The sequence below is a fragment of the Sphingomonas aestuarii genome (assembly GCF_054457155.1).
This window is the reverse complement of sequence record NZ_JBTKVV010000007.1, coordinates 1-55,710: the sequence shown is the minus strand read 5'-3', so window position 1 is coordinate 55,710 and position 55,710 is coordinate 1. Positions and strand designations below refer to the sequence as shown.

At 65.8% G+C, this 55,710-nt stretch carries 59 protein-coding genes and 1 pseudogene (1 of these 60 only partly in view); 7 read left to right on the top strand and 53 right to left on the bottom strand.

The window, feature by feature from the left end; genetic code table 11:
• The 21 genes from ACX0GZ_RS12825 to ACX0GZ_RS12725 form a co-directional block, all read right to left on the bottom strand.
• A protein-coding gene (locus ACX0GZ_RS12825; RefSeq protein WP_458817038.1) for a DUF1501 domain-containing protein crosses the window boundary here: on the bottom strand, positions 1-783 show its 5' portion. 372 nt of this gene lie to the left of the window's left edge; only the first 783 of its 1,155 coding nucleotides appear in the window; the start codon lies at positions 781-783; its stop codon lies beyond the left edge, outside the window.
• A 4-nt stretch (positions 784-787) separates the two neighbouring features.
• Positions 788-2,269 carry a DUF1800 domain-containing protein gene (locus ACX0GZ_RS12820; RefSeq protein WP_458817036.1) on the bottom strand — a complete coding sequence of 494 codons (1,482 nt, stop codon included), beginning with the start codon at positions 2,267-2,269 and terminating at the stop codon, positions 788-790.
• A gap of 157 nt (positions 2,270-2,426) precedes the next feature.
• A complete protein-coding gene (locus ACX0GZ_RS12815; protein WP_458817035.1) occupies positions 2,427-3,596 on the bottom strand; it encodes a deoxyguanosinetriphosphate triphosphohydrolase in 1,170 nt (389 codons plus the stop codon).
• Complete coding sequence (locus ACX0GZ_RS12810; RefSeq protein WP_458817033.1) at positions 3,596-5,536, bottom strand: SPOR domain-containing protein; 1,941 nt, start codon at positions 5,534-5,536, stop codon at positions 3,596-3,598. Before ACX0GZ_RS12810 ends, ACX0GZ_RS12815 begins: the two co-directional genes overlap by 1 nt.
• A 425-nt stretch (positions 5,537-5,961) precedes the next feature.
• Entirely contained in the window at positions 5,962-7,479 is a 1,518-nt protein-coding gene (ftsZ, locus tag ACX0GZ_RS12805; RefSeq protein WP_458817031.1) for a cell division protein FtsZ, read from the bottom strand.
• A 123-nt stretch (positions 7,480-7,602) separates the two neighbouring features.
• Positions 7,603-8,862, bottom strand: coding sequence for a cell division protein FtsA (gene ftsA / locus ACX0GZ_RS12800; RefSeq protein ID WP_458817029.1), 1,260 nt, complete (start codon positions 8,860-8,862; stop codon positions 7,603-7,605).
• A 32-nt stretch (positions 8,863-8,894) separates the two neighbouring features.
• Entirely contained in the window at positions 8,895-9,785 is an 891-nt protein-coding gene (locus ACX0GZ_RS12795) for a cell division protein FtsQ/DivIB (protein ID WP_458817027.1), read from the bottom strand.
• Positions 9,782-10,690 carry a D-alanine--D-alanine ligase gene (locus ACX0GZ_RS12790; RefSeq protein WP_458817135.1) on the bottom strand — a complete coding sequence of 303 codons (909 nt, stop codon included), beginning with the start codon at positions 10,688-10,690 and terminating at the stop codon, positions 9,782-9,784. Before ACX0GZ_RS12790 ends, ACX0GZ_RS12795 begins: the two co-directional genes overlap by 4 nt.
• A gap of 192 nt (positions 10,691-10,882) precedes the next feature.
• A complete protein-coding gene (gene murB, locus ACX0GZ_RS12785) occupies positions 10,883-11,755 on the bottom strand; it encodes a UDP-N-acetylmuramate dehydrogenase (RefSeq protein ID WP_458817025.1) in 873 nt (290 codons plus the stop codon).
• A 98-nt stretch (positions 11,756-11,853) separates the two neighbouring features.
• Complete coding sequence (locus ACX0GZ_RS12780; protein WP_458817023.1) at positions 11,854-12,051, bottom strand: hypothetical protein; 198 nt, start codon at positions 12,049-12,051, stop codon at positions 11,854-11,856.
• Complete coding sequence (gene murC, locus ACX0GZ_RS12775; RefSeq protein WP_458817021.1) at positions 12,048-13,478, bottom strand: UDP-N-acetylmuramate--L-alanine ligase; 1,431 nt, start codon at positions 13,476-13,478, stop codon at positions 12,048-12,050. The genes ACX0GZ_RS12780 and murC overlap by 4 nt, the downstream gene beginning before the upstream one ends.
• On the bottom strand, positions 13,475-14,611 hold the full coding sequence (gene murG / locus ACX0GZ_RS12770) for an undecaprenyldiphospho-muramoylpentapeptide beta-N-acetylglucosaminyltransferase (protein ID WP_458817019.1): 1,137 nt from the start codon (positions 14,609-14,611) through the stop codon (positions 13,475-13,477). The genes murC and murG overlap by 4 nt, the downstream gene beginning before the upstream one ends.
• Positions 14,608-15,837: an FtsW/RodA/SpoVE family cell cycle protein gene (locus ACX0GZ_RS12765; protein WP_458817017.1), complete on the bottom strand. Its 1,230-nt coding sequence runs from the start codon at positions 15,835-15,837 to the stop codon at positions 14,608-14,610. The genes murG and ACX0GZ_RS12765 overlap by 4 nt, the downstream gene beginning before the upstream one ends.
• Positions 15,834-16,343 carry a hypothetical protein gene (locus tag ACX0GZ_RS12760; protein WP_458817015.1) on the bottom strand — a complete coding sequence of 170 codons (510 nt, stop codon included), beginning with the start codon at positions 16,341-16,343 and terminating at the stop codon, positions 15,834-15,836. Before ACX0GZ_RS12760 ends, ACX0GZ_RS12765 begins: the two co-directional genes overlap by 4 nt.
• Positions 16,340-17,410, bottom strand: coding sequence for a phospho-N-acetylmuramoyl-pentapeptide-transferase (mraY, locus tag ACX0GZ_RS12755; RefSeq protein WP_458817013.1), 1,071 nt, complete (start codon positions 17,408-17,410; stop codon positions 16,340-16,342). Before mraY ends, ACX0GZ_RS12760 begins: the two co-directional genes overlap by 4 nt.
• A complete protein-coding gene (locus ACX0GZ_RS12750) occupies positions 17,410-18,780 on the bottom strand; it encodes a UDP-N-acetylmuramoyl-tripeptide--D-alanyl-D-alanine ligase (RefSeq protein ID WP_458817133.1) in 1,371 nt (456 codons plus the stop codon). The genes mraY and ACX0GZ_RS12750 overlap by 1 nt, the downstream gene beginning before the upstream one ends.
• Before the next feature lie 118 nt (positions 18,781-18,898).
• Positions 18,899-20,314 carry a UDP-N-acetylmuramoyl-L-alanyl-D-glutamate--2,6-diaminopimelate ligase gene (locus ACX0GZ_RS12745; RefSeq protein ID WP_458817011.1) on the bottom strand — a complete coding sequence of 472 codons (1,416 nt, stop codon included), beginning with the start codon at positions 20,312-20,314 and terminating at the stop codon, positions 18,899-18,901.
• Positions 20,311-22,032, bottom strand: coding sequence for a peptidoglycan D,D-transpeptidase FtsI family protein (locus ACX0GZ_RS12740; RefSeq protein WP_458817009.1), 1,722 nt, complete (start codon positions 22,030-22,032; stop codon positions 20,311-20,313). The genes ACX0GZ_RS12745 and ACX0GZ_RS12740 overlap by 4 nt, the downstream gene beginning before the upstream one ends.
• Positions 22,029-22,709 (bottom strand): hypothetical protein, encoded by a 681-nt coding sequence (locus tag ACX0GZ_RS12735; protein WP_458817007.1) that lies wholly within the window; start codon positions 22,707-22,709, stop codon positions 22,029-22,031. The genes ACX0GZ_RS12740 and ACX0GZ_RS12735 overlap by 4 nt, the downstream gene beginning before the upstream one ends.
• Before the next feature lie 3 nt (positions 22,710-22,712).
• Positions 22,713-23,675, bottom strand: coding sequence for a 16S rRNA (cytosine(1402)-N(4))-methyltransferase RsmH (gene rsmH, locus ACX0GZ_RS12730; protein ID WP_458817005.1), 963 nt, complete (start codon positions 23,673-23,675; stop codon positions 22,713-22,715).
• On the bottom strand, positions 23,672-24,160 hold the full coding sequence (locus ACX0GZ_RS12725) for a division/cell wall cluster transcriptional repressor MraZ (protein ID WP_458817003.1): 489 nt from the start codon (positions 24,158-24,160) through the stop codon (positions 23,672-23,674). The genes rsmH and ACX0GZ_RS12725 overlap by 4 nt, the downstream gene beginning before the upstream one ends.
• Before the next feature lie 345 nt (positions 24,161-24,505).
• Between ACX0GZ_RS12725 and aat the strand changes: the two genes are divergently transcribed.
• Positions 24,506-25,255 carry a leucyl/phenylalanyl-tRNA--protein transferase gene (aat, locus tag ACX0GZ_RS12720; protein WP_458817001.1) on the top strand — a complete coding sequence of 250 codons (750 nt, stop codon included), beginning with the start codon at positions 24,506-24,508 and terminating at the stop codon, positions 25,253-25,255.
• Between the two features lie 23 nt (positions 25,256-25,278).
• Here the strand turns inward: aat and ACX0GZ_RS12715 are convergent.
• The 7 genes and pseudogenes from ACX0GZ_RS12715 to ACX0GZ_RS12685 all read right to left on the bottom strand — a co-directional run.
• A pseudogene (locus tag ACX0GZ_RS12715) lies at positions 25,279-25,446 on the bottom strand (DUF2155 domain-containing protein); the annotation flags it as partial.
• Positions 25,447-25,730: 284 nt separating this feature from the next.
• Positions 25,731-26,123, bottom strand: a complete 393-nt coding sequence (locus ACX0GZ_RS12710; protein WP_458816999.1) for an NADH:ubiquinone oxidoreductase subunit NDUFA12 — start codon at positions 26,121-26,123, stop codon at positions 25,731-25,733.
• A gap of 263 nt (positions 26,124-26,386) precedes the next feature.
• Positions 26,387-26,545: a hypothetical protein gene (locus ACX0GZ_RS12705; RefSeq protein WP_458816997.1), complete on the bottom strand. Its 159-nt coding sequence runs from the start codon at positions 26,543-26,545 to the stop codon at positions 26,387-26,389.
• Between the two features lie 57 nt (positions 26,546-26,602).
• Entirely contained in the window at positions 26,603-27,091 is a 489-nt protein-coding gene (locus ACX0GZ_RS12700; protein ID WP_458816995.1) for a DUF192 domain-containing protein, read from the bottom strand.
• Positions 27,092-27,225: 134 nt separating this feature from the next.
• A complete protein-coding gene (locus tag ACX0GZ_RS12695) occupies positions 27,226-27,723 on the bottom strand; it encodes a DUF192 domain-containing protein (RefSeq protein WP_458817131.1) in 498 nt (165 codons plus the stop codon).
• A gap of 5 nt (positions 27,724-27,728) precedes the next feature.
• Positions 27,729-28,307, bottom strand: coding sequence for a cold-shock protein (locus ACX0GZ_RS12690; protein ID WP_458817129.1), 579 nt, complete (start codon positions 28,305-28,307; stop codon positions 27,729-27,731).
• A 61-nt stretch (positions 28,308-28,368) separates the two neighbouring features.
• Entirely contained in the window at positions 28,369-28,902 is a 534-nt protein-coding gene (locus ACX0GZ_RS12685; protein WP_458816993.1) for a regulatory protein RecX, read from the bottom strand.
• Between the two features lie 131 nt (positions 28,903-29,033).
• On the opposite strand from ACX0GZ_RS12685, the gene ACX0GZ_RS12680 reads away from it, so the two are divergent.
• The gene (locus ACX0GZ_RS12680) at positions 29,034-30,797 is read left to right on the top strand and encodes a fatty acyl-AMP ligase (protein ID WP_458816991.1); all 1,764 of its coding nucleotides are present in this window, start codon (positions 29,034-29,036) and stop codon (positions 30,795-30,797) included.
• A gap of 238 nt (positions 30,798-31,035) precedes the next feature.
• Here the strand turns inward: ACX0GZ_RS12680 and pal are convergent, their stop codons facing one another.
• The 14 genes from pal to ACX0GZ_RS12610 all read right to left on the bottom strand — a co-directional run bounded on the left by pal (position 31,036) and on the right by ACX0GZ_RS12610 (position 41,778).
• A complete protein-coding gene (pal, locus tag ACX0GZ_RS12675) occupies positions 31,036-31,548 on the bottom strand; it encodes a peptidoglycan-associated lipoprotein Pal (protein WP_458817127.1) in 513 nt (170 codons plus the stop codon).
• A gap of 71 nt (positions 31,549-31,619) precedes the next feature.
• A complete protein-coding gene (tolB, locus tag ACX0GZ_RS12670) occupies positions 31,620-32,957 on the bottom strand; it encodes a Tol-Pal system beta propeller repeat protein TolB (protein WP_458816989.1) in 1,338 nt (445 codons plus the stop codon).
• Positions 32,958-32,977: 20 nt separating this feature from the next.
• Positions 32,978-33,865, bottom strand: coding sequence for a cell envelope biogenesis protein TolA (locus tag ACX0GZ_RS12665; RefSeq protein WP_458816987.1), 888 nt, complete (start codon positions 33,863-33,865; stop codon positions 32,978-32,980).
• Positions 33,866-33,881: 16 nt separating this feature from the next.
• Positions 33,882-34,313, bottom strand: a complete 432-nt coding sequence (gene tolR / locus ACX0GZ_RS12660) for a protein TolR (RefSeq protein ID WP_458816985.1) — start codon at positions 34,311-34,313, stop codon at positions 33,882-33,884.
• A 5-nt stretch (positions 34,314-34,318) separates the two neighbouring features.
• Positions 34,319-35,014: a protein TolQ gene (gene tolQ, locus ACX0GZ_RS12655; protein WP_458816983.1), complete on the bottom strand. Its 696-nt coding sequence runs from the start codon at positions 35,012-35,014 to the stop codon at positions 34,319-34,321.
• Between the two features lie 6 nt (positions 35,015-35,020).
• Complete coding sequence (ybgC, locus tag ACX0GZ_RS12650; protein ID WP_458816981.1) at positions 35,021-35,482, bottom strand: tol-pal system-associated acyl-CoA thioesterase; 462 nt, start codon at positions 35,480-35,482, stop codon at positions 35,021-35,023.
• 66 nt (positions 35,483-35,548) lie between these two features.
• Entirely contained in the window at positions 35,549-36,571 is a 1,023-nt protein-coding gene (ruvB, locus tag ACX0GZ_RS12645; protein WP_458816979.1) for a Holliday junction branch migration DNA helicase RuvB, read from the bottom strand.
• A 107-nt stretch (positions 36,572-36,678) separates the two neighbouring features.
• Positions 36,679-37,155, bottom strand: a complete 477-nt coding sequence (locus tag ACX0GZ_RS12640; RefSeq protein WP_458816978.1) for a hypothetical protein — start codon at positions 37,153-37,155, stop codon at positions 36,679-36,681.
• On the bottom strand, positions 37,122-37,847 hold the full coding sequence (locus tag ACX0GZ_RS12635) for a ParA family protein (RefSeq protein WP_458816976.1): 726 nt from the start codon (positions 37,845-37,847) through the stop codon (positions 37,122-37,124). The genes ACX0GZ_RS12640 and ACX0GZ_RS12635 overlap by 34 nt, the downstream gene beginning before the upstream one ends.
• Positions 37,844-38,440: a Holliday junction branch migration protein RuvA gene (gene ruvA / locus ACX0GZ_RS12630; RefSeq protein WP_458816974.1), complete on the bottom strand. Its 597-nt coding sequence runs from the start codon at positions 38,438-38,440 to the stop codon at positions 37,844-37,846. Before ruvA ends, ACX0GZ_RS12635 begins: the two co-directional genes overlap by 4 nt.
• 424 nt (positions 38,441-38,864) lie before the next feature.
• Positions 38,865-39,353 carry a crossover junction endodeoxyribonuclease RuvC gene (gene ruvC / locus ACX0GZ_RS12625; protein WP_458816972.1) on the bottom strand — a complete coding sequence of 163 codons (489 nt, stop codon included), beginning with the start codon at positions 39,351-39,353 and terminating at the stop codon, positions 38,865-38,867.
• Between the two features lie 34 nt (positions 39,354-39,387).
• The gene (locus tag ACX0GZ_RS12620; protein WP_458816970.1) at positions 39,388-40,131 is read right to left on the bottom strand and encodes a YebC/PmpR family DNA-binding transcriptional regulator; all 744 of its coding nucleotides are present in this window, start codon (positions 40,129-40,131) and stop codon (positions 39,388-39,390) included.
• A gap of 26 nt (positions 40,132-40,157) precedes the next feature.
• On the bottom strand, positions 40,158-40,397 hold the full coding sequence (locus ACX0GZ_RS12615; protein WP_458816968.1) for a DUF2312 domain-containing protein: 240 nt from the start codon (positions 40,395-40,397) through the stop codon (positions 40,158-40,160).
• Between the two features lie 79 nt (positions 40,398-40,476).
• Positions 40,477-41,778 (bottom strand): metal-dependent hydrolase family protein, encoded by a 1,302-nt coding sequence (locus ACX0GZ_RS12610; protein WP_458816966.1) that lies wholly within the window; start codon positions 41,776-41,778, stop codon positions 40,477-40,479.
• A gap of 251 nt (positions 41,779-42,029) precedes the next feature.
• Between ACX0GZ_RS12610 and ACX0GZ_RS12605 the strand changes: the two genes are divergently transcribed.
• On the top strand, positions 42,030-42,410 hold the full coding sequence (locus tag ACX0GZ_RS12605; protein WP_458816964.1) for a hypothetical protein: 381 nt from the start codon (positions 42,030-42,032) through the stop codon (positions 42,408-42,410).
• A gap of 110 nt (positions 42,411-42,520) precedes the next feature.
• On the opposite strand, the gene ACX0GZ_RS12600 is transcribed toward ACX0GZ_RS12605, so the two are convergent.
• The 9 genes from ACX0GZ_RS12600 to ACX0GZ_RS12560 form a co-directional block, all read right to left on the bottom strand.
• Positions 42,521-42,799, bottom strand: coding sequence for a hypothetical protein (locus ACX0GZ_RS12600; RefSeq protein ID WP_458816962.1), 279 nt, complete (start codon positions 42,797-42,799; stop codon positions 42,521-42,523).
• Between the two features lie 94 nt (positions 42,800-42,893).
• On the bottom strand, positions 42,894-43,871 hold the full coding sequence (locus tag ACX0GZ_RS12595; RefSeq protein WP_458816960.1) for a cysteine synthase A: 978 nt from the start codon (positions 43,869-43,871) through the stop codon (positions 42,894-42,896).
• A gap of 183 nt (positions 43,872-44,054) precedes the next feature.
• Positions 44,055-44,384 (bottom strand): Mpo1-like protein, encoded by a 330-nt coding sequence (locus ACX0GZ_RS12590; RefSeq protein WP_458816958.1) that lies wholly within the window; start codon positions 44,382-44,384, stop codon positions 44,055-44,057.
• A 39-nt stretch (positions 44,385-44,423) separates the two neighbouring features.
• Positions 44,424-45,530, bottom strand: a complete 1,107-nt coding sequence (locus tag ACX0GZ_RS12585) for a hypothetical protein (protein ID WP_458816956.1) — start codon at positions 45,528-45,530, stop codon at positions 44,424-44,426.
• 72 nt (positions 45,531-45,602) lie between these two features.
• The gene (locus tag ACX0GZ_RS12580) at positions 45,603-46,007 is read right to left on the bottom strand and encodes a hypothetical protein (RefSeq protein WP_458816954.1); all 405 of its coding nucleotides are present in this window, start codon (positions 46,005-46,007) and stop codon (positions 45,603-45,605) included.
• An 806-nt stretch (positions 46,008-46,813) separates the two neighbouring features.
• Positions 46,814-47,836 (bottom strand): OmpA family protein, encoded by a 1,023-nt coding sequence (locus tag ACX0GZ_RS12575; protein WP_458816952.1) that lies wholly within the window; start codon positions 47,834-47,836, stop codon positions 46,814-46,816.
• Positions 47,833-48,387 carry a hypothetical protein gene (locus ACX0GZ_RS12570; protein ID WP_458816950.1) on the bottom strand — a complete coding sequence of 185 codons (555 nt, stop codon included), beginning with the start codon at positions 48,385-48,387 and terminating at the stop codon, positions 47,833-47,835. Before ACX0GZ_RS12570 ends, ACX0GZ_RS12575 begins: the two co-directional genes overlap by 4 nt.
• A gap of 148 nt (positions 48,388-48,535) precedes the next feature.
• Positions 48,536-50,404, bottom strand: coding sequence for an ABC-F family ATP-binding cassette domain-containing protein (locus ACX0GZ_RS12565; RefSeq protein ID WP_458817125.1), 1,869 nt, complete (start codon positions 50,402-50,404; stop codon positions 48,536-48,538).
• Between the two features lie 259 nt (positions 50,405-50,663).
• Entirely contained in the window at positions 50,664-51,470 is an 807-nt protein-coding gene (locus ACX0GZ_RS12560; RefSeq protein ID WP_458816948.1) for a TonB family protein, read from the bottom strand.
• Positions 51,471-51,482: 12 nt separating this feature from the next.
• Here ACX0GZ_RS12560 and ACX0GZ_RS12555 point away from each other — a divergent pair, with 12 nt between their 5' ends.
• The 3 genes from ACX0GZ_RS12555 (at position 51,483) to ACX0GZ_RS12545 (ending at position 53,073) form a co-directional block, all read left to right on the top strand.
• Complete coding sequence (locus ACX0GZ_RS12555) at positions 51,483-51,956, top strand: GreA/GreB family elongation factor (protein WP_458816946.1); 474 nt, start codon at positions 51,483-51,485, stop codon at positions 51,954-51,956.
• Complete coding sequence (locus ACX0GZ_RS12550; RefSeq protein WP_458816944.1) at positions 51,956-52,135, top strand: hypothetical protein; 180 nt, start codon at positions 51,956-51,958, stop codon at positions 52,133-52,135. The genes ACX0GZ_RS12555 and ACX0GZ_RS12550 overlap by 1 nt, the downstream gene beginning before the upstream one ends.
• A gap of 161 nt (positions 52,136-52,296) precedes the next feature.
• Positions 52,297-53,073: a hypothetical protein gene (locus ACX0GZ_RS12545; RefSeq protein WP_458816942.1), complete on the top strand. Its 777-nt coding sequence runs from the start codon at positions 52,297-52,299 to the stop codon at positions 53,071-53,073.
• A gap of 150 nt (positions 53,074-53,223) precedes the next feature.
• On the opposite strand, the gene ACX0GZ_RS12540 is transcribed toward ACX0GZ_RS12545, so the two are convergent.
• Both ACX0GZ_RS12540 and ACX0GZ_RS12535 read right to left on the bottom strand, forming a co-directional pair.
• The gene (locus tag ACX0GZ_RS12540) at positions 53,224-53,385 is read right to left on the bottom strand and encodes a hypothetical protein (protein WP_458816940.1); all 162 of its coding nucleotides are present in this window, start codon (positions 53,383-53,385) and stop codon (positions 53,224-53,226) included.
• 255 nt (positions 53,386-53,640) lie between these two features.
• Positions 53,641-54,024: a DUF1244 domain-containing protein gene (locus ACX0GZ_RS12535; RefSeq protein ID WP_458816939.1), complete on the bottom strand. Its 384-nt coding sequence runs from the start codon at positions 54,022-54,024 to the stop codon at positions 53,641-53,643.
• A 77-nt stretch (positions 54,025-54,101) separates the two neighbouring features.
• Between ACX0GZ_RS12535 and pyk the strand changes: the two genes are divergently transcribed.
• Positions 54,102-55,565 carry a pyruvate kinase gene (pyk, locus tag ACX0GZ_RS12530; RefSeq protein WP_458816937.1) on the top strand — a complete coding sequence of 488 codons (1,464 nt, stop codon included), beginning with the start codon at positions 54,102-54,104 and terminating at the stop codon, positions 55,563-55,565.
• The last annotated feature ends 145 nt before the right edge of the window (positions 55,566-55,710 follow it).

The following is a 55,710-nucleotide window of genomic DNA, read 5'->3' as shown; positions in this document are numbered from 1 at the left end:
CTGCGCGCCGATCCGCGCCCGCTGCCCGGCGTGCGTATCCCATCCCCCAGTCTCGATCATCGCGATCCGCGCGCCATTGCCGGGGGTCATCAGCCGCGCCGCGAGCGCGCCGGTCGCCGCCGCGTTGCGGCCATTGTCGGCGGCCAGATCGCCTGCCAGCAGCCGCGTCGCGGTCGCCTGTTCCCAGATGCCGTGGAGTTGCGCATCGCCCTGATAGAGCATGGCGACGCGCTGGAGCAGATCGTCCGACGCATCGGGGAGGTTGGAGGGGGCGTAGGACGCGACCTCGCGCTCGCCACGAAGCGCCATCGGCACGGTGGCGGCGACCGCGATCGCGCGGGCGCTTTCGCTCGGCAACAGCGCGAGCATGCGGTTCATCCACCCGTCCTTGCGCGCATAGGCCCGGTTGCCGCCCGATTCGAGGACGTTCTGCCCGTCAAAATGCGACCGGTCGCGATAGGGCGAAGCGATGGCATGCGCGAACAGTGCCTGTTTGGATTGATAGAATTTGGCCAGCCCGCCAAGCGACGGATGCAGTGCGAACATCGGATCGATCTTGTGCGCGGCGCTGCCTGCGAAATCCTCCGCCAGCGCACCCCGAATACCCGTGAACGCCGGATCGCCGATTGGCGCGAGCGTGGAAAGGCCGTCCGCCGCACCCCGCTGGATGATGAAGACGAAGCGCTTGCTGGTCGCCGCCTGAGCGAATGCCATGCGCGGGGCGAAGGACAGCGACAGCGCGCCTGCCGCACCGCCCAGGATGAATTTGCGTCGATCGAACATGGGGTTACCTCCGCAGCATTTCAGGGGAGACGAGCATCAGTGCCAGACCCTGCGCGGGACTTTCGGCGCGCGAAATGGCCTGCGCGGTGGCATCCGACAGTGCGTCCGGAAACAATTGCGCGGCGCGGGCGCGGGGATCGACATCGCCCCGGATTTGCGACGCGATGCGCTCCGCCGCCTCGACCCGGCGCATCAGCGCGTCCGGCCCCGCCCAGCTGGCGGCGATATCGTCATAGCCTGCGGGGGAGCCCGGTCGCCACACCGGCTGGCCGAGCTGGGTGAGAAGCCCCGTCATCGCCTGCCCGTCGACGCTTTGCGCGCCCAACGCCCGCATCGACGATACCGACCATTCCCATGGCGTCCTGAATTTGGGCGCCCCCGCCACCCATGCCTCCGGCGCGTCGATCAGTGCGCGATAGACGGTGGGCAGGTCGCCGCCCGACGACAGGAACGCGCGCTCCAGCCTGGCGACCAGCGGCGCGGGCGGCGCATCGCCCGCGAAATGCCGTGCCAGCTTGGTCGAAATGTGTTTCGCGGTCGCCGGATGCGTCGCCAGATCGGCGAGCACCGCATTCGCCTGCGCCACGCCCTGCTGGTCGTAATTCTTGCCGAGAATCGTGCGCGCGCCGGGCTCGTGCAGCCGGGGTGCGAACACGAAGCTGCCAGGCTCGCCGCGCGTTCCCGCGATCCGCGCCGCCTGGCCGTTACCGATTCCCGCCACCGTCCACCCGGTCATCGCCCGCGCAAACTCGGTCACATCGGCCTGCGCATAGCCGCTGCCGACACCCATCGTGTGCAATTCCATGATTTCGCGCGCGAGATTCTCGTTCAGCCCGACCCGGCGCACGCCCCGCCCCGCGACTTGCTGGCCCAGCGGGCTGTTCGGTCCGACCGACTGCGCCTGATCGAGATAGAGCAGCATCGCCGGATGCCGTTCCACCGCCATCAGCATATCCGCGAACGTGCCCAGCACATGCGGGCGGATCGCGTCGAACTCCATCGTGCCCGCCAGCCCGACCACGGTCAGCTTGTCGGCGGAAACGGCAAAATGATTGGCCCAGAAATGCACAAGCCGTTCGACGAAGGGCGCGGGCGTCCGCATCGTCGCCTCCATCCGCGCGCCCACCGCATCGATATAATGGCCGCGTCCGTCGGCGCGGGTTTCGCGGGCGGCATCCATGCGGATCGATCGCATTGCCGGGTTGCGCTGGCGCTGGCCGGGCATGGCTGCGGGCTGCATCGTGGCGGACGGTTCGGCCTGCATGCCGCCCGCCTGCCGCAACTGCATCCGGCCCTGGCGGAGTTGCTGGAAATAATCCGCCAAACCCTGCGCGACCGCCACCGTGGTCGGCGCCGCGGCGATGGCGGGCGGTCGCGGCTGGTATGCGTCGAACTGATCCAGCAACCAGCGTTTCGGTTGCACAGGCGGGGCCTCACCCGGTCGGCCGCCGAGCGCGAAACGATTAAGGGCGATACTGGCTTCCATCGCGTCCACCTTTCCCGGTTTGGCTGAGGAAGATGCGCCGCATTTGTCGCAGAATTATGCCGAGCAGGCGGTTGGTCGCGGGTTTGGGGCGGCCAACCTCCGCCAACATTAGCGCCCACCCCTCCCGTTAGGCGCAAGCAGGACGCACGAAACGCGCCTAAAACCCCTCCGGCAACTCGATCGGCCCGACCACCTCGCGATAGCGCGACACCGCGTAGCGATCGGTCATCCCGGCGATGAAGTCGGCGATGTGGCGGCTGCGTTCGGGCTCGCCATCCGGCATCCGGTCGCGCCATTCCGCGGGCATCGTCGCGGGATCGGCGGCATAGGCGGCGAACAGTCCCGCCACCACCACCCGCGCCGAATCCGCAGCGGCCAGTTGCCGCGGATGGTGATAGAGATTGGCGTACATGAACCGCTTCAGTTCGCGTTCGGCATCGCGCATTTCGCCGGAAAAGCCCGACAGGCATCGGCCCGCCGCGCGCACATCATCCGCGCGCTCGATGCGATGTTCGGCCAATCGGCTCCGCGTCTCCTCGATCAGGTCGTTGACCATCGCCCCGATCTGCGACCGCACCAGTTCGCCCACCAGCCGCTCGCGCGCCACTTCCGGAAACCGCGCGCGCACCGCATCCCACCCGCGCGCGATCAGCGGCACCGCCATCACCTGATCGAGCGTCAGCAGGCCTGCGCGAATGCCGTCGTCGATGTCGTGATTGTCATAGGCGATGTCGTCGGCGATCGCGGCCACCTGCGCCTCTAGCGACGAATGCGCGGTCAGATCGAGCAGGAAATCCGCGTCCTCCGCCGCCAGCGCCCAGCCGGGTTCGAACACCGGGCCGTTATGTTTGGCCAGCCCCTCCAGCGTTTCCCAGCTCAGGTTCAATCCCGGCCACATCGGATAGGGGCAGTCGAGCCGGGTCAGCGCGCGCAGCGTGTGGCCGTTATGGTCGAACCCACCCGCGTCGCGGAGCGCTTCCTCCAGCGCTTCCTCGCCCGCATGACCGAACGGCGGATGGCCGATATCGTGGGCCAGACAAAGCGCCTCGGTCAGATCCTCGTTCAGCGACAGCGCGCGCGCCACCGTCCGTCCGATCTGCGCGACCTCCAGACTGTGAGTCAGGCGGACACGGAAATGATCGCCGTCGGGAGCCAGAAAGACCTGGGTCTTGTGGCGCAACCGGCGAAAGCTGATCGAATGGATGATCCGGTCACGGTCACGCTGGAACGCGTCGCGCGGCCCACGCGCGGTCGTGTTTTGTTCTTCGTGGCGACGGCCTCTGCTCGCGTCCGGGTGGGAAGCCCAGGGCGCGAGGCTCCGTTGCATCAGCGTTTGAGCGGTTCGATCTTCTGACCCTGTTCGCTTTCCCAGGCGAATGCCGAGATGCCGTCTTTTGCGATTGCGTTCACGAAGTTCTGCGCCTCTGCCGGAGTCTTGAATGGACCTGCCAGCAGGCGGTTAGTCGCGCGCAACGGAGTCGTCCAGCCCTGCTTGCCCTTGAACGCGGCGGGCGATTGCTTCGCCAAGCGGTCCCAGTCCTTGTAGAGATCGGCGGCCCGCGCCCCGCCCGCGACCTGGACCCAGTGCCGCGCCGGATCGGCCGGAGCCGCGGGCTTTTTCGCAGCCGGTTTGGGCGCAGGCTTTGCCGCTGGTTTGGCGGCGGGCTTCTCGACGATTTTTGCGGGGGGCGGCGTCTCGGCCTTGTCCACGGGCGCAGGCTCGGGCGCTGCATCGATCGGGCTCCCCGCGCCCATCGCTGGTGTTGCGCCCGGCATCGGCGCGACCCCCAACTCGCTGCCGGGCACCGAAATCCCGCGCATGATCCGCGCGAGCGCATCGTCCTCGCTCTCGGCGCGCAGGTTGGCGGGCGCGGTCGCGGTCGCGGGAGCGCTGACCGTGGCGACCGGCGCGGCGGCGGTGCCGAAACCCGGTTGCGCGGGCGAGGTCGACACCGGCGCGCTGGCCGCTGCGGTCGGTGCGCTTGCGACCGGGTTCTGGGTCGGTCGGCTGAGGCGCAGCACGCCTTGCGGACTGGTCGACAGCCGCGCGCCGACCGGGCCGTCATTGTCGGCAGCGGCGAGCGTTACGCCGGGTGCGGACGCACTCGGCACCGCCTGCACCATCGCGCCCGGCGGAGTCGAAGCGGAGGTCGGCGCGACCGATGCGAGCTGGGCGAGCGCGGCGCTCGACTGGCGCGCGGGCGGTGTCGGGATCGGTGCAGGTGCGGGTGCGGGTGCGGGTGCGGGCTGCGCCGCCGCCATCTGAACCGGCTCGCGCGCATCGGTGACGACGGCGGCGCGCACCGCGCTTTGCTGGTTGCGCTGCGATCGACGGCTCGACCGGTTGTCGGCCAGCTGGGTGCGGTCGCGCGTGCGCGTCGGGCGCGCGTCGGGCTGGCGTTCGGCCTCGCGCCGCGCATCGCCCGCATCGGCAAGCATCGTCGGCGCAGCGGGGGCAGCACCGATCGCAGGTGCCATCGACGCATCGGCCATCCGCTGCGGGGTGCGCTGCAATTGCCCGAAATGCCCGGCAAAGGCGCGGTCGCCCGGCGACAGCGCAGGCAGGCGGCGGAAAAACGGCGCGAGGTTAGGACCAAAACCGGGCATCATGCTGGCGGCGATCCGGTCGGCGGTGGCGAAATCGCCGTCCATCGCGACGACCATCGCCTGCACCCGCCATGCCTGACGATCGTTGGCGCGCAGCATCGTATCGAGCAGCCTGGCGGCTTCCTCGCGCTTGCCGCTGATCCCCAGCGACAGCGCCAGCCGCCGCGTAATCTCGTCATCGGCTCCGCGCGACAGCGCCAGCCGGTAATCGGCCTGCGCGTTCGCGGGATAGCCCATCAGGTCGTAGGCCAGCCCGCGATCCCCGGCATATTCCACCGGCGATAGCCCCAGCCGCTCGGCCTCCGCGAAATATTTGAGCGCCTCACCCGGTCGCTCCATCGCGACCAGCGCGCGCCCGCGCCCGGCGGCAACGCGCGGATTGCGCGGGTCGATCTTTTCGGCGCGCGAAAAGAACTGCATCGCAGCCGCCCCGTCGCCCAGCTTGGCGCTCGCCTCGCCCGCGCCGATCAGTGCGCGAAGATCGCCCGGATTGGCCGCCAGCGCCCGCATATGCGCCGCGAGCGCGTCGGCAGTCGGGGTCGACGTCGGCGCGATCATCGCCTGCGCGGCCACCACCGACGGCGCCGCAACACCGGCCAGCAACGCCAGCGCAATCGCACCCTGTCGCAAATTGGGGCGGATTCGGATTGAATGTCTCATGATTGCCCACCGTTAGAGCGGTTGGCGGCTGAACCGGCAATGACCTCGCGCAACCCCATCGGCCAACCGAGCCCAGCGGGCGACGAGATGCGGTCTGGGAACCGGAGAAGCACGTATCGTTGAAACCCCGTGGCCCACACGCGGGTGATCTCGCAGAACCCGCTGGGCACCTGATGACGCGACCTCAACGCGCGCACTTGCCCCACCCGTCATTCCCGCGAAGGCGGGAATGACGGATGGGTATAGAGACCCCGCTTCGACCCTTCCCCCCGCTTGTTTCAAGCCGAGCCGAGAAACGCGGACGGAGCGTTGAAGTCAGCGCTTTTCGACCCCGCTCGAAACGAACGGACAGAGCGCCCCACCCCAAAACACAAAAAGGCCGGGCGTTGGGCCCGGCCTTTTCGCGCTTGTCCCTGAGACGGGATTTACTGGTTGTTCTGGCGGTGCAGGAAGCGCGGGATGTCGAGCGGGTCGCGTTCTTCGCCATCGCTCGACCGGGCTTCGCGGCGCGTGGCGGCGGCCATGCGTTCGAACAGCGTGCCGCCCGCCGACTTGGCGGTGGGAAGCGGCGCTGGCGCTGCTTCCTCTTCGCGCGTGTCCGCGCCATTGCCCAGCCAGCGGCGCTGCGGGGTTTCGTCGCCCAGCACCGCATCGTCGACGAAGGTCGCGGCGGGCTTCGGCGCTTCGGCTGCCTCGGGCATTACCGCTTCGCCGCCCAGCAGCAATTCGTCGCCGTCCTCCGCCACTTGCGGGTCGACGAAGCTCGGCATCGGTGCCGTCGTTTCTTCGCTGCCTTCGGGCGCTTCGAGATGAAGCGGCGCATCGTCTCCGGTCGACGCCGATTCCGCGGGTGCCGCATCGGCGGCAAATGCTGCTGCGACCGGTGCTGCCGCCGCCTCGCGACGCGGACCGCCGAATGCGAAGCTGCGGGTCTGTGCCGTATCGCGCGCCTGGACCGGCACCGCGACCGCGCCTTCCTCCGCCTCGATGCCGGTCGCAACGACCGACACGCGGATCTTGCCTTCCAGGTCGGGATTGAACGCCGAGCCCCAGATGATGTTGGCGTCGTCGTCGACCAGTTCGCGAATATGGTTTGCGGCTTCGTCGACTTCGAGCAGGCGCATGTCCTCACCGCCGGTGATCGAAACGATGACGCCCTTGGCGCCCTTCATGCTGACGCCTTCGAGCAGCGGGTTGGCGATCGCCTTTTGCGCCGCCTCGATCGCGCGCGTGTCACCGCTCGCTTCGCCGGTGCCCATCATCGCCTTGCCCATTTCCTGCATCACCGACCGCACGTCGGCGAAGTCGAGGTTGATGAGGCCCGGCATGACCATCAGGTCGGTGATCCCGCGAACGCCCTGTTGCAGGACTTCGTCGGCCATTTCGAACGCTTCCTTGAAGGTCGTGTTCGCATTGGCGATCAGGAACAGGTTCTGGTTCGGAATGACGATCAGCGTGTCGACATATTTCTGAAGCTCTTCGATCCCGCTTTCGGCGGCCTTCGAGCGACGCTTGCCTTCGAACGCGAAGGGCTTGGTCACGACGCCGACGGTCAGGATGCCCATTTCGCGCGCGGCCTGCGCGATCACGGGTGCCGCACCGGTGCCGGTGCCCCCGCCCATGCCGGCGGCGATGAAGCACATATGGCTGCCCTCAAGCGCCTTTTGCACCTGATCGATCGTTTCTTCCGCAGCGGCGCGCCCGATTTCGGGGCGTGCGCCCGCGCCCAGCCCTTGTGTGATGTTCGCGCCAAGCTGAATGCGTTGCGGTGCCGACGACTGTTTCAGCGCCTGGGCATCGGTGTTGGCGACCAGGAACTCGACGCCCTGGACTTCTGCCCGGATCATGTTGGCGATGGCGTTGCCCCCAGCGCCGCCAACCCCGATCACCGAAATGCGCGGCGTCAGTTCATCGACGTCGGGCGGAAGGAATTCGATCGTCATCGTAAGAGTTCTCCCCGCGTGCCGTCCGTTACGCCGACGACACAAGATAGTGCGTTATTGCCCCGTGTTGCACGAACGACCCTACCGACTCTAGTAGCAAAGTCATCGTCGCGAAGCATATCCTTAATAATTTGTTTTGATCGCCGTCATCAGTCGCTTGAACATGGTGGTCGGGCTGGGCCGGGTCACGACCTGATGCGCCGCCTGAATGCTGCGAAGATCGACCGGATCGGCTGCGGCGAACATGGCAAGTCCGGCAAGCGTCGCAAAGGCCGGCCCCCCATGCGCTTCGGGCAAAGCGGTCAATCCGCGGGGCCGACCGACGCGGACGGTGCGCCCAAGCGCCTGTTGCGCATAGTCGGCGATGCCCTTCAATTCCGCACTGCCGCCGGTCAGCACGACTTGCCGCCCGACCGGATCGTCGAAATTGAGCTTGCGCAGTTCCTTCTGGATCTCCGCCATCAACCGGTCGAGCCGCTGGCGCACGGTCGCGATCAACTGTGCGCGGGTGATGCGGGTGCCCTCGACCCCTTCCTCGGCATTGACCGGCGCGACGTCGATCATGTCGTGATTGTCGCGCGGGCTCATATTCGCCGAGCCATAGAAACACTTCATCCGCTCGGCATAAGCGCGCGACGTGCCGAACGCGGCGGCGATGTCGTCGGTGATGTCCGCGCCGCCGATCGGGATTGAGGCAAGGCCGGTCAGTACCCCGCCCTGGAACACCGACACATTGGTCACACCTGCACCGATTTCGATCAGCGCCGCACCCAGTTCGCGTTCCTCCTCGGAGAGGCAGGCAAGCCCCGTCGCGACAGGGGCCGCGATGATCGACTTCACGTCGAGATGCGCCGAACGCACCGAAAGGTCGAGGTTGCGGACCGGCGATCCGTCGGTGGCGACGACATGGATTTCCACCCCCAGCCGGTCGGCGTGCAGCCCCAGCGGCTGCTTCACCCCCGCCAGCCCGTCGAGCAGATAGCGGGTCGGCTGCGCGTGCAGCACCATGCGCCCTGCCGGGTCGATTGCGTTACGCCCGGCCTTGAGCAATTCGTCGATGTCCGATTGTTCGACCCGGTGGCCGCCCAGATCGACCTCCAGCTTGACGATGTCGGAGATCAGGCCGCCTGCGGAAAAGCTGACCCAGACATTCTCGATGTTGAACCCGGCAATCTGTTCGGCCTGTTCCACCGCCTCGCGCACCGCGATTTCGGTCGCGGTCATGTTGGCGATGTAGCCGCGCTTGACGCCGCGGCTCTCGCGCTGGCCGGTGCCCAGCACCACCAGTTCGCCGCCATCGCCCTTTTGCGCGATCAGTGCCGAAACCTTCGACGATCCGATGTCGAGGACCGTGATCAACCCCTCGGGTGCCGTTTTCGCCATTTCCCCAAACTTCCCCAAATGCGGCCAGTTACTCAGCCGCCACCTTCACCTGAAATCTCGCGCGTCACCTGCCCCGGCATCCGCACCACCAGCCGCGTCGGATCACGCATGTCGAATCGCACATATCCGCGCCCCAGCAAACCCTGCGTCCCATCACGGCGTGCGAATTCGACCAGTGCCTTGGCCGCTTCGCGCTCGCCTTCGGGCAGCGCCAGCACTTCGCCCGATTCGAACCGCAAGTCCCACCGGCGGCTGCCCACCCAGGTTGCGGCCGTTACCTGTGGTTTCAGCGCGGGCGCGGCGGCGAGCAGACGCTGGAACGCCGGTTCCTGCGCATTCGCCCCTTCCCCGATCACCAGTGGCAGATCGGGCATCGCACTGGCCGCGACCGGTTCCAAAAGCACGCCGGTCGCATCGATAAGCATCAACTGGCCTTCATGCTGCCAGATCGCCGCAGGCTCTCGCTCGACGATGTCGATCACCAGCGTATCGGGCAGGCGGCGCGACACGCGCGCGTCCGCAATCCAGCCATAATCGAGCAGCCGTTCGCGCACCTGATCCAGATCGACCAGCGGCATTGCGCGCGATTGCTGGTCGAGCGCGATGGCATAGACCGACATGCGTTCCATCCGGTCGATGCCGGTGACCTCGATCTCCTTGACCTTGAAGCCTGCGCGCCCGATCCCCTCGGCCATCGCCGTTCCCGCCGCCCCCAGCGCGCCGGTGACCGATGCGATCAGCAGCGCCACCGCCCCGACGAAGCCCAGGATCGACCAGGTCGCGATCTTCCTAAGCGTCGCTTCCTCGAATGGAAGCGCGGCGATGGCATGATCCATCATCGATGCCTTGCGCGCGCGCGACCGCTGCGGCCGCCGCTTGGGGCTGACCTTTTTTCGAGCGGAGGGGCGGCGCGCGGCGCTCATGTCGCGGGCGCATCCTTCATCGCTTCATCGACGATGCGCTGGACCAGCTCGGGATAATCGATGCCGCAATGCCGCGCCTGTTCGGGAACCAGGCTGAGCGGTGTCATGCCGGGCTGGGTGTTTACCTCCAGCAGGAACAGCCCATCGACGCCGCGTTCATCATCCCAGCGGAAATCGGAACGCGATGCACCCTTGCAGCCGAGCAGCCGGTGCGCCTCGACCGCCAGCGCCTTGCACGCCTCGGCGATGTCGTCGGGGATTTGCGCCGGAAAGACATGCTGGGTCAGCCCGTCGGTATATTTGGCGTCGTAATCGTAGAAACCATTGCGGACGATCAGCTCGGTCACACCCAGCGCCTGATCGCCCAGCACCGCCGTCGTCAATTCGCGCCCACGGATAAAGGGCTCGGCGAGCAGTTCGTCGAATTCCTGCCACGGGCCCTTTGCCTCCGCCGAGATCGGGTTGCCCATATTGCCTTCGTCGGTGACGATGGCGACGCCGACCGATGAGCCCTCGTTGACCGGCTTCAGCACATAGGGGCGCGGGATCGGATCGCGTTCGAACAATTCCGCCGATTTGACGATCCGCCCGCCGGGCATCGGAATGCCGTGCGGGATCAAAGCCTGCTTTGTCAGGACCTTGTCGATGGCGATAACCGAGGTGACGAGGCCGGAATGGGTATAGCGGATGCCCATGAGGTCGAGCATCCCCTGCACCGCGCCGTCTTCGCCGGGGGTGCCGTGGAGCGCGTTGAACACGATATCGGGCTTGGCTTCGGTCAGACGCGCGGCGAGGTTGCGGTCCATATCGATCCGCGTGACGCGGTGCCCACGCGATTCCAGCGCATCGGCGACCCCAGCTCCGCTCATCAGCGACACCTCGCGCTCGGCGGACCAGCCGCCCATCAGGACGACGATGTGCAGGGGGTTACCCTCGGACACTGGCACTCAACTCCAAAACCTCATCAACGACATCCACATCGTCATTCCCGCGAAGGCGGGAATCCATAACCTCCACGACTGCGCTTCGATCGGAACGATAGCGCCTATGGATTCCCGCCTCCGCGGGAATGACGATGAAAGAGGCAGGAGTGATGCTCACGCCCTCTCCCCCACGCGCTGAATCTCCCACTCAAGCTCGACTCCGCACGCCGCCTTCACGCGCGCGCGCACCTCATCACCCAGCCCTTCGATATCGGCACTGGTCGCATCGCCGGTGTTGATCAGGAAATTGGTATGCTTCTCGCTGACCTGCGCCCCGCCGCGCGTCAGCCCGCGACAGCCCGCCGCATCGACCAGCCGCCACGCCTTGTCGCCGTCCGGGTTCTTGAAAGTCGACCCCCCGGTCTTGCTGCGCAGCGGCTGCGACGCTTCGCGCGAGGTGGCGATGCGGTCCATCTCGACCTGAATATCGGCAGGTTCGCCAGACGAACCGCGAAAGGTCGCGGACACGACCACCGCACCCTCGGGCAGTTCCGAATGACGGTAGCGATAGCCAAGCGCATCCACCGCCAGCGTCCGCACCTCCCCCGAGCGCAACACCACCTCACATTCGACCAATATGTCCGCCGTCTCGCGCCCATAAGCCCCGCCATTCATCCGCACGAAGCCGCCGACCGTGCCGGGGATCGAGCGCAGGAATTCGACTCCCGCAATGCCTGCATCGCGCGCTTTGGACGAGACAAGGATGCCCGACGCGCCGCCGCCGCACCGGAGCGTGGTCGCATCGACCTGATCGACGGTCGCGAACGCCTTGCCCAGCCGGATCACCACCCCGCGCACCCCGCCGTCGCGAACGATCAGGTTGGAGCCGAGGCCGAGCGCCATCACCGGTGTTGCGGGATCGAGATCACGGAGAAAATCCTGGAGGTCGGCCACATCCTTCGGCTCGAACAGCCACTCGGCGACACCGCCCGATTTGAACCAGACGAGCGGGGCCAGCGGGACATCCGGCGTCAGCTTCCCCCTCACCCCGTTCGTTTCGAGCGAAGTCGAGAAACGCTCGCGAGCGCCAGGCTCACGTTTCTCGACTTCGCTCGAAACGCACGGAGAAGTGGCGGCAGACCCACTCACTTCTTCACGCCCCACAGCCCGGCCCAGGCCTTCCACGCCGCCATATTCGCCTCGGCCGCCTTCTGCCCGGCCGCCTGAAACTCGGTCATCTGCTTGCCCGCATCGAGCATTTTCTGCGCGGCATCGACCTGCGCCTGTTGCGCGCGCAGAATCTCGCGCTGCATTTCGATCGCTGTGGAGAACCAGTCGCTCATGCCGCCACCTTTCGCTGGGCATTCACCGCATCGGCAAGGCCCGCTGCCCATTTGGTGATGTCGCCCGCGCCCAGGCACACGATCAGGTCGCCGGGCCGCGCATGTTCGGCGAGCGTTGCCGCCAGCGCATCCGCATCGGCCACCGTCTCCACCGCGCGGTGCCCGCGTTCGGCGGTGCGCGCGACCAGGGCATCGGCATTGACACCCTCGACCGGCGCTTCGCCCGCGGCATAGACCGGGGTGACATAGACCTGATCGGCGTCGTTGAACCCTTGCGCGAACTCATCCATCAGATTGCCCAGCCGCGAATAGCGATGCGGCTGGACGACCGCGATCACCCGACCCGTCGCACTCTCGCGCGCGGCCGACAGCACCGCACGGATTTCGACCGGGTGGTGGCCGTAATCGTCGATGACGATCGCGGGCGGCCCGGCATCGAAGCCGATCTCTCCGACCTTGGTGAAGCGTCGCTTGACCCCGCCGAACTGCGCGAATCCGTTCTGAATGGTCGCATCGTCGATGCCCATTTCCAGCGCGACGCCGACCGCCGCCAGCGCGTTCTGGACGTTGTGCCGCCCCGCCATCGGAAGGTCGATGTCCTCGATCGATCGCGTGGTGCCGTCCCGGTGGCGGATGATCGCCTCGAACCTGTTGCCGCCCGGATAGGGTTGCACGTTGACCCCGCGCACGTCGGCCGACGCCGCAAAGCCATAAGTCACGATCCGGCGGTCGCGGACGCGCGGGATGATCGCCTGCACCTCCGGGTGGTCGAGGCACAACAGCGCCGCGCCGTAAAAAGGCACGTTCTCGACGAACTCGACATAGGCGTCCTTGGCGCGCTCGAACGAGCCATAATGGTCGAGATGTTCGGGATCGATGTTGGTCACGACCGCAATCGTGCCGTCCAGCCGCAGGAAACTCCCGTCGCTCTCGTCGGCCTCGACCACCATCCATTCGCTGTCGCCCAGCCGCGCGTTGGAGCCATATTGGTTGATGATCCCGCCATTGATGACCGTCGGGTCGATATGCCCGGCGTCGAGGATCGCGGCGATCATGCTGGTCGTTGTCGTCTTGCCATGCGTGCCCGCGACCGCGACGGTCGATTTCAGGCGCATCAATTCGGCCAGCATCTCCGCGCGGCGGACCACGGGGATGCGGTTGGCGTAAGCGGCTTCGACTTCCGGATTGCCGCGCTTGATCGCGGTCGAGGTGACCACCACCGCCGCATCGCCCAGATTGACCGGATCCTGGCCGATGGCAACGGGGATGCCGCGCTTGCGCAGCCCCTCGATCACATAGCTGTCGGCGGCGTCCGATCCCTGAACGCTATAGCCCATATTGTGCATCACCTCGGCGATGCCCGACATGCCGATGCCGCCGATGCCGATGAAATGGATCGTGCCGATGTCGGTGGCGACCCCCCTCATGCCGCCGCCCTCGACAGCGTAACCGGTCCGGCGGTCTGCGATCCGTCGATCCGCTCGACCAGATCGGCGAGGTCGCGCACCGCATCGGGTCGCCCGCAGCTTTTCGCGCGACCGGCGGCGTTTTCCAGCGCGCGCGGCTCCAGCCCCAGCTTCTGCATCTGCTTGGCAAGTTCACCCGGCGTGAATGCGCGCTGCTGGATCGTGCGCGCGCCGCCCGCTTCCGAAATCTCGCGCGCGTTCGCGGTCTGGTGATCGTCGGTAGAGGTCGGAAGCGGCACCAGAATCGCGGGGCGTCCGGCCGCCGTCAGCTCGGCGATGGTCGATGCACCCGCGCGCGCGATCACCAGATGCGCCCAGGCCAGCCGCTCGGGCATGTCGGGCAGATAGGTCGCGATTTCCGCCGGAATGCCATGCTCGGCATATTTGGCGCGCACCGCGTCAATGTCCTCGATCCGCGCCTGATGCGTGACCTGCAGGCGACGGCGAAAATGGACGGGCAGCATGGCAAGGCCGTCGGGCACCACCTGACTCAACACGCTCGCGCCTTGGCTGCCGCCGGTGACGAGGACACGGAAAATGCTTTCCTCGTCGAGCATTGGATAGGGTTTGTGGCGAAGCTCCAACACTTCAGCGCGCACCGGATTGCCGATCAGCCGCATCTTGGCGGCAAATTTCGGCTTCAACCGCGCGACATCGGCATAGGAGGTGGCGATCGCATCGACCTTGCCCGCGACCAGCCGGTTGACGCGGCCGAGCACTGCATTCTGTTCATGGATGACGGTCGGGATTTTGTGATGGAACGCCGCGAGCAGGGTCGGGAACGCCGGATAGCCGCCGAAGCCGATGACGGCGGCGGGCTGGAAACTGTCGAGCAGGCGGATCGCCATCGCGCGACCCTCCGCCATCTTGCGCGCCGCCCTCAGATAACCGATCGGCCCGCCTGCAAACCGCCCGGCGGGCAGGACATGCGTCTGCACGCCGTCGAACAGGCCGGGAAAACGCACGCCACGCTCGTCACTGACAAGGGCGACGTGATGCCCACGCGCGCGCAATTCCGCCGCGAGCGCCGCTGCGGGAACCATGTGGCCGCCGGTGCCCCCGGCCGCCAATACGAAATGCCGCGAACGGCTCATCCACCATATCTCACATTATAGGTTGATCGCGACAGATACGGGTTCCGCCGCGTGAAGGCGAGCAATAGTCCCATCGCAATCGACAGCGCCACCATCGACGATCCGCCATAGCTGATGAAGGGCAACGTCATCCCCTTGGACGGCGCGATCCCGACATTGACCGCCATGTTGATCAGCGCCTGTAGCCCGAATTGCGCGGCAAGGCCTGCTGCGGCGAGCACGCGAAACGGGTCTTCCTCGTCGAGCAATTTGACGAACACGCGGATGACGATGCCGAGAAACAGGAGCGCGACGATGGCGCAGGCGATCAGCCCGAATTCCTCGCCGATCACGGCAAAGATATAATCGGTATGCGCCTCGGGCAGCAGGAACTTGACGCGTCCGCCCCCTGGCCCGGTGCCGACGACGCCTCCGGCGGTCAGCACCGAATGCGCCATGTCGGTCTGATAGGTGTCCGTCACCTGCCCGCCTTCGCCGAACAGATAGCCGTCGATGCGGATGCGCGCGGTGTCGTAGAAGAAATAAGCCGCGACCACCCCGCCGACGCCCGCGCCAAGCAATGTGCCGATGATCTTGTGAGAGGTGCCCGCGACCGTCAGCATCGTCAGCCAGATGAGGCCGAACACCACCGTCTGCCCGAAATCGGGCTGGAGCATCAGAAGCCCGCCGATCACCGCAGTCAGCGCGCCGGTGATGAGCACGACGGGAAGCGTCTGGTCCTTGGCGCGGAACGACAACAGCCAGGCCGTCGTCACCACGAACATCGGTTTCAGGAACTCGGAAGGCTGGAACTGGCCGATCCCGACCGAAATCCAGCGCTTGGCACCGTTGACGGTCACGCCCAGCACCGGCGTCAGCGCCAGGAACGCCGCGAACACGACGAGCCCCAGCAGCGCCAGCCGCCGCGCCAGCGTAATCGGCAGCATCGACACCACCAGCATGACGGGGATCGACAGCCCGACCCAGCCCGCCTGTTTCCAGAAAAACTCCATCGGCGCGATACGGTGCTGGATGTCCGAATAACGGTCGGCGGAGGCAGGCGAGGCAGCGGCGACCGCGATCAGCCCGATCGCGATCAGGAACAGCGCCATCAGCAACAGAACGCGGTCGATTTCCCAGAACCACATCGCGATCGGCGACCGGCTGGAACGCCCGACCCGGCGGTCGAATTTCTCGCGCAGGCGACCGGTCGATACGCCTCCGGTCCCGCGCAACACATCGGTCATGTTCCCGCCCCCACGGTTGGCGCGGCCGTCGATACGGCAGCGGCGCCGAAACTTTCCAGACCCTTGTCGATCATAGACTGATCCACGTCCAGCGCTTCGCACGCGGCAATTGCGCACAGCGCGACCAGATCGTCGCCCGGTCCCTGCAATCCCGGCCAGCGCGATGCGTTCAGGCACACGCCCGGCGCAACCTTGGTCAGATCCTCGCCCCGACCTGACATCGCAACCTGACGCGCAATCGTGCCCGCGCGCACGTCACCGATGCCGACCACCAGTGGCGCACCCTTGGGCCGCGCCAGCAGATGCTGGACAATCAAAGCGTCACGCGAAACATCGATGCCGGGATCGACCCCGGTCAGCACCGTCACGCCGCCTGCGGGTTCGTCATCGGCACGGATCAACCGCACCGCGTTTGCATCGCCCAGGATATGCGCGATCAGCTTCGCGGTGCGCGGCCCGACCCCGCACACGAACACGGTGACGCGAAGGGCTGCGCCCTCGCTCACCGCAGTTTCAGCGTGGACAGGCCTGCCAGCGCCAGCACCAGCGCGATAATCCAGAAGCGGATCACCACGGTCGGCTCGGACCAGCCCAATTGTTCGAAATGATGGTGGATCGGCGCCATGCGGAACACGCGTTTGCCGGTGCGCTTGTAGAAGAACACCTGGATGATGACGCTCAGCGCCTCGACCACGAACAGTCCGCCGATGATCGCCAGCACCAGTTCGTGCTTCGACACCACCGCGATCGCTCCCAGCGCGCCGCCCAGCGCCAGGCTGCCGGTGTCGCCCATGAACACCGCCGCAGGGGGCGCGTTGAACCACAGAAAGGCCAGCCCAGCGCCGACGATCGCCCCGCAGAAAATGGCGAGGTCGCCTGCGCCCTCGACATAGGGGATGCCCAGATATTCGGCGAAGCGCGCGTTGCCGACCAGATAGGTGATGACCATCAGCGCCACCGCAGCGATGATGACCGGCATCGTCGCAAGGCCGTCCAGTCCGTCGGTCAGGTTCACCGCATTGCCGAACGCAACGATCGTAAAGGCCGCGAACAGGATGTAGAAATAGCCGAGATCGACCGAGATATGGGAAAAGAACGGCAGATACAGGTTCGTCCCCGATTGCTGGATGATGATCCAGCTTGCCACACCCGCGATGAGGAACTCGCCAAGCAGCCGCACCTTTCCGGGAACGCCCGCCGTCGTCGCTTTCCTCACCTTGTCGTAATCGTCAAGGAAACCGATCATGCCGAACCCGATCAGCACGAACAGGCACGCCCAGACGGACGGATCGGACAGGTCCATCCACAGCAGCACAGAACAGGTCAGCGAGGTCAGGATCAGGAGACCGCCCATCGTCGGCGTGCCGCGCTTCGCCAGATGCGATTGCGGGCCGTCCTCGCGGATCGGCTGCCCCTTGCCCTGGCGAACGCGCAGCCAGCCGATGAATTTGGGACCGATGATCAGGCCGATGAACAGGGCGGTCGCGACCGACGCGCCCGCACGGAACGACAAATACCGAATCAGGTTCGATACGCTGGGAAAGCCCAGATATTCGGCAATGAGGTAAAGCATCAGCCCCTTCCCGACAGGCTGGCGACGAGTGCCGACAGCCCGACTGCGTTCGAACCCTTGATGAGGACGGCGTCGCCCGGCGACAGAATCGCGTCCAGCGCGTCCTGTGCCTCGGCGGCGGTGGCCACATGGACGAAATCCATCTGACCCTCAAGCGCCTTCGCCAGCGCCGTCATGCCGCCCCCAACCAATATGGCGCGGGAAATGCTCGCTTCGTCGAGCGGACCGGCAAGCGCCGCGTGATAGGCATCGCTGTCGTCGCCCAGTTCGCGCATCTCGCCGAGCACCGCGATGCGCCGCGCGGCCGTCTCGGCACCCAGCACCTTCAACGTCGCGCGCATCGATGCCGGATTGGCGTTGTAGCTTTCGTCGATCACCAGCGCGTCGCCGCCGGGCAGCGCAACCGTCAGCCGCGCGCCACGCCCGGCGAGTCCTTCGAGTTCCGCGAGCGCCAGTCCCGCTTGCGCCAGATCGCCGCCCACCGCATCGACGGCGGCGAGGATCGCCATCGCGTTCGCGACCCAATGCTCGCCCGGGAGCGCAAGCGTAAAGCTCAGTTCCTTGTCCCCCACGCGCGCGGAAACGAAAGTGCCGCCGCCCAGCGCCGCCATCCGTTCGATCGGATGGACATCAGCGTCCTTGCTCAGCCCGAACGTGACGACCCTGCCCGCATGAGGCGTCGCCGCGGCGATCAACCGGTCGCGGTGCGGGCTGTCATAAGGGATGATGGCGACGCCGCCGGGTTCCAGCCCCTGAAAAATCTCTCCCTTGGCATCGGCAATCGCTTCCTCGCCGGAGAAAAACTCGGTGTGCGCGGGCGCGATGGTGGTGACCAGCGTGACATGCGGGCGCACCATCCGCGTCAGCGCGGCCAGCTCGCCCGCATGGCTCATCCCCATTTCGAACACGCCGAACCGGGTATCGGCAGGCATCCGCGCGAGGCTCAGCGGCACGCCGGTATGGTTGTTGTAGCTTTTGACCGATCGGTGCGCCTGCCCCCGCGAAACGCGATCGAGACAGGCGAACAGGGCCTCCTTCGTCCCGGTCTTCCCGACCGATCCGGTGACACCGATGATCTTCGCATCGGTGCGGACGCGGGCGGCTCGACCCAAATCCTCGAGCGCGGCCATCGTGTCGGCGACGCGGACGTGCGGGTGGTCGCAATCTTCGGACACGATCGCACCCGATGCGCCGCGATCGAAGGCTTGGGCGAGGAACTTATGCCCGTCGGTCGCCTCGCCCTTCAATGCGATGAACAACGTGCCGGGGGTGACCTCCCGCGAATCGAACGCGACCTGCGTGGCGGTGAAGTCGCTGGACGCTGTTCCGCCGGTAGCGGCAGCGATCTCAGCGGAGGTCCAGAGAGCGATCACGCTACAGCCCCTCCCCGTTCGTTTCGAGCGAAGTCGAGAAACCTATCGCACGCGCAGGGAATGCGTTTCTCGACTTCGCTCGAAACGAACGGGTTATGGAAGGCCCGCGCATCCATCACGCCGCTTCCTCGCGCGCGACCACCACATCGTCGAACGGCAACACCATATCGCCGACGATCTGGCCCTGTTCATGCCCCTTGCCCGCGATCAGGACGATGTCCTGTGCGCCCGCCATGTCGATCGCCGCGCGGATCGCCGCGCGCCGGTCGCCGATCTCGGTCGCGCCGACCGCGCCAGACATCACCATCGCGCGGATGGCGGCCGGGTCTTCGGTGCGGGGATTGTCGTCGGTGACGATCACCACGTCCGCTTCGGCCACCGCGACCTTGCCCATGTCCTCGCGCTTGCCCTCGTCGCGGTCGCCGCCCGCGCCGAACACCACGATCAGCTTGCCGGTGGCATGGGGCTTCAATGCCGCAATCGCCGCCTCCAGCGCGTCGGCGGTGTGCGCGTAATCGACATAGACGGGTGCGCCAGACCGCGCGATCACCGCACGTTCCAGCCGCCCGCGCACCGGCTGAAGCCGCGCGAGCGCCGCCAGCGTCGCCTTCGCCTCACCCCCGGTGGCAATCACCAATCCGGCGGCAACCAGCGCATTCGCCGCCTGATACGCACCGATCAGCGGCAGGTTGACCTTATGCTCGACGCCCTCATGCTCGATCACCAGCCCCTGCCCGAGCAGAGTCGGCGCGCGACTGACCAGCCGCAACGTGTCGCCATGCGTGCCCACCGTCATCAGGCGATTGCCGCGCGCATGGGCCAGATCGATCACACGCTCCGACTGGGGATCGTCGGCCCACACGACCGCGGTCCCATCGGCGTCGAGCACCTCGGCAAACAGCCGCAACTTGGCGGTGAAATAGGCCGCCATGTCGCCATGATAGTCGAGGTGATCGCGGCTGAGATTGGTGAACGCCGCCGCCCGGACTCGCAACCCTTCGGTGCGATACTGGGTCAGCCCGTGACTCGATGCCTCGAACGCCAGATGCGTCACGCCTTCGCGCTGCAACCCGGCGACGTTCGACAGGAAGGTCACGACATCGGGCGTGGTCAGCCCGGTCGTCACCCGCTCGTCGGGCGTGATGACGCCGAGCGTCCCGATCGAGGCGGCGTGATGCCCCGCCATCCGCCACAATTGCCGCGTCAGCTCGACCGTCGATGTCTTGCCGTTGGTGCCGGTGACCGCCACCGCCGTTTCGGGAAACGGCCCGAAGAATTGCGCTGCCAGCTCGGCGAAACAGGCGCGGGGAGAATCGGCGACGATGTGCACCGCGCCTTCGACCTTCGCCTCGCGCCGCGCGACGACCGCGATCGCCCCCGACGCCACCGCCGCGTCGATAAAATCCTCGCCATTGACGCGCGCGCCTTCGAACGCGCCGAAGATCGTGCCCGGCGCGACCTTGCGGTGATCGATCGCAAAGCCCGTGACGGTCGCATCGCCGCCGCCGGGCACGAGGGCGGACAGCTTCATTCCGCGTTCGCCATCGCTTCGCGCTCGCCCGGCGCACGCCACATCAGCGCCTTCAGTTCGGCGGTGTCGATATCGGTGCCGCGATCGGGGATCACCCCCAGCATCGACCCGGTGCGCTGGATCACGCGCGACACGACCGGCGCGGCAGTCCAGGCAGCGCCCGTGAACCCGAACGTGTCCGACGTGCCCTTGGGCGCGTCGAGCATCGCGATCACGACATAACGGGGCGAATCCATCGGAAAGGCGGCGGCAAAGGTAGAGACGTTCACGCTGCGGCTATAGCCGCCCGATCCGGGCTTTTCAGCCGTCCCGGTCTTGCCCCCGACGCGGTAGCCGGGCGCTTCGGCGCGACGCCCGGTGCCTTCGGTGACGATCATCCGCAGCATCTGGCGCATCCGCCAGCTGGTGTTCTGCGAAAAGACCCGCTTGCCCTCGACTGCCTTGCCCGGCTCGACCTTGAGCATCGTCGCAGGACGCAGAATGCCACCATTGACCAGCGCCGCATAGGCTTGGGCCAGATGCAGCGGCGTCACCGCGATCCCGTGGCCGTAGGCCGTCGTCATGATCGTGGTCCGGCCCCAATAGCTCGGCCAGATCGGCTTGCCCTTTTCGCGAATCTCGATCTTGGGCGCTTCGTCGAATTCCAGATCGCGGAACAGTTTTTCCATCCGCGCCTGGCCCATTTCGTCGGCGATCCGCGCGGTGGCGATGTTCGACGAATGGACCAGCAATTCGGGCACGTTCAGCCAGCGGTTCTGCGCGTGATCGTCGCGGATTCGAAAGCGTCCGACCTGAAGCGGCGCGGTCGCATCATAGCGTTTCGACATCGACGTGACGACGCCCGCATCCATCGCCCCCGCCATCGCGATCGGCTTGAACGTCGATCCCAGCTCATACTGGCTCTGCGTCATGTTGTTGCGCAGCATGTCGTCGGTCGCGCCGGCGATATTGTTGGGGTTGAAGGTCGGCAGCGACGCGATCGCGACGACCTCGCCGGTGTTCACATCGAGCACGATGCCTCCCGCGCCGGCCGCCGAATGTTTGGCCATCGCGCGCGACAATTCGCTTTGCAGCGCCGCCTGAACACGCACGTCGATCGACAATTGGGTAGGCGCGGCGCGTGCCTGCGGATCGACGAGCTGCGCGTTCAGCGCACGCTCCATCCCGCGCATCCCCTCACCCTCGCGGTTGAGATAGCCGAGCGCGTGCGCCGCCATCGTGGCCTGCGGATAGAGCCGTTCGGGCTCGCGCGCGAACGCGATGCCGGGCTCGCCCAGCGCATTCACATCGGCCACCAGTTCGGGCAACGCGCGGCGCTTGAGATAAGTGAAGGTGAAATCCGATTCGAGGATCTGGCGATACTGCGCCTCGGTCCGGTCGGGAATAACGGCGGCGAGTTGTGCGGCAAGCGCCGCCTTGTCGCCGATCACCTTCTTGGGATGAATCCCGATCGACCAGGCGTCGATGGTGCGCGCCAGCGGCGCGCCGTTGCGGTCCACCACATCGCCGCGCAGGGGAACCAGCGCATTGGCTGCGGTCGCCGCACTCGCAGGCTCGACCGTGATCGCCAACAGCGCGAGCCGGAACACCACCACCGCGACGCAGGCGGTAAAAACGAGCATCAGCACCATCAGCCGCGCGTGCGCGGCGACGACCATCGGGTTGCGTGCCCCGGCACCACGCCGGTCGATCATCTGGGGGGCGGTCAGGACGATCAACGCCCGGTCCGCGCCTCTGACCGCGCGGCCTTCATCAGATCGCCCATCGTCGAATCGCTCAACAGCTTGCGGTCGAGCGACGCGACTTCGGCGCGCTGGGCCGGACGAGCTGCGGGTTTCGCCTTTGGAGCCGCCGCAGTGCGTTCGGGCACGGCCTTCACCGTTTTGGGTGCAGCTAGCTTGGCAGGTGCAGTCTCGGGCGTCGCGTCGGACAGCTGGCGCGCCGGGGTCGCTGCCGCAACCGAAGCCGTCTGGACGGGCGCCGCCGCCTGGCTGGCCTCGCGCGCCGCCATTTGCGCGCGCTGGATGCCGCCGCGCACCGCGTCGTCGATCTCCGCGGTCATCGTCGGCACGACATAGCTGGCATAGCGCATCTGCGCGTCGCCCTCACCCATCCCGCGCGCCGCCAGTTCGGCGATGTCGCCTGCGAATTGTTCGGGCTGGGGGGCGCCGAGCGCGAAGACTTCGCCATTCCAGCGCTCGAGCTGCGCAAAATTGGCGCGCGTCTTGAACTCGGTTTCCAGGTTGCGGATGTCGCGTTTCGCCTGACGGATCGCGCGGTCGACGCTTTCGACGCGCGCGCGTTCGGCCGCGACCTGCGACATGACCACGTAGCAGCCGGGTGCCACCACGAGACCGCACAGGAACCAGCCCATCCCTTTGAAGCCCAACGCCATTTCTCAGCTCCCCTTCGACCAGGCTTCCGCGTCGGTCCGGCGCGCGACCCGAAGCGTCGCCGAACGCGCGCGCGGATTACGCGCCAATTCACTCTCGCTTGCCCGCACCGCACGGGCCGGTTTGTCGAAACTGGGGGCGCGACCAACCCCCAGCTCCGGGCGGTGCCGCGATCCCGCCGGTTGCGAGCCCGAACGCTCGCGGAAAAACTGCTTCACCAGCCGGTCTTCCAGGCTGTGAAAGGTGACGACGGCCAGCCGCCCGCCGGGCTTCAGCACACGTTCGGCAGCTTCCAGCCCATCGACCAGCTCGCCCAGTTCGCGGTTCACATGGATACGGATCGCCTGGAAACTGCGCGTCGCCGGATCCTTCTTGTCGTGCGGCTTGTGCCCCAGCGACTTGCGGACGATGTTGGCGAGTTCCGCCGTCCGGGTGATCGGGCGCGCGGCGACAATCGCGCGCGCGACGCGGCGTGACTGGCGTTCCTCGCCATAGTTATAGAGCACGTCGGCGATCTCGGCTTCGTCGGCCTCGTTGACGAAATCGGCGGCACTCGGCCCCGACTGACTCATCCGCATGTCGAGCGGACCGTCCGACTGAAACGAAAAGCCCCGCGCCGCCTGATCGAGCTGCATCGACGACACGCCGATATCCATCGTCACGCCATCAACGGGGATCGCCTCCAGCGCCGCAAGTTCGCGCTCCATCGCGGAGAAATCCGCCGCGACCAGCGTCAGCGCGTCGCCGCTTTCGGCCTCCAGCGCACGCCCGTTCGCAATCGCATCGGGATCGCGGTCGAACGCGATCACCCGCGCACCCGCCGCGATCATCGCACGGCTATAGCCGCCTGCACCGAAGGTCGCATCGACATGGCATTCGCCTTCGACAATCGCCAGACCCTCGATCACCTCATCGAGCAGAACGGGCCGATGCGGCGCATCGCGCGGGATCAGATCGACCGCGCTCACAGCGTCACCTTCTTGTCGTCGAGGCAGAAGGCGCAGATTTCCTTCAATTCCTCGTCGTCGCTGGTCGCCATCAGCACTTCGGGCGCCCAGATTTCGAACGTGTCGCCGAGCCCGACGAAAAACGCCCAATGGTTGATCCCCGCCTTCATCTTGAAGAAGCGCGGCAGGATGAAGCGACCGGACGGGTCGAACGGCGTGCGCTCCACCTTGCCGAACGCATTGGCCTTGGCGCGGGTGGGCACGACTCCCCCGTCCAGGCCGGCCGCTTCTTCAGCGGCGATTTCGCGGTTGTGGATACGCCCGAATTCGTCCTTCGACCGCTCGACATCATAAGCGGTCAGGCAGTCACCGTTGCGGCGGACAACGATCGTGCGGCTGTCCGAATTGCGCTCCATGGCAGCGCGCAAGTCGGCGGGGATGGCGACGCGACCCTTCGCATCGACCGCCTGCAGCGCAAAGCCTTCATAGAGTTCACGGTTCGTCACGCTTCACCCCAAAGCGGCGAACACACACCTCTCCCGTTCCGGGAAACGGCCCTGTCCGTCGGCCCGGTGAAGATCAGGAAATAAGGAGCGTGCCCCCTCGGACGAATTTTCTAACTCAAAGCAGGACGGGTCGCAACGCCTCTTACGGGGATTTTATGGGATATAGCCCCACTTTATCCATATAGGTTCATAGTTTTTGTTATCATTCGCTTTGTTCCCTTTCAGTTTCAGTTGAGGCGACGACTTCCAGACTTTGACGTTGGCAGCATCGACACGCACGCCCCTTCCGCAGTCGAATGACGTTTCGCCATTGTCGGCGCGGGCGCGAGTCGCCACATTCGAGCCATGAGCCGCGCCGATCCGCTCGATCCCGAATTGCTGCTCCGCGCCTATGCCATGGGCGTTTTTCCGATGGCGGACGATCGCGAGGCGACGAGCGTTTACTGGGTCGAGCCCAAATGGCGCGCGGTGATGCCGCTCGAAGGATTTCACCTGTCGCGATCCTTGCGGAAAACGATCGCGCGCGACCGGTTTCGGGTGACCACTGACCAAGCCTTTTCGGACATCATCGCGTTATGCGCCGAAAGCGCGGAGGATCGCCCCAATACCTGGATCAACGCCGCGATCGAACGCGCCTTCGTCGATCTGCACGCTGCGGGCTTCGCGCATTCGGTCGAATGCTGGGATGGCGACCGGCTGGTCGGCGGGTTGTACGGCCTGGCGCTCGGCCGCGCCTTCTTCGGCGAATCGATGGTCAGTCGCGCGACCGATGCGTCGAAAGTCGCCTTCGCCTGGCTGGTGGCGCGGCTGAACGCGGGCGGCTTCACGCTTCTCGATTGCCAGTTCCAGACCGATCACCTCGCCTCGCTCGGCGCGGCGGAAATCAGCCGCGACGATTATATGGCGTTGCTGAGTTCCGCGCTCGGCGCTTCCTCGGCCGGGCTTTCCTCGGGCTCGCCGTCGGTCGATGGCGACTGGCGCGCGCTCGACCGGCTGGGTGCCGACGATCCGCTGGTGCCGCCACCCAATTCCTCACCGCCTTCGGGAAAGGTCATCGCGCAGCTTTTGGGGAAGACGTCGAACAACGGGTGCTGAACGACGTTGAGCGCGGGCTGTTCGGCGTAGAGCCAGCCGGAAAACGCGCGCGCCCAGCGCCCGTCAGCCTGACGTACGTCAAGCTGGACGAACGCACCGGTCAATTGGTCCGGCTCCCACGGCGCGGTGCGCTCGCACGCGCGCAAATGCACGACCGCGTCGCCGTAGCGCAGCGACTGGCCGGGACGCATCGTCAATTCCCATGTCTGGCTGTTGCGCTTGTTGAGCAACCCCAGCACCGCGACGCGTTCGGCCATCGGCGTCGTGCCTTCGACCACCACCTCGACGGGGCCGGTGTCGAACTGCACCTCGTCGCCCGTCTGGTTGTCCGCGCCGCCAGGCACCGGCAGCGTGACGCTCGAACCGGCGGCAGGCGCGGGCGTCGCGGCACGATCCTGCCAGGCGCGCCAGCCGAACCAGCCCGCAATGCCGATCACCAATGCGATCAGCAGGGCGATGCCCGCCCGGCGCGAATTCACGCCTCGGGGCTCCAGGCTTCGTAATCGCCGGTCGCGGCGACGCGCTTGCCGCCTGCCTCCAGCGCACCCGGCGGGCGATAGGCGAGCGCCGATCCGGTCAGGTTGGGCACCGCCGGCTGTTCCCAGCGGCGCGCGGGCGGCATCGACTGGTCGGGTGCCGAGTCGACCTGATGGTGCAGCCACGAAAACCACTCTGGTGGCACCCGGCTGGCGTCGTTCGATCCGTCATAGATCACCCAGCGCCGCGGATTGCCCGCCGTATCCTTGCCGCCTTCGTAATAGACGTTGCCCAGCGCGTCGGTCCCGACCTGCTTCTTGCCGCGCAGGCCGACCATCGTCCCCCATGTCGCGCCGTTCCACCAGGTGAATGGATTGAGATTGATGCCCATGCCTGTGCGCTTACAGCGCGCAGCGGAGTGGGGCAACTGGGTTGGAGGTGTCCCGGGAGGCGGAACGGTAACCAGTGTCGGGTTCAGGTTCGACGACCGCCGATCAGGACGCGGACCAGATCGCCTCTCTCGCGAAACGTTAGAAACAGGAGATAGGGCATCAGAAAACCCGCCCCGCCGAAAAACGCCAGAACCGCGAGCAACAGCGCCCCCGCCGAAAACGCGTTTCTCCAAGCGGTCCACACCGCCGACAGGATCAGAAATCACAGGAAATCGAGATTGAACTGGCCCGGCCATGCAAGCGTAGCGATGTCGCCCAAGAAAATGGGCAACAGCCCGATACCATGTTGCGAAATCACGACTGCCGTGTAGGCGGCCAGTGCGATCCAGAGCAGGATCAATAACGCGCGAAAAGCTGTCATGCGACGATCACGCTTTCCGACCCGACGGGATGTGACACCTGCGACGCCACTACCACCCTACAGCCCTCCCCAACTCACCTTGTCGCCCGCCGCAATTCCCAGTTCCGCCGATTTCCCCGCGTGCACCTCAAGCACCGCCGCCACCGGCTCGCCCGATCGCAGCGTTGTTTCGTCGAACGGCACCGCATTTTCCGCGATCCGCGCGATCGTTCGGTCTTCGCGGATGAAGATGATATCGAGCGCGGTCGGCGTGTTCTTCATCCAGATACCCGATTCGCGCGGCGGGCCACCGTCACCGGGATAGGGATAGAATAGCATCCCGCCGTCCTGCGGAATGTCGGTGCGGAACATCAGCCCGCGATCCTGTGCTTCGGCAGTGCTGGCGACCTCGACGCGGAAAGTTCGCGGACCTTGCTGCGTGGCGACCGTTACATCGACCAACCGTTCGGTAGCCGCCGCATTGGCATTGACGCTTTCGCTCGAACACGCGGTGGCCAAGGGCGACAGCGCCAGCACCAGCGGCAACGCCCGGATACGAACCCGCATAAGTCTCTCCCCTTTCCACGCCCCACCCGTTCGTTTCGAGCGTCGTCGAGAAACGGCCTTGGCGCTTGCATCACGTTTCTCGACCTCGCTCGAAACGAACGGGGAAGAAGCGTTCAATGACCGTGGAGAGGGCCTTAAAGCCCCTCCCAGCTCACCTTGTCGCCGACCGCGATGCCATGCTCGGCGGCCTTGCCCGCTTTCAGTTCCAGCACGGCGGCGACCGGTTCGTAGGACCGCACATTGGTTTCATCGAACGGCACGGTGTTTTCGGCAATCCGCGCGATCGTCCGGTCCTCACGGATGAAAATGATGTCGAGCGAGGTCGGCGTGTTCTTCATCCAGAAGCTCGCCTCGCGCGGGGGGCCGCCTTCGGCCGGATAGGGGTGGAAGATCATGCCGCCATCTTCGGGAATGTCGGTACGGAACATCAGCCCGCGGTCCTGTTCCTCGCGGGTGCGGGCCGTCTCCACCCGGAACGTCTTCGGACCCGCCTTGGTCTGGACGGTCACGGTAACCAGCCGGTCCTGCGTCGTCGCATTGGAGGCAGCGGTCCCGCTTTCGCTCGTGCAACCGCCGACCAGCGGCACCATCGTCGCGGCCATCACCGCACCCAGCAATTTTACCGACAACATAAGCGTCAACTATCCCTTTCGACCGCAACCGCCAGTGGCCCCTTGTCACCTTCGACGATGCGCGCTTGCAAGCGGTCATCGGGCTCGACCGTCTCGACGCCCGCACGGCGCAACGTTTCCATATGCACGAACACGTCGCCATCGGTCGAATCGCGAACCAGAAAGCCGTATCCTTTCAACCGGTTGAACCATTTGACCGTCACGCCTTCGAACGGCCCCGCTTCTTCGACCAGCCTCAGCCGTTCGGGCCGGTCGCCCTGGCGTTCGCGCGGCGCCTCCACGGCATTCGACAAGTCGATCGCGACGATCTCACGCGCCTGCATCCCCCGATTGCGCTGTACGGCGATGCAATCGACGCGCGCGCCTTCGGGGAGGCTGCGGCGGCCATGCGCCTGAAGCACGGAAAAATGGACGAGCACGTCGCCATAATCGGGATCGTCGGACACGACGAAGCCGAAGCCGCGAGTCACGTCGAACCATTTGACCACACCCGAAACCGGCACCCCGGCGGGTTCGTTTCGCTCGGTACTGGAATGCACGGCCGCGTCATAATCATGCGGCGCGTGACTCATTTCGGCACGCATATTGTTCATACCCCCGCCACACTATTATCATGCGCGTTCGCAAAAGGCGAAAAAACTTTATTCACTTCGTTTCGAAAAGAAACGCAACATCCGCGCCCGGCCCCAGTCGCACGATCCGTCGGGAGAGATCGGGGGCATGACCCGCGCGCACCATTGCGCCGACCTGCTTTTCCTGAACCGGGCGATCGACTTCGACGCTGCCGAACGGCCCGAATCGCCGACGTTTTGCGAATTTCAACGCCGTATCGACGGCGGCTTCGGCGACGTCGGGGAGGATTTCCTCACGGTCTTCACCCGGCACGCCCGCCTGGGCCAGCGCCATCGCCACCCGCCGCATCCCCAGCCCCCGCCTGGTCAACGAGCGCGCCCGCGCCTCCCCGAACGCACGATCGTCGATATAGCCCAGTTCGGCAAAGCGATCGGCCAGCGCCACCGGATCGGGCGAATCGCCTTCCCACCCCCGTTCGCGCACCTTGCGGTTGAGATACTGCACCAATTTCGCCCTTGTCGTGGCGAAGCGTTCGACATAGCGGAGCGCCAGACGTTCGAGCGCGGCATGGTCCAGCGGTCGTGCGGGGCGGTCGGATCGGGCCATCGGCCATGATTGTGCCACACTGGCAACCGAATTTGAACGATGGCGTAGTGCATCGCGCCGCCGCCTTTGGCCGTATCTGTCGGACAAGGGCGGGGGACGATAGGCCGCAACACGGGGCGCAAGGGTTACGAATGAACGATAGCGAAACGGTTAAGACGGATGATGCACGGGCGGCACTGGTGCCGACGCCCACGCAGGATTCGGTCGCACGCCGCTGGGCGGACTTCGAAACGCTGGGTGCGGCACTGGATTACGCCGCGACCGGAGAACGCGGGCTGAACTTTCACGACGCGCGCGGGGCTTTGGTGCGTCCCTATCCGTTTTCGGAAATGCGCGACGACGCACTGGCGCAGGCCCGCCGCCTGATCGCGGCCGGCGTGAAGCCCGAGGACCGCATCGCGCTGATTGCGGAGACCGGCCCCGAATTCGCGTCCTTGTTTTTCGGCGTGGTCTATGCCGGTGCCTGGCCCGTGCCGCTGCCGCTGCCCACCAGCTTCGGCGGCAGCCAGCATTATATCGACCAATTGTCGGTTCAGCTTTCGAGCTGCGATCCGAAAATGCTGTTCTATCCGGCCGAACTCGCCGCGATGGCGGGCGAAGCCGCCCAGGCGAAGGGGGTTGAGGGCATCGACTGGGAGAGCTTCGCGACCCGCGAAGCCCCCGACGTGGCGCTCCCTCAGGCGAAGGGCGACGACATCGCCTATCTCCAATATTCCAGCGGCTCGACCCGATTCCCGCACGGCGTCGCGATCACCCACCACGCCCTGCTCAACAATCTGTCGGCACACAGCCACGGGATGGAGCTGGAGCCGACCGACCGCTGCGTATCCTGGCTGCCCTGGTATCACGACATGGGACTGGTCGGCTGCTTCCTGTCGCCGATCGCCAATCAGGTTTCGACCGATTATCTGAAAACCGAGGATTTCGCGCGGCGCCCGCTCGCCTGGCTCGACCTCATCAGCCGCAACACCGGCACCACACTCTCCTACTCGCCGACCTTCGGCTACGACATCTGCGCGCGCCGCATGTCGTCGCAGACCAAGGCATCCGACCGCTTCGACCTGTCGCGCTGGCGGGTGGCGGGCAACGGCGCCGACATGATCCGCCCCGACGTGATGCAGTCGTTCGTCGATGCCTTCGCGGACGCGGGGTTCAAGGCCTCGGTCTTTCTCCCCAGCTATGGCCTGGCGGAAGCCACGCTTGCGGTGTCGATCATGCCGCCGGGTGAAGGCATCATCGTCGAGCTGGTCGAGGAAACCGAACTATCCGGCATGGAAGCACATGGCGACCGCCCGCAACGCTACCGTGCGATCGTCAATTGCGGAAAGCCGGTCAAGGATATGACCGTCGAAATCCGCGAATCCGACGGCACGGTCCTCCCCGAACGCGCGATCGGCAAGGTCTGGTGCAAGGGGCCGAGCGTCATGGTCGGCTATTTCCGCGATCCGGAGGCGACCGACGCGTGCATGGCCGACGGCTGGCTCGACACCGGCGACATGGGTTATCTGTCCGACGGCTATGTCTATATCGTCGGCCGGGCCAAGGACATGATCATCGTCAACGGCAAGAATCACTGGCCGCAGGACATCGAATGGGCGGTCGAACAGCTGCCGGGGTTCAAGGCGGGCGACATCGCCGCCTTCGCGATCACCACGCCGGGCGGCGAGGAAACCCCCGCGGTCCTCGTCCAGTGCCGCACCTCGGACGAGGTCGAGCGCAAGAAGCTGCACGACGAGATCAAGGAACGCGTGCGTTCGGTCACCGGGATGAACTGCGTCGTCGAACTCGTCCCCCCGCGCACCCTGCCGCGCACCTCATCCGGCAAGCTCAGCCGGGCAAAGGCGCGCAACCTTTATCTGAATGGGGAGATCAAACCCTATTCGATGGCGGCGTAAGGGCGGACAGCCGCTTTGGTAACCGTCTGCAACTCCTGACGTGCTGGGCGACTGACAAGAAGTTCGAATAAGGGCGGGCCGCGTGGCTCGGCCGCGATCACACGCGCCCTATCCGCAGTGCTCGTGTGGATGACGCTAAATGGAAGGACGACGGGTTAAACCAAGAAAAAGAGCGCCGCCGGTTACCCGACGACGCCCCCTCGACTGCAAGTGTGCGACCCGCAGCGAATACGAGAAATTACTGGATGACGACGGTCACCGCGCGGCGGTTCTGTGCCCAGCTGCCTTCGTCCGAACCCATCGCGATCGGGCGTTCCTTGCCATAGCTGACGGTGGTGATCCGCGTCGCGGACACGCCACGCGCCGACAGATAGTTGGACACCGAATTGGCGCGACGGTCGCCCAGCGCGAGGTTGTATTCGCGGGTGCCGCGCTCATCCGCATGGCCCTCGATCGAGACGCGGACGTTCGGGTTCTGGCTCAGCCACTGGGCCTGGCGATCGAGGATCGCGCGGGCGGTGCCGTCCACATCATAGCGATCGAGCGCGAAATTGACCGTGTCGTTGCCGACGGCCTGACGGAACTGGTCCTGAAGCCCGCCCATGCCCGCATTCGGATCGGTGTAGCCGCCATCGCCGGGCATCGCGCCCGTATCGCCCGCAGCAGGCGGCAGCACGTCGGGGCGCTTCTTCGCGCAACCGCTGATTGCGACCGCAGCCGCGACCACCAAAATGAGCTTCTTGTTGACCATCATCGTGTCTCCTCGGATTTTTGGGGGTCGCGCTAGGCGACCCCGGTTGAACGCAGCTACTCAAAAAAAGTTCAGGGGCGTAACGGTCCCCAATGCGGATCGGAGCCGTCGATCGGCGTCGGGATGCGGCGCGAGGCCTGGCCGGTCAGATCGACCGCCCACAATTCGGCGCGACCCGACCCTTGCGCCGCGCGGAAATAGGTAAGCACGCGGCCATTGGGCGCCCAGCTCGGTCCTTCGTCGCCCCAGGCGTTGGTCAGCAGCCGCTCGCCACCACCGCTCGGGTTCATGATGCCGATGCGGAACGCGCCGCCACCCATGCGGGTGAATGCGATCAGGTCGCCACGCGGACTCCATACCGGGGTCGCATAGCGCCCACCGCCAAAGCTGATGCGGCGCTGGTTCGATCCGTCCGCGCCCATCACATAGAGCTGCTGCTGGCCCGACCGGTCGCTTTCGAACACGATCTGGCTTCCGTCGGGCGAATAGCTGGCCCCGGTGTCGATCCCCGGCGCATTGGTCAGCCGCGTCGGCTGGCCACCGCTTGCAGACACCCGGTAGATATCGGTGTTCCCGGCCGTCGACATCGAGAACAGGATCCAGCGACCATCGGGCGAGAAGCGCGGTGCGAACGCCAGGCTGACATTCTGCACCAGCGCGCGCTGCGACCCGTTGTTGAGGTCGTACACATAGAGCGCAGGGCGGTTATTCTGATAACTCATATAGGCGATGCGGCGCTCGTCCGGCGACATGCGCGGGGTCAGCACGATCGACTGTCCGTTGGTCAGGAAACGATGATTGGCCCCGTCCTGATCCATGATCGCAAGCCGCTTGATGCGCCGCGCCTTGGGTCCGGTTTCCGAGACATAGACGATGCGGCTGTCGAAATAGGCGCCCTCGCCCGTCAGTCGCGTATAGACGGTGTCGGCGCATTTGTGCGCGCCGCGCCGCCAGTCGCTCGGCTGCACGACGAAGCCCTGCCGCGTCAATTCGGTGCGCGCGAAGGTGTCGTATAGATAACAGCCGATGGTCAGCGTGCCGTTGGCATTGGCCTGAACGAACCCCTGGACGAGCGTCGCGGCACCGGTGCCGGTCCAGTATCCGTAATCGGGTGCCTGAACCTGCGCCATCGTCGGCGCGGAGATGCCGGTCGGCCCGACGGGTTTGAACAGCCCGGAATTGCGGAGATTGTTGGCGACGATTTCCGCCACCTGACGCCCCAATGCGTCGGTCGCGCCAGCAGGCGTGCCCTGCGCATTCGGGGTTGGCATGGCCGGGATCGCGATCGGCGCGGGGTCGTTGACGCCGCCGACGATATCGACTTCGACCTGCGCGAGTGCAGGGGTCGCGGTCAGCATCGCGAACGGTGCCGCGATGGCGATGGAGAGCCGGGTTTTGAAGCTGGGCATGGGGTTCCTTCTCATCTGCGTCAGCCGGGCAGTCGGTAATTGATGATGATGTCCTGCCAGCCGCCCTCATAAAGTTCGGCGGGCAATTCATAGGGCGCGCACTGGATAACGGCGGCGCGGGCAAGTTCGCCGACGCGCTCGGCATAGCGGCGATTGTCGTCGTCCACGCCGGTCTGCCCCCGAATTTCGGGGCGCGCGGCAAGCGATCCGTTGCGCTGCATCTGCATGCGCAATCGGGTGCGGATCTGGTTCGCGCCGGGACCGGGGCTGGCGATGCGATTGGCGCAAGGCTGGACCTGACGCGCGATCGCGTCGGCCAGACCGGCGACGGCGGCGCCGCTCACCGCCTGGGCGCGCGGCGTCTGCGCTTTGCCTTCGCTTTGGTTGGCGACTACGCCCTTCAGGAAATTATCGCCCAGCCGCGAGCTGCGCGGGGTAGCCTTGGCGGCGGTGCTTTCCCCTGTAGCCTTGGATTTTTCCGCTGTGCGCGTCGGGGTCTTGGGCGCAGCCTCGCGCACTGGGGCAGCCTTGGGCGCTGCTTTTTCGGGCGCAGGCGCCGGGCGTTTCGGGGCGGCCTTGGGCGCGGCCTTGGGTACCGGGGCGGGCGCAGGCGCGGGTTCTGGCTGCGGCGCGGGCGGTTGCGGCTCGGGCGCTGGCTCGGGTGCGGGTGCAGGCGGCGCGGCATCCTCCAGCGGACCAGGATCGGGCGCCATCGATTCCGCCGGTGCCTCAACCGAAGCCGGTGCCGCCGCCTCGAACGCGACTTCATCCACCAGCGAAATGTCGATCGGCTGCGACTTCAACTCATTGGCGTTAGGCGTCGCTAAAAAGCCGACCGACAACACGCCGAACAGCACGGCATGGCCGATAATCGCGACCGCAAGCCCGGTGCCCTCGCCCCGGTTCATGGACTCCGCCCCTGCATCACTGGCCCTGCGCGTCCGTCACCAGCGCCACGCGGTTCAGCCCGGCGCGGTTGAGTTCGCCCATCACCCGCATCACGCGCCCGTAGTCGAGTGCACGGTCGGCACGCAGAAAGATTTGCGGCGGCGTCTCGCCCCCATCGGCAGCAATCCGCGCGAACGCGTCGGCCAGACCCGCCTCGGTCACCTGCTGTTCGCCGACGAAAATCTGGCCGCCATCATCCAGCGACACCTGGATCGGCTCCTGCTCCTGATCCAGCGGCTTGGCACGGCTGTCGGGCAGGTTCACCGGCACGCCCGCCGTCAACAGCGGCGCGGTCACCATGAAGATGATGAGCAGCACCAGCATCACGTCGACGAACGGCGTGACGTTGATCTCCGCCATCGGCGCGGCGCGCTTGCGGCCCTTGGCCGAAGGGAGTTGCATCCCCATCGCGCTTAGCGCCCCGCGACGTCGAGCTGGCGGCTCAGCGTCGAATGGAACCCGTCGGCAAAGCGATTGAGACGGGATTCGATGCGGTTGATCGAATGGCCGAAGCGGTTGTAGGCGATGACCGCCGGGATCGCCGCAAACAGGCCGATCGCGGTCGCGAACAACGCTTCCGCCAGCCCCGGTGCCACGACCGCCAACGACGAATTCTGCTCGGCCGCGATCGCGGTAAAGCTGCGCATGATGCCCCATACGGTGCCGAACAGCCCGACGAACGGCGCGACCGAACCCACCGTTGCCAGCACGTTCAGCCGGTCGGACAGATTATCGACCTCGTTCGCTACCGCCGAACCCATGGTGGTCGCCAGCCGGTCGCGCACGCCGTCGCGGTCGATCGGCTTGGTCGTGGTGGAACGCCGCCATTCGGCAACGCCTGCGGTAAACACCCGCGCGATCACCAGGTCGCTGTTCGAATGCATCCGGTGGAACGCGTCGACATCGTCGGCCTTGTTGAAATCATCCTCGAACTTGACGATCGACTTCTTCACGCCGCCCAGCCGCCGCCAGAAGCTGACGATGATCGCCCAAGTCCAGATGCTGGCCGCGAGCAGGCCGATCATCACCGCCTTCACCACCCAGTCGGCCTGAAGAAACAGCCCGAGCGGCGACAGTGTCGCGGCTTCGGTATTGACCATGAAATCCATTGCGGATCAGTTCCCCTTCCAGATCAGCGGCTGAAACGCCTGGACCCAGGCAGCCGGTTGTCGTGTTGGCCGCCCGGATGCGGAGACGAAGGCCGCCTCCACGTTCGCGTCGGTCAATATCGTATCTCCGCGCATGACTCTCTGATGAATGAGCACGCTGGCGGCACGAATTTTGGTCACGCGGCTGACGACGACCAGTTCGTCGTCGAGCCGCGCGGAAGCGTTGTAACGGATATTCAGGTCGCGCACCGCATAGACGCCCTCGCCAGCCTCATGCGCGCTACGCTGATCGACCCCCAGCACGCGCAGGAAATCGGAGCGTGCGCGCTCCATATAGCGCAGGTAATTGGCATGATAGACGATGCCCGACAGGTCGGTATCCTCGAAGAACACGCGCAGCGGAAAGCGATGCTCGCCATCGGCGACGCGGCCCGATTGGGGTTTGTCGAGATCAACCATCGCATCCATCGCCGCTGCGCCTACCCATAGGTCGTGGCGGAAGGAAGGCATTCCGTAGCGTTCCGCGTATTTTCCTCAGTCGAACAGCCCGTCCTGCACGGTGGATGGCGGCTCGATCCCCAGATGCTTCCACGCCGCCCCGTTCAGGCACCGCCCCCGCGCCGTCCGCGCGATCAGGCCGATCTGGATCAGATAGGGCTCGATCACCTCTTCGACGGTATCGCGCGGCTCCGAAAGCCCCGCCGCCAGCGTCTCGACGCCCACCGGCCCGCCGCGATAGATGTCGGCGATCATCGTCAGATACCGCCGGTCCATCGCATCCAGCCCCAGCGCATCCACTTCCAGCCGGTTGAGCGCCGCGTCCGCCGTCTTCGCATCGACGATCCTTGCCCCCGCGACATTGGCGAAATCGCGCACCCGGCGAAGCAGCCGCCCGGCGATCCGCGGTGTCCCCCGCGCGCGCCGCGCAATCTCCTCAGCCCCATCGGGCGACACCGCCAGATCGAGCAATCCCGCCGCGCGCTCGATCACGCGGCGCAACTCGTCCACCGAATAGAATTGCAGCCGAATGGGAATCCCGAACCGGTCGCGCAAAGGCGTGGTCAGCAACCCCTGCCGCGTCGTCGCGCCCACCAAAGTAAAGCGCGGCAGATCGATCCGCACCGACCGCGCCGATGGCCCCTCGCCGATCATCAGATCAAGCGCGCGGTCCTCCATCGCGGGATACAGCACCTCCTCGACCGCAGGGGCAAGCCGGTGAATCTCGTCGATGAACAGCACGTCGCCATCCTCGAGATTGGTCAGCAACGCCGCCAGATCGCCCGACTTGGCGATGACCGGCCCGGACGTGGCGCGAAACCCCACCCCCATTTCGCGCGCGACGATCTGCGCCAGCGTCGTCTTTCCCAGTCCGGGCGGCCCGAAGAACAGCACATGGTCCAGCGCCTCGCCCCGGCCCTTCGCTGCCTCGATAAAAACGCGCAAATTCTCCCGCGCCGCCCGCTGCCCGACGAATTCGTCAAGCTGCTTGGGCCGCAGCGCAGCGTCGATATCCTCGGCCTTGCGCACAGGCGCGATGATGCGGTCGGTGTCGGTCACCGATTAGCGGCAGAGACAAGCTCAGCCATTCCGTCTTCAATGGCTTTTGCAAACCATTCCATGTCCATGCCGATCGCTTCCTGAAGAACAGTTATCTCTGTTTCAATTTAGTCGTTCGCCGCTTCAAACAAGCTAACAGAGTTTTCATACAACTCTATAAGTTCGGCACGTCCGCTAGCAGAGAAAATATCCGCGGCTTTATCGCGCTGAACATGATGCACAAGATTATTTCTGACGATGGTGCAAGCATCCAGAATTTCCGAAAGATCGGGCGAAAATTTCCCAGACGACTTTAACCTTCTTACCAATTTTCCAAAAGTTTGAGAAAATCCCTCATCGTAGAACTCGTCGTAAGCCTGCTCCCAGGCTGCTTTATTCGAATAAGATCGTATGCGGGGAAAGATTTCGACCATAAACAGGGCGTTCAATACCGCGTACTCGACCACGCAGGATGCATGAACGGCTAAACCGAAGTTCGCCATCACCTCTTTTGACTGCTCATTTGATAGAGAATCATCAATGTAACCTGTTGCAGAGAAGGGTCGAACTTTCACCGCGCCATCGCCTTCTCCAGCCGCCGCCACAACTCCGCGACCGCCTCGACCGGCATGGCCGAGCGCCCCATCAGCGCCCCCACCGGCGCGCGTTCCTCGCTCATCCGTTCATAGGCGCTGGCCATCGGGATCACCGGCCAGCCGGGGTGTTTCTCCAACTCCGACCGGTGCAACGCGCGTCTGCGGTCGACCATCGAGAAAACGGGGGCCAGGTGCACCTTCGGTCCCTTTTTCCCTGCGACATGGTCGGCGATCACGTCGAGCGCACGGCGTGATAGTGCTGCAGGGATGACGGGGACGACCACCAGATCGGCAGCGCGCAAAATCTGGTCCGACGTGTCGGTCAGGCCTGGCGGGCAGTCGATGATGATACGATCGTAATCCTTCGCCAACCTCTCGGCGATCTTGGCCAGCCGCTTGCGCTTGCCCAGCCCGTGAAAGGTCACGTCGAGATCGCGCAGCGATTCGTCGGCAGGCAGCAGGTCGAGCCGGTCATAGGCGGTTGGGCGGATCAGCTTCGCCGGATCGCGGTCGCCGGTGATGCCGTCCTCCGCCTTAGCACCCTTTGGATCGTGCCCCAGCATGAAGGTCGCCGCCCCCTGCCCATCCAGATCCCACAGCAAGGTCCGCCGCGACGACAGCGTCGCACTCGCCCAGGCGAGATTGACCGCCAGCGTCGTCTTTCCGACCCCGCCCTTCATCGAATAGACCGCAGCAATCATTTCGCCGCCTTTCGAAGCGCCAGCCGCACCAATGCGTCGAGCCCCGCGCCTGCGCCCAGTTCGTCACTCGCCGCGCCCACCGCAGCACTCGCCTCTGCCGGCTTGAACCCCAGGTTGAGCAGCGCAGACACCGCATCCGCCGACGCGCCACCCGCAGGCGTCGCTCCCGGACTTGCGCCGCCCAAAGCGATCCCGCCCGCCTTGTCCTTCAATTCGCGGACGATGCGTTCTGCAAGTTTCGGCCCGACGCCATTGGCGCGCGCGACCATCGCCTTGTCCTGACGCGCAACCGCGGTGTTCAACTCGTCGGGCGACAGCACCGACTGGATCGCCAGCGCCACCCGCGCCCCGACGCCCTGAACGCTGGTCAACAGACGGAACCAGTCGCGCTCTTCGCCACTCGCAAAGCCGACGAGCCGGATGAAATCCTCCGCCACCAGCATTTCGGTGTGGATCGTCACGATGTCGCCGGTGGCCCCCAGCGCATCGAGCGTCTTGGCCGATGCGCCGACCAGATAGCCGACCCCGCCGACATCGATCACCGCATGGTCCGACGCGGTGGATGCGAGGATGCCTTTCAGGTGCGCGATCATGGAACGGACTTAGAACGAAAGCGCCGGGCGGGGGAAGGGGCTTTGCCTGCCTAGGGTCCAAACTCAATCAGGAGGTCGACGTGATCGCCCGGAGCGGCGGATGGGCAAGGAAGGTCGCGCAGACGCGTAGCGGCGCTACGCGCAAGCGGCCTGACGCCGCCCACCCGTCGCTCCGGGCGACCGCTTTGCGGCGGGCCGATTTCGGCGCCAGGCAGCGTTGCTCGTCGGGCACGATGCTCAAGCATCGCGCCTTCCTCGCGCCTTGCCTGACACCAAAATCGGCTCCGTCACGTCGATCTCCTGATTGAGTTTGGACCCTAGCCTCACCCGTTCGTTTCGAGCGAAGTCGAGAAACGTGGGTCAATCGCTTGTGGCGTGTTTCTCGACTTCGCTCGAAACGAACGGAAACGGGGGCGAGAAAAAATCAACGCATCCCCATCCGCGCACTCGCCGCATGATGCGCGTGGCAGATCGCAACCGCCAGGGCGTCCGCCGCATCCGGCCCGTCGATCTTCACCCCCGGCAACAGCCGCCCAACCATCGCATGGACCTGCGTCTTGTCGGCATTGCCGACGCCGACCACCGACTTCTTGACCAGCCGCGCGGCATATTCGCCAACCTCGATCCCGGTGCGTGCCGCCGCGCACAGGATCACGCCGCGTGCCTGGCCCAGCTTCAGCGTCGATTGCGGATTGGCGTTGACGAACACTTCCTCGACCGCCGCCGCCTGGGGCGCATGATCCGCGATCAACGCGGACAGCATCGCGTCGAGATGCGCGAGACGGCGGGGCAATGCCGCCTGCGCATCGGTCTTCAACCGCCCATTGGCGATGTGGGTCAGGCGATTGCCCTCGGCGCGGATCAGGCCCCAGCCGGTGGTGCCGAGACCGGGGTCGAGGCCGAGGATGATCACGGACAATTCCTCCCCGATTGGGGGAGGAGCTTGCTCACCCCAATTTCTCCATCACTTCGTCGGACACATCGTAATTGCCCCACACCGTCTGGACGTCGTCGTCATCGTCGAGCACGTCGATCAGCTTGAAGAGGGTCGCGGCATCGCCCTCGTCCACCGACACCGTCAGTTGCGGGCGCCAGGCGAGCTTCGCGCCTTCGGCTTCGCCCAGCACCGGTTCCAGCGCCTTGGCGACTTCGTGCAGCGATTCGACCGCGGTCCAGATTTCATGGCCGTCCTCGGACGAAGATACATCCTCCGCGCCTGCTTCCAGAGCCGCTTCGAACACCTTGTCGCCGTCGCCGACGGTGGCGGGATAGGTGATCAGCCCCATCCGGTCGAACCCGTGGCTGACCGAATTGGGCGCGCCCAGATTGCCGCCATTCTTGGCCATCGCGGTGCGGACGTTGGTCACCGTGCGGTTGCGGTTGTCGGTCAGCGTTTCGATGATCAGCGACACGCCGCCGGGACCGAAGCCCTCATAGCGGATTTCCTCGTAATTCTCGGTATCGCCGCCCGAGGCCTTGTCGACCGCGCGCTGGATATTGTCCTTGGGCATCGACTGCGCCTTGGCCGCGTTGATCGCGGCGCGCAGGCGCGGGTTCATGTCCGGGTCGGGCATCCCCATCTTGGCCGCCACGGTGATTTCGCGGCTGAGCTTGGAAAAGAGCGATGAGCGCTTCTTATCCTGGGCACCCTTGCGGTGCATGATGTTCTTGAATTTGGAATGGCCTGCCATGAGTCTCTCGTCGTCGGCGGCGACGCTCAGGCGATGCCGAGCGCGGCCTTGTAGGTTTCGAGCAGCATTTCGGCTTCTTCGCGATGATGCTTTTCCATCTTCCGCAGGCGGATGATGGTGCGCATCGTCTTGGTGTCGAAACCGGTTGCCTTGGCTTCGCCGTACACGTCCTTGATGTCGTCGGCGATGCCCTTCTTTTCTTCTTCCAACCGCTCGATACGCTCGATCAACAGGCGCAACTGGTCGGCGGCGACAATCTCGCTCATGCGAAAACTCCAAATGAATAGCGTTGAGGCGCGCGTCTAGGGCAAGCCGCGCGCCTTTCGCAACCGCATGTCGCGCGGTTTATCGCACGCCCTTGTGGACAACCCCGTGGCGCATGACGAAATCGACGCGTTCGAGCCGCCGGACATCGTCGAGCGGGCTGCCGGTCACCGCGATGATGTCCGCCGCGCGGCCCGGGGCGATGACGCCCAGCGACTCGCTCATGCCCAGCGCGTCGGCGGCATCGACGGTCGCGGCGCGGATCGCGCGCGCGGGCGTCATCCCTGCCTCGACCATCAGCGCGAATTCCTGCGCATTCTCGCCATGGGGCGACACCCCGGCATCGGTCCCGAACGCGATCTTCACGCCGCTCGCGATCGCGCGCCGGTGGCTTTCGAGCGCGGCGGCGGCGGCTTCCTCGGCCTTGGGAATGGTCGCCGGGGGCAATTGCCCTGCCCGCGCCTGCGCCAGTGCCGCGCGCGGGGCGAGCATGGTCGGGACCAGCCATGTCCCCTTCGCCTTCATCGCGTTGATCGTCGCCGCATCCAGGAACGTGCCGTGGTCGATCGTGTCGACGCCTGCCTCCACCGCTGCGCGCGTGCCCTCCGCCGCATGGCTGTGCGCCGCGACCTTGCGGCCCAGCCCGTGCGCGGTGTCGATGATCGCCTTCATCTCGTCGGGCTCCATCGCACGGCCAAGCCCGCCCGAGACGTTCGACAGCACGCCGCCCGTCGCCATGAACTTGATGACCTGAGCGCCGAGTCCGACCTGTTGGCGCACCGCGCGCCTGCAATCCTCGACCCCGTCACAGGTATTGATCTGATGCTGGTGGACCATATCGGCGATATCGGCGCGCAGACCGTTGGTGCCGTCGCCATGCCCGCCGGTTACCGAAATGCCGTTCCCGGCCTGAACGATCGTGGGCCCGACAACGTCGCCGCGCGCGATCCCGTCGCGCAGCGCCCGCATGCCCCTCGCGTGTCCGCCCAGGTCACGGACCGTGGTGAACCCGGCCATCAGCGTGTCGCGCGCATTGCCGGTGGCGTAAATAAGGTCGTCGACATCCTCGCGGCTCATCGCCGTCGCGCGCCGCTGGAGCGGTTCGCCGCGAAAGCCCCAGAGATGGACGTGCAGGTCGATCAGGCCGGGCAGCACGAACTTGTCGGAGAGGTCGACCAGCATCGCCCCGCCTTCGGGCGCGACATGGCCGTCGCGAATCTCGACCACGCGGTCGTCGCGGACGATGATGGTGGAAGCGCCACGCGGGCGCTCGCCCGGCCGGTCGAGCAGCTGTCCGGCATGGATGTAGCTGACCGTCGTTGTCGCGGCAGCGGACGGCGGCGGCGTCTGGCCCCGAGTCGCGCCCGCAAGCAGAGTCCCCATCGCAACCCCTGCCCCCACGAACAGCGCCATTTTCAAGCGCGAACAGCGCGTCCCCGTCCCTGTCGTCATGTGATCCTGCCCCTTTTTCGGTTGGAGTAAGGCGCAAAAGCCGGGCACGCGCAAGCGCCAGCGAAAGGGGGCTGAACCCATACTGAAACATCGAAGCCTTTTTCGCGCCGCAACAGAAAAATAACGCAGCGTCAACGGGGCTCTTGACGATTCCCTTCGCGTGCGCGAAGCAGCCACCCGCTATGCACAAAACCTCCCTTTCGATTTTCGCCGCGACGGCGATGCTGTCGCTTGCCGCTTGCGGCTCCAACGAACCCGAAGTGCTCGACGGCCGCGCGCCCGATCCGCTCGCGTCGCAGATCGCGAATGCGCCTGCGGTCGAACTGCCGCCCGCAATCGTCGCCCGCACGACGCTGCGCTGTGGCGACAACAGCCTGATCTATGTCGATTTCTTCCAGGGTGACGAACTCGTCAATTTCCGGGCCGAGGAGGGCGACGCGCCGACCCAGCTTCGCGCCGAAGCCGCTGGCCAGCCCTACACCAACGGTGACATCACGATCGAAGGCAATGCGCAGCAGGTCAGCGTGACTCGCGGCGGATCGACGCTCAACTGCAAGGCCTGACCGGGGCCAGAACGTATTCACGTTAAAGAAGGGTCGGCGGAGCAAACCGTCGGCCCTTTATTGTTTCGATAAGGTCGCATCCGGGAAAGGTGCCGCGCGGGCACCCTGTATTATTGAGCGGGAACCGGAACCGGTGTGATTTCGGTCGCAGGCGCAGCGGTGTTCGCCGTGCTGGGCGATACGCCCAGTTCCGCCAGCGGCTCCTCGGTCTTGGGCGCGGTCGTCGATGCGGAGGGTGCAGCGGTCAGGTCAGCGACCACATTGGGGCGTGGCGCACCGATGGCGGTCACCGGTTCCTCGTTCGAGGCCGATGTATAGATGGCACTTCCGACACCGATCAACAGCACCACCGCCGCCAATCCCGTCATGCCCACGCGGATGCGTTGCATCGCCTGCGTGCTATCGTGCGAACCCGACTGCATAAGCGTGGCATCCGGGTAACACCGGAATTGAAAACTGTCCAGTTTTGCCGTCAAGCGCGACTCAGCCGCGGGCCGGCAAGCCCTTTTCGGCAAGCCAATCATCGTTGTAGAGCGTCGACAGATAGCGGAAACCGGTATCGCACAGGATCGTCGCCACGCGCTTGCCCGGCCCCAAATCGCGCGCCAGCCGCACCGCGCCCGCGACGTTGATCCCCGACGACAGCCCCAGGCACAGACCCTCTTCGTCGAGCAGGCGGCGGGTCCATTCCAGCCCCTCCTCGTCCGAAATCCGGTATTGGGTGTCGATCGGCGCGCCTTCCAGATTGGCGGTGATCCGCCCCTGCCCGATGCCTTCGGCCACCGAATTGCCCTCGGCCTTCAACTCGCCATGCGCGTAATATTCGTAGAGCGCAGCGCCATGCGGGTCACTCAATGCGATGGTGACAGATTCGTCGAATTCCTTGAGGCCGAGGCCGACGCCAGCCAGCGTCCCGCCGGTACCGACCGCGCAGGTAAAGCCATCGATTCGGCCCTCCATCTGCTCCCAGATTTCGCGCGCCGTGCCGACGATGTGCGCGCGTCGGTTGGCGATATTGTCGAACTGGTTGGCCCAGACCGCATTTTCCGTCTCCTCGGCGATGCGGCGGCTGGTGTGGACGAAATGGCCGGGGTTCGAATAGGGCGCGGCGGGAACCAGCACCAGTTCGGCGCCCAGCGCTCGCAGCGTGTCCATCTTTTCGCGGCTCTGCGTCTCGGGCATGACGATGATCGTCTTGTAGCCCTTGGCATTGGCGACCAGCGCCAGCCCGATGCCGGTATTGCCCGCCGTCCCCTCGACGATCGTCCCGCCCGGCCGGATCGCCCCGCGTTCCTCGGCGTCCTGGACGATGAACAGCGCCGCGCGATCCTTCACGCTCGCGCCCGGATTGGCATATTCGCATTTGCCGAAAATATCGCATCCGGTCGCCTCGCTCGGCCCGTTCAGGCGCACGAGCGGGGTGTTGCCGATCAGGTCGAGCGTGGTGTTGGCGGTGGTCATGCCCGACTAGATGGCGCGACTGCGCAGCCGGGGCAAGCAAGGTTGGTTTCGATCGTTACAATCGCTTGTTGTGAACGCCCTTCCCCGTTCGTTTCGAGCGAAGTCGAGAAACGTGTTGCGGGCGCAGTGAAAGCGTTTCTCGACTTCGCTCGAAACGAACGGAAAGACCGGGATAAGATCAGTTCAAGATCGCACCCCGGCTGCCTTCAGATGCGGTCCCAGCCGCCCGGTCAGCCACAGGAAAAACATGCGGTAATCGCTGACCAGCGACCAGAGCGGGTGGGTGAAGGTCGCGGGGCGGTTCTTCTCCACTCGGAAATGCGCGAACCAGGCGAAACCATATCCGGCAAGCGGCACCGCCAGCCACCACCACCCGCCCGACAGGATCGCGAGCCCCAGAAACACGAAGGTCAGCGCGGTTCCGGCATAATGAAGGTTGCGCGTCTCCGCCCGCGAATGCTCGCGCAGATAATGGGGCCAGAACTCGGCATAGTGTTGGATGCGGTTCAACATGGCCGCGATGCTAACCCCAAATCGTGCTCCCGTCACCCGTCACGCGTCGCTCTTCGAAGCGCCGCGTGCCGCCACCCATGCCTGCCAATCCGATTGCAGCGTATCGATATCGGTGGCGATGCCCAGCGACGCACCATGCCGCGCCAGCCAGTCGGCGGTCGTGCCCCCGGCCGCGAACGTGTCGGCCGCCGTCACGAACGCCCGCGACGGCCCGGCGCGCTCGATCAGATAATCGGCGAACAGCCTCGACTGGAGATAGAACAATATGCCTTGGTCGGCGGCAAACCGAGACTCTTCTGCGCCAAGCACCATGATGCTTGCGGTCCGCTTGGCCTCTGGCGACGAAGACGTCGCAATCGCTGCCAGCGCAGGGTGCGCCATCGTCAAATAGGTTTTCAGATCGAGCAGGCGATCCCGCGTCGCCGACCCGGTCGTCAGACGTCGGTCGAAATCGTCGCGCCGATTGCGCGCCGTTGCCTCGTCCTCCATCAGCACCGCCGCCAGTTCGTCCATCCAGTCCGGTCCGGGACCCCCGTATCGACGCGGCGCGCCTTCCGGTTGCGGCGGTGCATCGGGCCACCAACCGCGCATGAGCCAGCCATGTCCCAATTCGTGGGGGACGACGCCCCGTTCCCGCTGCACAACCGCTTCGGGCGAGAAGCGTGACGCATTTTGAGCCAATGCAGCAGCAACCATCCGCTCTGCGGCGTCGGGCGCCAGCCCCTGCGCCTGTGCGCGTGTTTCCACCACGCGACGAAGCGATTCGTTGATCCGTTCGGCAAAGAAAGCGGGCGACAGCCACGGCATCCGCCAGACATAGCCCGCCGCCGCCAGCGCATCGCCGATCGCAGGGTCGAGCGTGCCGTCGCCCTCAATCACGGCATAAGGCGGGGGCGTGCGGTCAAAATGGCGGGCAAAGCGCACCTCGCCTTCCGCCGCCAGCGCCGCGAGCGCGGCGGCGCGATCCGCGGTTGCCGCCAGCACGACGCCGTGAGGAGCGTCCGCACACTGCCCGACCTGCGTCGTGATGCCCGCAATCGTGGCGCATCCGCGCGGTTCGTCCTGCATGGCACGTGCCGGCGTGCCCATCAGCGCCAGCAGCGCCAGACTTGTCAGACAGACCCGATGGCTTGGCGACGTTCGCATACCCTTCCTCCCTCAATCGAAGGGAGGAAGCTAGATTCGACTACATCTGTAGTCAATAGCCATCGCAACTCGTTACGCCGAACGCTTGATTCGCGTTACATCGTCCAGCCCATCGGCGAACAGCCAGGTTTCCGCCGACTCGACATCCTCGAAGCATTTCGCCTCCCGGCCGTTTAGCGCGCGCATCAACTGGCTGCGCGCCAGCGTCGGCGCGGCGACGAACGCCAGCTTGTGCGAACGATGGACCGGATCGGCAAGCATTTCGCGGAACGCCACCACGCTTTGCTGCGGCTGGATTTTCATGTTGCGCAGATCGGTGAGCGTCCGATGCCGGTTCGGCCCGCACGTCAGGCGGCGATGCGCGACCGTGCGTTCGCGCAGGAACCGGTGAATATCCTCCGGCTCGAACAGCCCGTGCATTTCGATCCGCACCAGATCGCGGGCGGGATCGACTTGAATCGCAAACGCTGCACTCATGGGAGGAATTCTACCGATGGCCGCGCTACCAAAATGCTAACGGCGCCACCGCGATGACACCGTCAGCCATAACCTCAACTCATGCCTTGCGCCCCGCTGCCCATCGATCCATCAGCGCCTCCAGCACCGAAACCGGCATCGCGCCCGCGCCCAGCGCCGTGTCGTGAAAGTCACGCAGACCCAACCGGTCGCCCAGTTCCGCTTCAACCGGCCGCGCAAGGCCACCCAGCGCTTCTGTCCGAGGCGGAACCTCTAGGGTCAGGACCCACTAACGTCGCGGATCGTGATGTCGCCCTGCGGGTTCGTGGCAAGGAGGGCATTGCCCCGTCGAGGGGGTTTGACGCCGCCACGGACCTGCATGGCGACACTCCGAAGGGGCGGGGCGGGAAAGCGGCCTGACGGCGTTGCGCGATTGCCACATAGCGTTGCGATCTGCCGCACGCGCGCCCTGCCAGCCCATTTTTCCGCCACCGTCACGACCGCGCCGTTAATGGGTCCTGACCCTAGCTTGCAACCGGCAGAGCCTGCACCCGCTCGACTTAGGGTCCAAACTCAATCAGGAGATCGACGTGACGAAGCCGATTTTGGTGTCAGGCAAGGCGCGAGGAAGGCGCGATGCTTGAACATCGTGCCCGACGAGCAACGCTGCCTGGCGCCGAAATCGGCCCGCCGCAAAGCGGTCGCCCGGAGCGACGGGTGGGCGGCGTCAGGCCGCTTGCGCGTAGCGCCGCTACGCGTCTACGCGACCTTCCTTGCCCACCCGCCGCTCCCGGCGATCACGTCGACCTCCTGATTGAGTTTGGACCCTAGGGCGCGGTTGACCCTGCCGCCGCCTGCTTCGGCAGAATCACCTCGACCCGCCGGTTGCGCTGGCGCCCGGCCTCGTCGTCCGAACCGTCACTATTGGCGTTGGGCGCGACCGGACGCATCTCGCCCAGCCCGATCGTGTTCAGCCGCGCGGCATCGATGCCCTTTTCGACCAGATAGGCCTTTACCGCTTCGGCGCGCTGTTCGGACAGCCGCTTGTTATACGCATCGTCACCGCGCGCATCGGTATGACCCTCGATGGCGATCTTCCCCTCGCCACTCGCCGCGATCAGCTGCACCAGCCGGTCGAGCGTGGGTTGCGCGCCTGCCTGGATCGTCGCCTTGTCGAAATCGAAGGTCACGTCGCCCGGCAGCGAAACCAATGTCCCGCGATCGGTGTCGACCGCACCCAGTTCGGAGCGCAGTTCCTGCACCGCGCTCAGGCTGCTGGTCGCCTGCCCCGCCGCGCCGAACTGCGATCCGCCGCCGGTCGCCGCACCGAAGCGCCCGGTCGGCGCGGCCTGCATGTTCGACAGCGCCGACGCCTCTGGGATCGAGCCGCCGCGCGATCCGGCCAGCGGCAGCGTGACTTCCAGCCTCGGGTTGCGGGTATATTGCCCGCCCGAATCATGCTCGTTCAGGATCATCGTCGCGTTGCCCGACGACGGCAGCGCGCCTGCGAACACCAGTTCGCCGTCCATCATCCGCCCCGGCTGCACCGCCAGGTCGGGGTTGGTCGTCGACGGCACCAGCATCAGCTTCTCGCCGCTGTCGGTGACGATGTAGCTCCTGTCGGTCAGCGCATCGAGTTCGATTTCGCGGTCCCGCCCGTTGATCACTCGGATGCCGACCACCGCACGCTCGCCCGATGCCCGCACCGACAGCACCTGGAGCACGACGCCGCTTTCGTGCGCGATCTGGGCATCGACCGCCGCGCCATCGCCGCCGCCGATCCCCGCCATACCGCCGTCGCAGGCCGTCAGCGCGATGGCAGCGACAGCCGCCCAGCCCGCGCGCTTCACTGCGCGCCCTCGGTCAGCGGCAGGTCGATGCGGAAGCCGGGGTTGGTCGTATATTGGTTGTCGCCCGATGACTGGTCATTCAGCACCATGACGCCGGTGCGAACCTGGGGCAGGCGACCCAGGAACACCAGTTCGCCCTCGAACGTCTGGCCCGCAGGCACGGTCAGCCGCGCATTGCTGGGCGGCGGCGACAGGAACAGCCGCTCGCCGCTTTCGAGCAGCAGGAATCCGTTGCGATTGTTCGGAAAGCGGTTGAGGTCGATTTCCCGGTCGCGCCCGTTGATAACGCGGATTCCGACCGCGGTATCGGTCTGGCGCGATTGCAGCGAGGTCACCTGAAGCACGACGCCGTTGGGGTGTGCGACCTGCGCGTCCATCGGCTTGGCCTGTCCGCCATTCCACAAGTTCGCCGCGCCCGCGCTGGCGGTCACGCCGCCCGGTGTCGTCGGATCCAGCACCGCATTGGCGCTTTCATTGCCGTCAGTACCGGAATTGCAGCCAGCCAGCGCCAACGCGCCAGCGAGCAGGATAACCGCGTTTTTCGAAGTCATGTCCTGCACCACTCCCTTGTTCGTATCGAGCGGGCAAACGCTTTCGCACCCGAAACGTGCCGCCAAGGGAGTGGAAACAGGCGCATTTGTGCGCGGCAGGACAGCCCTTACCGACCAGACGGTCTAAAGCCGCGATGGCCGGATGGCGTCAGGCGGCGACCTTCTCCAGCACTTCGCTGATCTCCAGCCATTTGGCTTCCAGCGTATCGAGCCGATCGGCAACCTCGGCGCGCTGCTTCATCAGCTCGGTCATGGTCAGCTTCGCAAGGTCGCCTTTCGCCTGATCGGGCGCGAACATCGCCTCGTCCAGCGCCTTGCGCCGCGCGGTCAGCTTCGCGATCTCGCTCTCGGCATCCTTCGCGTCCTTGCGCAGTTCGGCCTGTTTCTCGCGCGCTTCCGCCGCCGCCTTCTTCTCGGCCTTGCGATCGGCCTTGGACAGCCCGTCGGACTTGCCCGCATCGCCCTTCAGGATCATCGCGATATAATCGTCGAGGCTGCCGTCATATTCGCGTGCGGTGCCGTCATCGACCAGCACCAGCCGGTCGGCGGTGAGTTCGACCATGTGGCGATCGTGGCTGACCAGAATCACCGCCCCCGAATAATCGTTCAGCGCCTGGACCAGCGCCTCGCGCGCATCGACGTCGAGATGGTTGGTCGGCTCGTCGAGGATCAGCAGGTGCGGTGCGTCGCGGGTGATGAGCGCCAGCGCGAGGCGCGCGCGCTCGCCGCCCGACAGCTTGCCCACCCTGGTCGTCGCCTTGTCGCCCGAAAAACCGAATCGCCCCAGTTGCGCGCGCACGGCGGCGGGGGTCGCGCCCTTCATGCTGTGCGTCATGTGCTCCAACGGCGTGTCCTCGGTATCGAGTTCCTCGACCTGATACTGGGTGAAATAGCCGACCTTCATCTTGGCCGACGCGTTCATTGCCCCGTCCATCGGAGTCAGCTGCGCCGCCAGCAGCCGCGCGAGCGTCGTCTTGCCGTTGCCGTTCCGGCCCAGCAGCGCGATGCGGTCGTCAGGGTCGAGCCGCAGGTTCAGCCGCTTGAGGATCGGCACCTCGCCATAACCGACGCTGGCGAGGTCGAGGGTGATGAGCGGCGGGCGGAGTTCGCTCGGATTTGGAAAGCCGAACGACAGCGTAGGATCGTTCGCCATCTCTGCGATCGGCTGCATCTTGGCGAGCAGTTTGATGCGGCTTTGCGCCTGCTTCGCGGTCGATGCGCGGGCGGAATTGCGTGCGACATAATCCTGCAACTTGGCGCGCTGCGCGTCCTGATTGGCCTTGGCCGCGGCCAGCTGCGCCATGCGTTCGGCGCGCTGCTTTTCGAACGAATCGTAGCCGCCGGGATAAAGCGTCACCTTGCCGCCCTGCAGATGCAGGATGTGGTCGACGACATTGTTCAGGAAATCGCGTTCATGGCTGACGACGACGATCGTCGCCTTGTACCCGCGCAGGAAATCCTCGAGCCACATGACGGCTTCGAGGTCGAGATGGTTCGACGGTTCGTCGAGCAGCAGCAGATCGGGCTGCGAGAACAGCAAGGCCGCGAGCGCCACGCGCATCTTCCACCCGCCCGAAAAACTGTCGAGCGGCTGCGCCTGCATGTCCTCGTCGAAACCCAGCCCCAGCAGGATCTGTGCGGCGCGCGCGGGCGCGGTGTAAGCGTCGATCGCGATCAACCGCTCATAGACGTCGCCCAGCCGGTCGGGGTCTTCGCACGTCTCGCTCTCGATCATCAGCGCCGCACGCTCGGTATCGGCGGCAAGCACCGTGTCGAACGGCGTCGCGGTGCCCGACGGCGCTTCCTGCGCGATATAGCCGATCCTCGCGCCGCGCGGCATCGTCGCCTCGCCGGTGTCCGGCTCCAGCATTCCCGCGATCACCCGCACCAGCGTCGATTTGCCCGCGCCGTTGCGCCCGATCAGCCCGACACGACTTCCCGGCGGCAGCGAAGCCGTCGCGCGGTCGAGGATGACACGCCCGCCCAGGCGCACCGTGATGTCGTTCAGGTTGAGCATGATGCGAAAGGCCGTTAACAGATGCAGCACGGATTGGCGAGTGGGGGTGGATTTGTTCGGCGCGCCAAGAACTCGACTCAGTTGCGCTTGCCTCATGATCGAACTCTGAAAGCCTTCACACCGTTCGTTTCGAGCGAAGTCGAGAAACGTGAACCACACGCCAGCCCGGCGTTTCTCGACTTCGCTCGAAACGAACGGTGGATGGGTTCCAAATGCGTCATCCCAGCGAAAGCTGGGATGACGCACATCGAGCCCGCCCTTACTCCCGCCGCTCCAGCCACCAGTCCTGCCGCCATCCGCGCACTTCCGCGACCGGCTGACCATCGGCCCCGCGCGCCGGGCGATAGCGGAACCGCCCCTCGATCAACCGGCACGTCGTCGCATCCAACTCGGCATTGCCGCTCGAACCCGTCACCGTGCATCCCCGCGCCCGGCCATCGGTGCCGACGGTAAAGCGCGCGGTCACGCTCCCTTGCGCCCGCGCCCGCCGCGCCGCGCGGGGATAGTCGCGATCGACAATCGCACCGCTGGTCTTTTCCGCGCGCACGCCGCCGCCCCCGCTGCCCTGTCCGTCACCCCCGCGCCCGCTGCCGGTGCCGGTGCCGACTCCGCCGCCGCCCGTCCCCGGTCCGGGCACCGGCGCCGCCCCGGCCGAGCCTTCCGCGCCCACCCCAGCGACCGGCGCGGCGACCACCGGCGTCGGCTGCGGCATCCGGACCGGCGGCGCCACCACCGGCGTCGCCACCGCCTCCAGCGCCGGCGGCGCGGCAGCCCCTTCGTCGCGCGGATCGGCGGCGGGTTCGGGTGCAGGCGGGATTTCGGCGGGCGGCGGGGGCACGCTCAGGTCGAACGCGGCCAGCGACGCCTGCTCGGGCGCATCGAACCGCACGGCCAGCCCCTGCACCAGCACCAGCGCGATCAGCGCGTGAATAGCCGTCACCGCGATCGCAGCGACCACGCGTTCGCGCGGCAAGGTTCGACCCACCCGTTTCATCGCGCGTCTTGTATCATGGCTGCCTGAACGCGACTGGAACATTTGCGCGCCAACGCCCATCTTGGCGCGCATGGAGAGAGCATCATGAGCGTCGCCTTCCGCCGCGAAAGCGACGAGGAACACAAGGAACCCCGGTTCGAACTGCCGCTGCCCCCCGGCCCCAATCTGGTGACCGAACGGGGCCTCGCAATGATGCGCGAGCGGGTGGCGCAGTTCACCGCCGCGGTCGATGCCGCGCCCGATGACGACACGCGTGCGGCGGCGAAGCGCGACCTGCGCTATTGGCAGACGCGCGAGACCAGCGCTCAGATCGCCCAAATTCCCGCCCCCGGCGAGGTCGCGTTCGGCACCCGCGTCACCTTTCGCCTGAACGGTCAGACCCGCACGCTCGATCTCGTCGGCGCGGACGAAGCCGATCCCGAGGCCGGCCGCATCACCTTCACCGCCCCGCTTGCCCAGGCGATGCTCGAGGCCGTGGTGGGCGAGACGGTCGCCTTCAACGGCAAGCCCGACGCGATCGAAATCCTGGACGCCCAACCGATCCCGAAGGACGCCTGATGGCCGACAAGTTCGAACGCCACCGCCAGCCGTGGAAGCCCGACGAGTTGCAGAAACTCCATCGCTTGGCCGCCAAGGGCATGGCCGTGCGCGCCATCGCCAAGGCGCTCAACCGCAGCGAGGAATCGGTAAAGGACCGCGCCAAGCAGGACGGACTGAAGATCGCCAAACTGCATTGAGGGGAAGCCCCCAACCGAATCCGTCATTCCCGCGCAGGCGGGAATCCATAACCCATGTCAGCGCGTATGGATTCCCGCCTTCGCGGGAAGGACGGAAGTGGAAGGGGAACGGAACAATCCCCGTCACCGTTTCCTCGACCTAAAAAATAGGGAGAGGTCGTATGCGTATTATCCTGTTGCTTGCCCTGCCGCTGGCAGCCTGCAATTCATCGCAGGACGAACAGGCGCAGTCCAATGCGACGAGCACAGACAATATCGCGAACGAAGTTCCCGCAGCATTGCCGGAACCGTGGCGGCAGCCGACCGAAGACAATGAATATTTCGTCGCGACCAATGAGCCTTTCATCTCTGCCGAGACCAAAGGAGAGGCGCTCCTGCTCCGCGCCGTCGGCGAAGGCGACCGGGCGATGCGGATCGTGACACGCACGCCCACCCCGGACGGGCGGCGCTTTGTGGCCCGCGATGACCGGGGCGAGGTTATCGTAACCATCAGCGGAACGGCGTGCGAAGACGACATGTCAGGCGCACGCTACCCCCTTACCGGAGCGATCGCGATCGCTGGCCGGCGCGTTGCAAACGGCTGCGCGCGTCCCGCCTCCGCCCCACCCCCAGGCGAACCCGCGCCCGAGGAAACCGCAGACGCCCCGCGCATCCCCGCCGCCTATGTCGGTCGCTGGGACAAAGACCGCGCCGCGTGCCGCAACCCGGCAAGCAGCATCGAAGGCCTGACCATTTCCCCCCGCGAACTGCGCTTCCACGAAAGCCTGGGCATCCCCACCCGCGTCACCCGCCGCGATGCCGACACGATCGCGGTCACCTCGGCTTACGAAGGCGAAGGCTTGGAATGGACTGCCACCCAGACACTGCGTCTCGACGACGGCGACCGGTTGATCGTCACGACGCGCGGGGAGAATTTCGAACGGGTGCGGTGCGGATAACGGGGACAGAAGATTCGCCGACACCCCGCCGCGTGAACCTGAGGGTCAGTCGTGAAGGCTAAACAAAGCAACACGCCCTTGGTCGCATTTGAACTGAACTCATCCGGTGCGGAGCGGGTCGCTGTTCCGCACCGGATGGCCCCCTGACTGTCAATCGAGCGATAAATGCTCGTCCAACAGTCCTAGCTGGACTCGCCGGGCGTAATTGCGGGCAAAAATGCGATGCACATTGGCCGCATCGCTACAGGCAGACCTGCGAGCGCTCTCTTCGGAATTGGCCTGGCGAAGTCGGAGATAATCGAGATCGGTCATGGCAAAGCTCCGTCCGATGGATAAGCGGGAGCATGTTGCCAAGTCTCTCAGTCGTCAGCGCTCAATACACGCAAGTAGCGATAAGCTGACGATGAAAGAACAGTAGAATATTTTACGAACGCAAGATAGCGAATTCGTTCCGTCTACAACCGCCTCATATCAAGGCACGCTGCTGCGCAATTCGGCTATCGAGCGCACAACTGGCAATCGAGCCGAAAAGCGAGACCGCTACGCAATGTCAGGTCTAACCCAACCTCACCGCGCCGGATCGGTCATCGCGGGCGGATCGCTCGCCGGAACGCTCTCCTCCAGCCTTTCGTCCAGCGCATCCTCGCGCGCATTGCGGGCGACGCTTTCCGCCATCCGCCGCAATTGCTCGTCGGTCGCGGGCGATTGGTGCCGCGCTTTCCATTCCTCCGGCGGCATCCCGTGGATCAGCGTCCGCGCCGCGTGCTTGTCGAGCGGGTGATCGGTCCCGGCTGACGGTTCCTCGACCCAGTCGGCCAGGCAATTGCGGCAGAAGCCCGCCAGCCCCATCAGGTCGATGTTCTGCGCATCGCTACGGTGACGAAGGTGTCTGACCAATCGCCGGAAGGCGGCGGCGGCCACGGCATCGTCCAATTCGTCGAGTTCGGCCATTTTCTTGGCTCCTTCCGGTTGATCCGTCGCAAATAGCGGTTAGACCAGCGACCGCACAAGAAGGCGGAACGCTACCCATGACCAAATCGATCCAGCCCCGTACCCGCAAGGTCCGCGTTCTCGCCACTCTCGGCCCCGCCAGCTCGACGCCGGAGATGATCGCGGCACTGTTCGACGCCGGCGCCGACGCCTTCCGCGTCAATATGAGCCACGGCGACCAGGAATCGAAGGTGCCGCTGATCCAGGCGATCCGCAGCCTTGAAAAGAAATATGGTCGGCCGACGACGATCCTCGCCGATCTTCAGGGACCGAAGCTGCGCGTCGGCAAGTTCGAAGGCGGGCGCACGATGCTGGAAACCGGATCGACCTTCACCCTCGACCGCGACCCGACGCCCGGCGACGCCACGCGCGTCGAATTGCCCCACCGCGAGATTTTCGCCGCGATCGCCCGCGACGCGCGGTTGCTGCTCGACGACGGCAAGCTGGTGCTACGCGTGACGGATCACTCGGACGACCGCATCGAAACGGTGGTCGAGGTCGGCGGCGCGCTGTCCAATTCGAAAGGGCTCAACGTCCCCGACGTGGTGTTGCCGATGGCCGCGCTCACCGAAAAGGACCGCAGCGACCTGGCGTTCGCGGTGGAACAGAATGTCGATTGGATCGCGCTCAGCTTCGTCCAGCGGCCCGAGGATCTGGCCGAGGCGCGCAAGCTGATCGGCGGCAAGGCGGCGCTGCTTGCCAAGATCGAAAAGCCCTCCGCCGTCGCGCGGCTGGATGAGATCGTCGAGGCGTGCGACGGCGTGATGGTCGCGCGCGGCGATCTCGGCGTCGAACTGCCGCCGCAATCGGTGCCGCCGATGCAGAAGCGCATCGTCGAGACCGCGCGCCGCCTGGGCCGCCCGGTGGTGGTCGCGACGCAGATGCTCGAATCGATGATTACCTCGCCCTCGCCGACGCGCGCGGAGGTGTCCGACGTCGCTACCGCGGTTTATGACGGGGCCGACGCGATCATGCTGTCGGCGGAAAGCGCCGCAGGCCAGTGGCCGATCGAATCGGTCAGCATGATGAACGCCATCGCGGATGCGGTGGAGCGCGACCCCGCGCACGGCGACCGCGTCCATTTCACCGTCATGCGTCCCGATCCAACCACCGCCGACGCACTGGCCGAGGCGGCAAAGACGATCGCCGCGACGGTATCGGCGAGCGCGATCCTGTGCTTCACCATGTCGGGCTCAACCGCGCGCCGTATTGCGCGCGAACGCCCCTCGGTGCCGATCATGGTGCTGACCCCAAAGCACGAAACCGCCCGTCGCCTCGGCCTGCTCTGGGGCGCGCACGCCGTCCACACCCGCGATGTCGAGTCGTTCGAGGAAATGGTCGCCAAGGCCAAGCGCATGGCTTTGCGCCACAACCTGGCGAAGGGCGGCGACCGCATCGTCGTGTGCGCCGGCGTCCCGTTCGGCGTGCCGGGATCGACCAACGTGCTGCACGTCGTCCAGATCATCGGCGACGAGTTGAAGGGGTATAAGGGCGCAAACTGACGGGCGCGTCCCGTCCTTTCCTAGGGTCCAAACTCAATCAGGAGGTCGACGTGATCGCCCGGAGCGGCGGGTGGGCAAGGAAGGTCGCGCAGACGCGTAGCGGCGCTACGCGCAAGCGGCCTGACGCCGCCCACCCGTCGCTCCC

Bases quoted from the DNA above. Each gene is read 5' to 3' on its own strand.
- ACX0GZ_RS12790 (WP_458817135.1), bottom strand. From the start codon at position 10,690: ATGGGCGGCTGGTCCGCCGAGCGCGAGGTGTCGCTGATGAGCGGAGCT.
- ACX0GZ_RS12615 (WP_458816968.1), bottom strand. From the start codon at position 40,397: ATGAGCGAGATTGTCGCCGCCGACCAGTTGCGCCTGTTGATCGAGCGT.
- ACX0GZ_RS12795 (WP_458817027.1), bottom strand. From the start codon at position 9,785: ATGAGCGCCGCGCGCCGCCCCTCCGCTCGAAAAAAGGTCAGCCCCAAG.
- ybgC (WP_458816981.1), bottom strand. From the start codon at position 35,482: ATGGATGCGATGGTTGATCTCGACAAACCCCAATCGGGCCGCGTCGCC.
- ACX0GZ_RS12690 (WP_458817129.1), bottom strand. From the start codon at position 28,307: ATGCGTGCCGAAATGAGTCACGCGCCGCATGATTATGACGCGGCCGTG.
- ACX0GZ_RS12560 (WP_458816948.1), bottom strand. From the start codon at position 51,470: ATGCGCGCCAAGATGGGCGTTGGCGCGCAAATGTTCCAGTCGCGTTCA.
- mraY (WP_458817013.1), bottom strand. From the start codon at position 17,410: ATGCTTTACCTCATTGCCGAATATCTGGGCTTTCCCAGCGTATCGAAC.
- ACX0GZ_RS12635 (WP_458816976.1), bottom strand. From the start codon at position 37,847: ATGATTGCTGCGGTCTATTCGATGAAGGGCGGGGTCGGAAAGACGACG.
- ACX0GZ_RS12810 (WP_458817033.1), bottom strand. From the start codon at position 5,536: ATGAGACATTCAATCCGAATCCGCCCCAATTTGCGACAGGGTGCGATT.
- tolR (WP_458816985.1), bottom strand. From the start codon at position 34,313: ATGGGGATGCAACTCCCTTCGGCCAAGGGCCGCAAGCGCGCCGCGCCG.
- ACX0GZ_RS12735 (WP_458817007.1), bottom strand. From the start codon at position 22,709: ATGGCGTTGGGCTTCAAAGGGATGGGCTGGTTCCTGTGCGGTCTCGTG.
- ACX0GZ_RS12605 (WP_458816964.1), top strand. From the start codon at position 42,030: ATGCACAAAACCTCCCTTTCGATTTTCGCCGCGACGGCGATGCTGTCG.
- ftsZ (WP_458817031.1), bottom strand. From the start codon at position 7,479: ATGACGATCGAATTCCTTCCGCCCGACGTCGATGAACTGACGCCGCGC.
- ACX0GZ_RS12820 (WP_458817036.1), bottom strand. From the start codon at position 2,269: ATGGAAGCCAGTATCGCCCTTAATCGTTTCGCGCTCGGCGGCCGACCG.
- ACX0GZ_RS12765 (WP_458817017.1), bottom strand. From the start codon at position 15,837: ATGACCGATGTGTTGCGCGGGACCGGAGGCGTATCGACCGGTCGCCTG.
- murG (WP_458817019.1), bottom strand. From the start codon at position 14,611: ATGAGCCGTTCGCGGCATTTCGTATTGGCGGCCGGGGGCACCGGCGGC.
- ACX0GZ_RS12665 (WP_458816987.1), bottom strand. From the start codon at position 33,865: ATGAACCGGGGCGAGGGCACCGGGCTTGCGGTCGCGATTATCGGCCAT.
- ACX0GZ_RS12600 (WP_458816962.1), bottom strand. From the start codon at position 42,799: ATGCAACGCATCCGCGTGGGCATGACGGGATTGGCGGCGGTGGTGCTG.
- ACX0GZ_RS12535 (WP_458816939.1), bottom strand. From the start codon at position 54,024: ATGGCCGAACTCGACGAATTGGACGATGCCGTGGCCGCCGCCGCCTTC.
- ACX0GZ_RS12685 (WP_458816993.1), bottom strand. From the start codon at position 28,902: ATGGCCCGATCCGACCGCCCCGCACGACCGCTGGACCATGCCGCGCTC.
- tolB (WP_458816989.1), bottom strand. From the start codon at position 32,957: ATGCCCAGCTTCAAAACCCGGCTCTCCATCGCCATCGCGGCACCGTTC.
- ACX0GZ_RS12705 (WP_458816997.1), bottom strand. From the start codon at position 26,545: ATGACAGCTTTTCGCGCGTTATTGATCCTGCTCTGGATCGCACTGGCC.
- ACX0GZ_RS12590 (WP_458816958.1), bottom strand. From the start codon at position 44,384: ATGTTGAACCGCATCCAACACTATGCCGAGTTCTGGCCCCATTATCTG.
- ACX0GZ_RS12580 (WP_458816954.1), bottom strand. From the start codon at position 46,007: ATGAGTGCAGCGTTTGCGATTCAAGTCGATCCCGCCCGCGATCTGGTG.
- ACX0GZ_RS12550 (WP_458816944.1), top strand. From the start codon at position 51,956: ATGGCCGACAAGTTCGAACGCCACCGCCAGCCGTGGAAGCCCGACGAG.
- ACX0GZ_RS12555 (WP_458816946.1), top strand. From the start codon at position 51,483: ATGAGCGTCGCCTTCCGCCGCGAAAGCGACGAGGAACACAAGGAACCC.
- aat (WP_458817001.1), top strand. From the start codon at position 24,506: ATGAGCCGCGCCGATCCGCTCGATCCCGAATTGCTGCTCCGCGCCTAT.
- tolQ (WP_458816983.1), bottom strand. From the start codon at position 35,014: ATGGATTTCATGGTCAATACCGAAGCCGCGACACTGTCGCCGCTCGGG.
- ACX0GZ_RS12700 (WP_458816995.1), bottom strand. From the start codon at position 27,091: ATGCGGGTTCGTATCCGGGCGTTGCCGCTGGTGCTGGCGCTGTCGCCC.
- ACX0GZ_RS12695 (WP_458817131.1), bottom strand. From the start codon at position 27,723: ATGTTGTCGGTAAAATTGCTGGGTGCGGTGATGGCCGCGACGATGGTG.
- ACX0GZ_RS12610 (WP_458816966.1), bottom strand. From the start codon at position 41,778: ATGGGGACTCTGCTTGCGGGCGCGACTCGGGGCCAGACGCCGCCGCCG.
- ACX0GZ_RS12540 (WP_458816940.1), bottom strand. From the start codon at position 53,385: ATGACCGATCTCGATTATCTCCGACTTCGCCAGGCCAATTCCGAAGAG.
- ACX0GZ_RS12620 (WP_458816970.1), bottom strand. From the start codon at position 40,131: ATGGCAGGCCATTCCAAATTCAAGAACATCATGCACCGCAAGGGTGCC.
- ACX0GZ_RS12815 (WP_458817035.1), bottom strand. From the start codon at position 3,596: ATGCAACGGAGCCTCGCGCCCTGGGCTTCCCACCCGGACGCGAGCAGA.
- ftsA (WP_458817029.1), bottom strand. From the start codon at position 8,862: ATGGCGAAAACGGCACCCGAGGGGTTGATCACGGTCCTCGACATCGGA.
- ACX0GZ_RS12570 (WP_458816950.1), bottom strand. From the start codon at position 48,387: ATGACTTCGAAAAACGCGGTTATCCTGCTCGCTGGCGCGTTGGCGCTG.
- pyk (WP_458816937.1), top strand. From the start codon at position 54,102: ATGACCAAATCGATCCAGCCCCGTACCCGCAAGGTCCGCGTTCTCGCC.
- murC (WP_458817021.1), bottom strand. From the start codon at position 13,478: ATGAGGGGGGTCGCCACCGACATCGGCACGATCCATTTCATCGGCATC.
- ACX0GZ_RS12595 (WP_458816960.1), bottom strand. From the start codon at position 43,871: ATGACCACCGCCAACACCACGCTCGACCTGATCGGCAACACCCCGCTC.
- ruvA (WP_458816974.1), bottom strand. From the start codon at position 38,440: ATGATCGCGCACCTGAAAGGCATCCTCGCATCCACCGCGTCGGACCAT.
- ACX0GZ_RS12545 (WP_458816942.1), top strand. From the start codon at position 52,297: ATGCGTATTATCCTGTTGCTTGCCCTGCCGCTGGCAGCCTGCAATTCA.
- ACX0GZ_RS12585 (WP_458816956.1), bottom strand. From the start codon at position 45,530: ATGCGAACGTCGCCAAGCCATCGGGTCTGTCTGACAAGTCTGGCGCTG.
- ACX0GZ_RS12680 (WP_458816991.1), top strand. From the start codon at position 29,034: ATGAACGATAGCGAAACGGTTAAGACGGATGATGCACGGGCGGCACTG.
- pal (WP_458817127.1), bottom strand. From the start codon at position 31,548: ATGGTCAACAAGAAGCTCATTTTGGTGGTCGCGGCTGCGGTCGCAATC.
- ACX0GZ_RS12780 (WP_458817023.1), bottom strand. From the start codon at position 12,051: ATGAGCGACTGGTTCTCCACAGCGATCGAAATGCAGCGCGAGATTCTG.
- ACX0GZ_RS12565 (WP_458817125.1), bottom strand. From the start codon at position 50,404: ATGCTCAACCTGAACGACATCACGGTGCGCCTGGGCGGGCGTGTCATC.
- ACX0GZ_RS12745 (WP_458817011.1), bottom strand. From the start codon at position 20,314: ATGAAGCTGTCCGCCCTCGTGCCCGGCGGCGGCGATGCGACCGTCACG.
- ACX0GZ_RS12710 (WP_458816999.1), bottom strand. From the start codon at position 26,123: ATGGGCATCAATCTCAATCCATTCACCTGGTGGAACGGCGCGACATGG.